A 57,671-nucleotide genomic window follows, 5' to 3' on the forward strand; every position below is an offset into this window, starting at 1 on the left:
ATCCTCGTAGCTGAAGCTCGCTGCTTTTTCTTTCTCTTCCATTGTCTGCAAAGTTAACGTTATCATTTTGCAGACACAGTTGCATGAACAGTCTCCAGAGGGAATTCCGAAGGAGAATAAGCGGTAGAGCCTCAATTCGGCCTCCCTTCATCCTACTGGTATGGGCGATTACCGAAGCCGAAATGCAAACGTATGCCGTAAACCATAAAGCCGCTTACTAACTACTTGTGTGAAGCCTAAAACGTCAATTTCTAAAAATATCGAGCTAAAAAAGATGTATTACTATAAAATATCATTTTCGTATATATCTTTGCACGCATAAAAGAAACCCGTCGAACACGACAGGGCACATTTAGCACATAACCTAACAACGAAAAGTAGTCTTGATAAAATAAAAGCCGCAGAGAATGCGGCTTTTATTTTTTATGATTGGATGAGCTAAATCAGCCTCTTCAGGAAGTTGTTTACGTTACCCTCGATACGGCCTTCGAGGCCATCTTCGTCGGTTCCCTTAACGAAGGGTTCGCCCACAATATTCTCGTATAGCTCGATGTACCTTTCGGATACCGATGCGACAAACTCGTCGGTCATTTCGGGAACCTGCTGCCCGGCCTTGCCCATAAAGCCGTTTTCCATCAGCCATTCGCGAACAAACTCCTTCGACAGCTGCTTTTGAGGCTCGCCTTTTTCGAAGCGCTCTTGATAGCCATCAGCATAGAAGTAGCGCGAAGAGTCGGGGGTGTGCACCTCGTCGATCAGGTAGATTTGGCCATCCTTCTTGCCGAACTCGTACTTGGTATCAACCAGGATCAGCCCACGCTGAGCGGCTATCTCGCTACCACGCTTGAAAATGGCAATGGCAAATTTCTCGAGCTGCTCGTAGTCCTCCTTCGACACCAATCCTTGGGCGATAATTTCCTCTCTAGAGATGTTGGCATCATGCTCGCCCAACTCGGCCTTGGTGGTAGGCGTTACCAGCGGCTCGGCGAACTTCTGGTTTTCCACCATTCCCTCGGGCAGTTCAATCCCGCAAAGGATTCTATTGCCAGCCTTGTAGTCGCGCCAAGCGCTTCCGCAGAGGTATCCGCGAACGATCATCTCCACGGGGAACGTCTCGCACCTAATGCCAACGGTAACCATTGGATCGGGCGTAGCAATCTTCCAGTTTGGAACGATATCCGAAGTGGCATCCAAAAACTTTGCTGCAATTTGATTTAGAACCTGCCCCTTAAAAGGAATTCCCTTAGGCAGTACTACATCGAATGCCGAGATACGGTCGGATACAACCATAACCATGTACTCGTTGTTGATGGTGTACACATCACGAACCTTGCCTTTATACACGCTGGTTTGCGCTGGAAAGGTAAAATCAGTAGTAACAAGTGCTTTTGCCATTTCTATTGCTGTTGTAGATTAATTTTCAATATCGCTTCGCCTTAGTTCGGCATAGCTGGTAGCCGTTTCCCAAAGCTTTATGCACTCTAGGATGCAGGATTGCCCCACGAAGCATTCGTCAATCTGCTCGAAGATCCACACCACCATGTTTTCGCTAGTAGGATTAAAGTCGAAAACGTCGTTCAGGTACTTGTGGTCGAGCAGGTTTATCACCCTCTCGGTAACCACCTTTTTAAGGATGGAAAAGTCGAACACCATGCCGTTCTCGCCCATCTCCCCTTTAACGGTAACCTCCAGCTTGTAAGTGTGGCCGTGCAGCTGACGACACTTACCCTCGTAGTCCTCCAGCTGGTGGGCGCTATCGAAGGTGAATATCTTGGTAATTCGGATCGACTTAGCCCTCACCACGCTCCTCCTCTCTTCTCAAACGGCGCAGTTCCTCCTCATGTTCAATCTCAGCCTCGAATGCGTTGACGATGTACTTTACCAGCGGGTGTCGAACGATATCGCGCGTGTCGAACTCAATTACGCCAATATTCTTTATGGATTTCAGAATTTTGATGCCCCGGGCAAGGCCGGAGTCTGACTTGCGGGGAAGGTCAACCTGGGTAATATCGCCCGTAACGATGAATTTGGCGTTGCGTCCCATACGGGTTAGGAACATCTTGAGCTGGGTAAACGTCGTATTTTGTGCCTCATCGAGGATTACAAACGCGTTATCCAGCGTTCTACCGCGCATGTAGGCCAAGGGGGCAATTTGAACCGTTCCATCCTCCATGTAGGTGGTGAGCTTTCGCTGGGGAATCATGTCGTTGAGCGCATCGTAGAGTGGCTGAAGATAGGGGTCGAGCTTCTCCTTCATATCACCCGGAAGGAAGCCCAGCTTCTCGCCAGCCTCAACTGCCGGACGGGTAAGGATGATGCGCTTCACCTCCTTATTCTTGAGCGCCCGAACCGCTAAGGCAATAGCCGTATAAGTTTTACCAGAGCCAGCGGGCCCAACGGCAAAGAGCAGGTCGTTCTTGTCATAAAGGTCAACCAAACGCTTTTGGTTGATGGTTCGCGCCTTAATCATTCGACCATTATTGCCGTAAACCAGCACGTCTCCGTCCATAGTTTCGGTAATATCCAGCTCCTGATCCTCAAAAACCTGTTCAATTAGGGTTTCGTTTACGCGCTGATACTTTGAGTAAACGTCGATGAGCGTCATCAGCTTATCCTCAAAACGCTCAATTTCCACTTCTTCACCAAAAACCTTGATGCTGTTGCCGCGAGCCACGACCTTTATCTTTGGGAAATAGCTAATTATCTTATTGTAGTAGCTATTGGCTGGCCCGTACAGTTCTACGGTATCAACACCTTCTACCAGAATGAGTTTTTCTATGGTCATGTACTAAATAGTACGAGGTTTGTAATGGTTCAAAGTTAATAATTCTGAAAGCAATCGCTTTGGCCATACAGTTTAATTGTTTTAATTCTAAGAGCAATAGCAATAATTATCGCTAACCTTTTGTTCTCGTGCTTGATATTAGCCTACCCGTCAGCATACATTTGCCCTACATAAGCTACTCTAATAAGTTATACGATGAACAGCAACCTTCTTAAAAAGATGAAGATTAAGGAAGGTATGGTGGGGAAAATACTGAATACCCCTCCAGGATTCGAGGAATTCGAAAGGTATCTTCAGGAAAACGGCTACATAACCACGTCTATCGAGACCGATTTTACCCTCTGTTTTGTTACCAACGAGGATGAAATTTTGAGCAGCATACCCTTCATCTACGAATTAAGATTCGACGGCTTGCTCTGGATGATTTTCCCCAAAAAGAGATCCAAAATACAGTCCTCCATCAGCAAAGAAGTCGGCTGGGAACCGCTCCACGAGATAGGCTATAAGGATATAGCAATTGCTAGCATTAATGAGAATTGGGCTGCACTCCGCTTCCGAAGCTCCAGCCTAATAAAATCGTCAAAAAGAAGGCTAAAGATGTTCGATAAAGTCGCGAACCATCGTCCGAATCGACTTAATTCCAATATCCTCTAGTTTGACATCCTGAAGGAAGAACCACTCAACCTCACAAACATCGTCGGCTGGTTTAATTACGGTGTAGTCGCGGAGCGTGCATACAAAGGCAGCATCGTTGGTGAAAACTGTTAGACCACTATACTCGTACCTATTAGGATAACTTCTAATATACCTATACTCCAAAACCTCGGCTCCAAGTTCCTCCTCAATCTCCCTTGCAAGCGCCTCTTCCGACGACTCGTCTACGCTAACAAATCCACCAGGAAGATCGAGCGTCCCCTTAAACGGATCTATAGCTCTACGGGTCAACAGCAGGCGTCCTTGTTCATCCAAAATTATAGCAGCAACCGATGAGGCTGCATTGTAGTAGAAACGAAAGCCACAAGCATCACACTGAAGCGAGTTATCTTCTTTTGATCGAAAGTGATCGGATCCGCATTTAGGGCAAAACTTGAAGACCTGTTGAGGATGTGTTAGGTGCATTTATCGTCTATTTTCTGCAAAGTTAGCATTTACAAGTTAACAAGTTTAACGATTCGACTGCCTCGCTTACAACATTAAGAGCTATAAAATAAAAAGGGAACTTCCATTGAGCTACCCCAAAGAAAGTTCCCCTCTGTATTTCAATCTAATTATTGCGCTAGACCTAGATAAAGTGATCGTACCTTACAAAGCACTCGATCGCCTGATACTCTGCCATCCCTAGTTTATCGTAAAGATCGGCAGTTGCATGATTTCTATCCTCCGAACGCTGCCAGAACTCGCGTGGATCTTTACCTGGGAATGGAACCATATCCTTTTGAGACTGGTGGCGATATATAGCCAAACGCTTAATCTTAACCTCTTCTGGGCTCAAAGGAACAGCCATATCAACCATATCAAGATCCCACTCCATCCAAGCACCACGATATAGCCAAATGCGGCAATCCTTAAACCATGCCTCATTCTTAAGCTGCTTGCATGCCTCAATTATTGTTTCGATGCAAACCTTATGCGTACCATGCGGATCTGCCAAATCGCCAGCTGCATAAATCTGGTGGGGTTGAAGTTCCTGAAGCAAATTCTTTACGATATCTACATCAGCCTGTGTTTTTGGAGACTTCTTAACCTTTCCGGTTTCGTAGAATGGAAGATCTAGGAAATGAACGTGCGCCTCATCTAATCCAAGATAGCGGCAAGCAGCACGAGCCTCTCCCCTACGAATAGCCCCCTTAAGCATTTTCAACGCATCCGAATCTGCATCGCCAGGCTTTCTGTTCGCTATTATTGATTGTGCGTTGTTATAAATCGAACTTGCATCAAAATCCTTTATATGGTATATGTGCTGTACATCCCTCAAGAAGTCGAGGAATCGAAGCGCATAATCATCAAATACGGCAATATTTCCAGAAACCTGGTATGCCACATGCACATCATGCCCTTGGTTAATCAATCGAGCAAACGTTCCTCCCATCGAGATAACATCATCATCGGGGTGAGGCGAGAAAATAACAACCTTCTTAGGGAAAGGTAGCGCACGCTCAGGACGAGTTGCATCGTCAGCATTAGGCTTACCTCCGGGCCATCCCGAAATGGTATGCTGAAGATCGTTAAACACCTTTATGTTAACGGTGCTAGCGTATCCGTACTCCTCAAGAAGTTCGCTTAAACCGTGCTCTCTGTAATCCGCATCGGTTAACTTAAGAATTGGCTTCCCTAACTCTTGGCATAACCAAACCACAGCCTTGCGAATCAAACGTGGATGCCAAACACAAGAACCAACCAACCAAGGATGCTTAACGCGAGTAAGTTCCATTGCGGCTCCAAAATCGCAAAGAATATTGGTGTTTGGATGAAGTTGCAGGAATGTTGTTGGAATCTGCTCAGAAACTGGCCCTTCAACTGCTTTCCTTATTATCTCAGCCTTAGCATCGCCCCATGCAAAAAGAACGATTCTTTTTGCTTTCATAATAGAAGCAACCCCCATTGTAATAGCCTTGCGAGGTACATTTTCCTCTCCTCCAAAATCGGAAGCAGCGTCAAAACGTGTAAGAGGATCAAGTGATACCATACGTGTTGGCGAGTTGAGCAGCGAACCTGGCTCATTAAAACCAATATGCCCTGTACGACCAATACCTAAAACCTGAAGGTCTAATCCTCCATAGCTATCAATTTTTGCATCGTACTTCTTGCAGAAATCGGTAACCTTATCAACAGGAAGGGTTCCATCTGGAATATTAACATTCTCAGGAAGGATATCTATATGATCAAACAGATTCTCGTTCATAAAACGAACGTAACTCTGCTTTGCGGTAGGCTCCATTGGATAGTATTCATCCAAGTTAAAAGTCACCACATTTTTAAACGACAGCCCCTCTTCTTTGTGCATTCGAACAAGTTCCTTGTAAAAAGGAATTGGCGAAGATCCAGTTGCAAGACCAAGCACACACATTTCCCCTTTCTGTGCCTTACTTGTAATAAGGTTAGCAACTTCTTTCGCAACTATTTTTACAGCCTCACTTGCAGTTGGATATATTGCAGTAGGTATTCGTTCGTAACGCTCTCTAATAGACTCTGGCTCTGCACCATTCCTAAAAGGAGATGCATACTCAAATGGATTGTAATACTTCTGTATTACTTCGTCAGTTTTGTTCATGGCACTTATGTAATTACTTGTTCTTCTAGCATTATGCATCCTTTACATCTTGCATATACTTTCATGCATAACATGCTCGAAAATCTTTCTAATTATGCTGCAATATAGCACATCATTCGCATCAAAATCTCTAATATCTGCAAAGAGTTAACCTTAACTTCATTAAATTGTTTATTCAACCAAACTAATCTAGCATAAACCCACACGTACAACACATACATACAATATTGTTCTACTAGCATTTACACGTGTACAAAAAGAGCAAAAAAACGAATGCAACTATTTGCATTTATCCACCTTGAAAAGCATAAAAAAACATCAACTTACGATTATCGATCATACCAAGTAAAACTACATATAGGAACAAAAAAGTCATCAGTTTTACCTAACTTTGAGCAAAATTTGAACAATGATACGAATTGGACAATTTAACAGATTAAGGGTGTCCAAGATGCTCGAATTTGGAGCATATTTGACAGATGGGAAAGAAGAAATTCTGATGCCAAACAAATTTCTACCTGAAGATATTAAAGAAGGCGACAGCATACGTGTATTTCTATACCACGACAACGAAGGACGCCCTATTGCAACAACCCAAATCCCATATGCTTGTGTTGATCAAATTGCGACACTTAAAGTTGTAGCCAATGGCTCGGCTGGTGGCTTTCTCGATTGGGGGCTAGATAAGGACTTGTTAGTCCCAAATTCAGAGCAAAGAACCCGACTTTCGGTTGGACAAAAAGCTGTTATTTGGATTTACATCGACGAAAAAAGCGGCCGTATTGTAGGAACAACTAAGCTGAACAAGTTTATTAAAGATCACGGGAGCAACTACAAGGCAGGAGACGAGGTTGAGATTGTTATTGCGGAGATAACCGACCTAGGTTACAAAGTTGTTGTTGATAACGAGTTCTGGGGTCTCCTTTTCAAAAACGAGGTGTTCAAACCAATAGAAATAGGAGATAGACTTGATGCCTACATTAAAGAGGTTCGTTCCGACGGAAAGCTCGACATAACGCTGCATTCGTCCGAAAAAAATGAAGTTGAGGACCTAGGACAAACTATCCTAAAACGTCTTGAAGAGAATAGCGGAACACTTCCCTTTGGAGATAAAACAGATGCAGCTATTATCTATCGCGAATTTGGAGTAAGCAAAAAAGTATTTAAGCGAACTCTTGGAATGCTGTTTAAAGAAGGGAGAATTACTCTAGGAAACGAACAGATTATTCAAAACAAATAAAAAAGGGAACTTTTAAAGTTCCCTTTTTTATTGAGTATATTTTTTTCGTTGAAACTATTTAGCGTAGCTAATTGCACGTGTTTCACGAATTACTGTAATCTTAACCTGTCCTGGATAAGTCATTTCATCCTGAATCTTTTTGGCTATTTCAAATGCCATCTTTTCTGAATCGGCATCGCTAACCTTTTCGCTTCCTACAATTACACGAAGTTCTCTACCAGCCTGAATTGCATAAGTTTTAAGCACCCCTGGATACGAAAGTGCTAAATCTTCCATCTCTTTTAGGCGCTTAATATACGATTCAACAACCTCTCGACGAGCACCTGGTCTTGCGCCTGAAATAGCGTCGCACACCTGAATAATTGGGGCTATCATTGTGGTCATTTCCACTTCGTCGTGGTGGGCTCCAATTGCATTACAGATATCTGGCTTTTCTTTAAACTTCTCGGCTAGTTTCATACCGAGGATTGCGTGTGGCAACTCTGGCTCATCATCGGGCACCTTTCCTATATCGTGAAGTAAACCAGCACGTTTGGCCAACTTAGGATTAAGACCTAACTCCGATGCCATTATTGAACACAAGTTGGCAACTTCGCGCGAGTGCTGTAGCAGGTTCTGTCCGTAAGACGAACGGTACTTCATCTTTCCTATCAAACGGATAAGCTCCGGATGCAAACCGTGAATACCAAGGTCTATCGTAGTACGCTTACCAACTTCTACAATTTCCTCTTCAATTTGCTTTTTCACCTTCTCCACCACCTCTTCGATACGAGCAGGGTGAATGCGGCCATCAGTAACCAGCTGGTGAAGAGCAAGACGAGCAATTTCGCGACGAACAGGATCAAATGCAGATAGAATAATTGCTTCTGGAGTATCATCAACTATAATTTCAACCCCGGTGGCTGCCTCAAGCGCCCTAATATTACGGCCTTCGCGTCCAATAATACGCCCCTTAATTTCGTCGCTATCAATATTGAATACAGTAACCGAATTCTCAATTGCCGTTTCGGTTGCCACTCGCTGAATAGACTGAATAACGATACGCTTTGCCTCCTTATTGGCAGTCATCTTTGCCTCGTCTACAATCTCGTTGATGTAGGACATAGCCTGCGATTTTGCCTCGTTTTTAAGCGTATCAACCAGCATATTCTTTGCCTCTTCGGCAGACATACTCGAAATCTGCTCAAGCTTCTCAATATGCTGCTTATGCATTTTGTCTAGTTCTTCGGTGCGCTTCTCAACCAACTCCATTTGAGCAGCAAGATTATCACGAAGAACATTTAGCTCTTTTTGTTTGCGCTGGTATTCCTCCAAACGCTGGTTTATCTGAAGTTCTTTTTGCTTATTCCTATTTTCAGCTTGTAAGATCTTCGTATTCTTCTCGTTTACAACCTTCTCGTGCTCAGCACGCATAAGTAGGAATTTCTCCTTAGCCTGAAGGATTTTATCCTTCTTTATAACCTCAGCCTCGGCTTCTGCTTCTCTAATAATTTTATCCTTTCGCTTAGTCACAACTTTGCTAAAAAGAACATAAGAGATAGCTCCACCAACAACCAAGGAGGCAATTGCAACTATAATGTCAGTTATCATGCTCTTGTGTATATAGTGTTTAATTAATTTCACAAAAAAGCCCGCCCAGCTTTCTTACAGATTTTGACGAAAACCCCGTATTTCAAGGGCGGAGCAAGCAGTTGATTTGCGACTTCCAACGTCTTCCGAAGAAGACTCCAGCGAACTGGAGTAAGGCCTGTCCTACGTCAACGAAGCGAATGCTCCTAACTAGTTAGTGTTGAGTTTCGCAAAGTGATAAGAGAGCCGTGCGGGCTAATATTTTATCAAAGATCGTGTGCTATTCTACTTTACTTAAGTATACGTCAATCTCTTTATTTAGCTCTTCTAATTCCTCCAATATTGGAGAATTTTCGAACTTATTTTCACCATCCAGCATCCTGATAACAAACTGCAATGCAGCCATAGCCAACAGATCTTGAGTGTCCTTATCGGCATAACGTTGCTGGTACTGAGTAAGCCTTTCATTTATCATTTTTGCAGCTTTACGGATTTTTTCTTCATCCAATCGATCGATCTTCAGAGGGTAGAATCTGTCGGCTACATTTACACGAATTGAAAGTTTGTCCTCCATATCAGGATTTGTAATGCGTTTTACTTATTGAGTAAGGCGATGCACTTGTCAATTTCCCGCACAATTTTGCTTATTTGGAGTTTTGCCTCTTTGGATTCGTCAGAAGAGGTGAAAGCCTTTGCCAGCTTCAACTTTTCATTCTCATTCCTTAACATCTTTAAGTCCTTCTCCTTCATCGCTAGTTCCTTTTCGAGCCTAGCAACTTGGCTCAAGGCTTCGGCATGCTTCTCCTTTAAGCTTTCATAGGTTGATATGAGACGGTAAATCTTCGCCTTTAGCTTAAAAACTATGTCGATTCGATTTTCGCTCATTCTTCCAATGTTTGGTTACAAAACTACAACTACAATGGTAAAAATAAAAATTTAGTTTGATTTATTTGCGCATTGAACAATTTTAATAGGCAAAAAAGATTTCTTTTGTATGGTTAGAGCTGTTGGGTGTTGGATAAAAAAGCAGGCAGCAACAAAGCTGTGAACATTCAAAATACTGCGAGAAACACCTGTTAAGCGGCTATACAAAATATGCTTGAAATGAAGTTTATTAAAGGCACAATAGTAGCGTTAGCTTTTATACTATTAAACGATATTGCGAGGGGACAGACGAGCGTCTCCTTTTTTCCTCCCATGCGAATAGAGCCTAAGCTCTCGGCAAATTTTGGAGAACTTCGAAAAAATCATTTTCATTCGGGACTAGACTACCGTACCGAGTCGCGAATAGGAATACCCGTTTACGCCGTAGAAGATGGCTATGTTGCACGAATTTTTGTTAGCCCTTTCGGATTTGGAAGAGCAGCGTACTTAAACCATGGCTTAAAATACACCTCCGTTTACGCCCATCTCGACAGTTTTGCTCCCGAAATAGAAAAGTACGTAAAAGAACAGCAGTACTTAGCCGAAAGCTTTTCTATCAATGTTTTCCCTGATAAAAAGCGTTTCCCGGTAAAAAAGGGTGATCTTATCGGCTACAGCGGCAACTCAGGCTCATCAGAGGGACCTCATCTCCACTTTGAGATCCGAGATCAAAAAACGGAAGAGCCTCTAAACCCTCTTGCATACAAATTCGTTTCGATTGGAGATAGCATTCCTCCCAAGATTAAACGAGTTCTTGTCTACCAGATAGACTCCGTTCAAGGTGTTCCGCTGCCGCAAGTCTACAAGGAAATTTCGTTTAAAGAAGGATCTCCGGAGGACGACACCATCGCTGTTCCGTCCTCGTTCTTTATTGGCATTGAATCGTACGACAGCATGCCCAACTCTTCCAACGAATACCTTGTAAGGCAAGTTGAGGCAAAAGTTGACAGCGCTATTCTCTTCAATTTCGATATGACCAGATTTGCCTTTGACGAATCAAAGTATATTAATTCGGTAGTAGACTACGACCTGTTCTGTACGAAGAAAAGGGAGGTAGTACGCGCATTCAAAGATCCCAACAACAAGCTCTCAATCCTATCTGGAATGAATGGTAATGGTATGGTAACCCTTTCGGACAACAAACCATGCCGAATATCAATTAAGGCAATAGACAGCAACGGAAACGAGGCGAATGCCTCCGTTTGGGTAAAAAGAGAAGAGGGGAAAATCCATAAAAGAAGAACGTTAAAAGAAGGAATCCCTGTCTTCTTCTTCAAAAAACAGAATCTGATCATAGGCAAAAATGCGACCGTAAACATACCTGGAAAATCGGCTTACAACAGCATGCTTGTTTCCTACCATGAAGAGCCCAACCCTAGGGCGTTTAGCAAAGCAATTATCGTTGGAGACAAGTGCCAGCCTTTGCACGCTGAGCTCGAATTAAAGGTAAGAACCAGCATTCCTAGCGAGCTTGCCGAGAAGGCTTTTGTTGCCCGCGGCAGCAACACTACCTTCTCCTACATTGGCGGAGACTACAGTAATGGCTCCATCAGCACAACCAGCAGCGAGTTTGGGCGCTTTTTTGTTGATGTAGACACAACTGCGCCAAAAGTTGAGCCTCGCCAAAAGGTTCTGGGAGCACTAATCCCCACAAATGGGGTTCTCCTCTTCGCGGTTAGCGATGACAAAACAGGCATCGACACATTTGACGTTTACATCGATGGAAAATGGGCAGTAGCCGAATACGACACAAAAAACAGCCTTGCCATCGTAAGGCTGGACGAGGAACGAATAGGAACGGGCCGAAAACACGAAATCGAATTTTACATAGCCGATAAAGTGGGGAACATCGGGTTTATCAAAAGTTTATTCTACTTTTAAAAGCAAAACGAAAAGGAATTCCACATGAAAAAGTTTGCATTACTCGCCATAGCGGTTGTGCTGGCAACAGCTCAAGCTTTGGCCTACGACTTTACCAACAAGGAGCTTGCGCTGATAAGCTTAAATCTAGATCTAAAGAAAGATGTCCGGGAGATTATAGAGAAGTCGAACCCATCGTTCCTTGCCTCTCCAAAGGGCGAAAACAAGTTCCACTTCCTCTGCTACTACTCTGTAGAAAGCAGCATGAAAGCAAAAGGGGTAAACGTGCTCCCTCTTCAATGCTTTGGCAACAAAGCGACGACCAACTCGTTTGGATTCCCAGACATCGCCATAACAAAAGCTGTAAAAACCAACGTATCCAAGTTCTACTATAAGCTAGACATCGAAATAGCGTTAATACAAATGGTTGATTCCAGCAAGGCTAAGATATCTGTAAAGATGACATTTACCCCCTTTCGCAACACATCCATCATACCCATGGATAAGATTGACGTTGATGTAGAGTCGGAGGTTACCCTAAACGAAGCATTCCTCGACGGGTTTACCGCAAATACCGATGAGGTTAAGGATGGATCGCTAATGTGGGCCATAAACAGGGCTTCGGATAAGCTAACCAAAATAATGGTTCAGAAGTAGCTCGAAAATAGGAGCCAATAAAAATGGAGGGCCTAGCTGCAAAATGTTTGCCCACACGGATGAATCGGCTCCTTACCTGCTAATACCTGCGGTAGGCGCACAACGCTGCGCCACCAGAGCATGGGAACGTAGAAGAAATACAGAGCCTTAGGGCTTAGGTACGATGCTCTAGCATTCGGACACAATGTTAAAACACTCGGACACGACGCTCTAGCACTCAGACACGGAGCTAAAAAGCTCAGGCACGATGCCCTAGCACTCGGACACGGAGCTCTAGACCTGAGGCACGAAGGCTTAGTACTCGGACACGATGCTCTAGAGCTGAGACACGAAGGCTTAGCACTCCGACACGATGCTCTAGAGCTCAACGTCGGAGCAAGCGCATCAGCAGCAAGGGCAACCTAGCAACCAACATCCATTTACTGCAGAAACACAGCATGATCTTTCACCCAATTTTATACATTTGTCCCAATTCTAAAAACACGACACATGAACGTTAAAGCTTTAGCACTTCTTTTGGCAGGAGCTGCGCTCACCACCAATGTTGCCGATGCATGTACCAACTACATCGTTACCAAAGGAGCGTCGAAGGATGGCTCGTGCATCCTCTCCTACTCTGCCGACTCGCATACCCTTTTCGGGGAGCTCTACTTCTACGCCCGAGGCATACACGCCCCAGGCACAATGCGCACAATCCACGAATGGGATACGGGCAAATTCCTTGGACAGATTCCGGAAGCACCGCAAACCTACCAGGTAGTGGGTAACATGAACGAGCATCAGCTAATAATTGGCGAATCGACCTACGGAGGGCGCGAAGGCCTTGCCGACACCACCGGTCTTATCGACTACGGCACTCTGATTTACGCCACGCTACAGCGCGCAAAAAACGCTCGCGAGGCGATTAAAACAATGGCCGAGCTGGTAGAAAAGTACGGCTACTACTCCGAGGGTGAGTCTATTTCCATTGTCGACCCCAACGAAGCATGGGTTTTCGAGATCATCGGAAAAGGAACCCAAATGGTTGCTGACAAGAAAACCAACCTCCGCTTCAACAAGTACAAAGGAGCCGTTTGGGTGGCCGTTCGAATCCCCGACGGATACATATCGGGCCATGCCAACCATGCACGCATAACCACCTTCCCCCTCGAGAAGGCCAGCAAGAACTCGATTAGCTCGAAAAACCTTAAAAAGATCTTTGAGCCCAATATCGAGTACGTTTACGCTCACGACGTGATTAGCTTTGCCCGCGAAAAAGGGTTCTTCACCGGAAGCGATGCCGAGTTTAGCTTCTCCGACACCTACGCTCCACTCGATTTTGGAGGTGCTCGCGGCTGCGAAGCGCGCGTTTGGTCGTTCTTTAGAGAATTCGACCCGGGGATGAGCAAGTACGAAGACTATGCGCTCGGACACAACCTTAAGAATAGAATGCCGCTCTACATAAAGCCCGACCGAAAAGTTTCGGTTCAGGACGTAATGCAGGCCATGCGCAACCACTACGAGGGTACATCTATGGATATGACCAAGGATTGCGGAGCAGGCCCATACGCTAGCCCCTACCGCTGGCGTCCGATGACCTGGAAAGTTGACGGACAAGCATACACCAACGAACGCGCCACTGCAACCCAGCAAACCGGATGGGCCTACGTTGCCCAAAGCCGCTCGTGGCTACCCAACGAAATTGGCGGTCTGTACTGGTTTACCGTTGATGATGTTGCCAACGCACCATTTACCCCAATCTACCCATGCACAAATCAGATACCCGACAACTACAAGGTTGGCAACGGAAGCATGGTAAAGTACAGCCCAACATCGGCATTTTGGCTCTTCAACAGGGTTACCAACTACGTTTACGGACGATACAGCATGATGTATCCCGACCTTCTAAAGGCACAGCAGGAGCTGGAGATCGGCCACTTTGCTTCTACCGCCAGCGTTGAGAGCAAGGCGCTAGAGCTCTACAAGGAAAACCCATCGAAGGCAGTAGACCTGCTAACCGAATACACCAACAGCACAGCCTCCAAAACATTCAACCGCTGGAAAGAGCTGGACGAATACCTTCTCGTAAAGTACATCGACGGTAACATAAAGAAGGAAAAAGATGGCAAGTTCGAAACCAACGGATACAACGAAAACATGCCTGCATTCCCACTTCAGCCCGGCTATCCCGAATGGTGGAAACGAGCGGTAAAGGATCAGGCAGGAGATAGACTAAAAGTAGTAGACTAAAAATCCCATAGAAAAGCTAGGTTAACCCCTAGCTTTTTTACTATAAAATGGCTTTCAACTAATTGCTTGAGTATAAAAAATAATCGTTATCTTTGCAGCCTCTGTGTGCAATCTCTTGCCAGAACATAGGCGTCGGTAATATTGCCATAGGTAATCTTTAAAGTACTTTAAACGATGGATTTAATTAAAATTGCTGAGGAAGCATTCCTTCAAAAAAAGGAATACCCAGAATTTAAGAGTGGTGATACAATCACCGTTACCTACAAAATCAAAGAAGGTAACAAGGAAAGACTTCAAAACTTCCGCGGTGTAGTGCTACAACGCAGAGGTAGTGGTACCACCCAAACCTTTACCGTTCGTAAGATTTCTGACGGTATTGGGGTAGAAAGAATTTTTCCTTACTTCTCTCCTTTCATCGATAGCATCGAGATCAACAAGTACGGTAAGGTACGCAGAGCTAGAATCTTCTACCTACGCGCTCTAACCGGAAAGAAGGCTAGAATCAAAGAAAGAAGAGTTAACCTCGGCTAAGAAAAGACTAAAACCGGATGAAAAATCCGGTTTTTTCTTTTGAAACCCTTGCAGAATCGAAAAAGTTGCGTACTTTTGCAACGCAATCGCGAAAAACGGTTCCGTAGCTCAACTGAATAGAGCATCTGACTACGGATCAGAAGGTTACAGGTTTGAATCCTGTCGGAATCACAAAAGGCATCCACCATCGGATGCCTTTTCTCGTTATATGAGAGATCTTAGTTTTGCCGAGAGTTTTGTTAAGAGTTTTTGACAAAGCAAAGACTAGGAAATTCGGTTGCAATATTTACCTTTGCAACGCAATCGCGAAAAACGGTTCCGTAGCTCAACTGAATAGAGCATCTGACTACGGATCAGAAGGTTACAGGTTTGAATCCTGTCGGAATCACAAAAAGGCATCCACCATTGGGTGCCTTTTTCATTTATGCAATTCCCATCCGAACAAACCGTTAAAATCGAGCTAAAACCAGCCGGTAACAATAAGGTAACCACATAAAGGGTATTTTTGCAAAGCTCAACGTAAACCCAATTTACAAACGAATTTTGCCGCCAATGTTTGTTTCACTCCGATATGAAACCTTTATCAATAGCATCAAGAATGGGTTTATCTCGTTAAGTTCTCCCAATTTTCGCAAGTTCTTTCTTGGACAAACTACATCGTTTATCGGTTCGTGGGTTCAAAACATCGGCATGGGATGGCTGGTTTATCGCCTAACGGGCTCTATCGCACTTCTTGGTGTTGTAGGCTTCAGCTCGCAAATACCTGCGCTGCTTATCACCCCGTTTGCCGGTGTTTTTGCCGATAAGCTAAACCGTAAAAAGGTAATGCTCTTCACCCAGCTAACCATGATGATGGTAGCCCTGCTTTTTGCAACCCTAACCCTTACCAATACCATTACGGTTGGTATAATAGTTTTTCTGTCGGTAATAAACGGCCTGGTGGTAGCCTTCGACACACCTTTCCGTCATTCCATTCTATCTGACTTGTTGGACAACAAGGAGCATCTTTCCAACGCGGTTGCTCTCAACTCCATTATGGTAAATACATCGCGATTGGTTGGACCAGCCCTTGCCGGATTTCTTATATCAGCATTTGGCGAAGGTGTATGCTTTTTGGTGAATAGCCTCAGCTTTTTAGCAATCATTATTGCGCTGCTCTCCATAAGGATAAAAACGACACAAGTGCTAAAGCAAAACTTTAGTCCCAAGGCAATAACCGACGAACTGATGAATGGAATAAGATACGCCCAAAGCAATGCAGGATTCCGACAAATATTCCTCATCGTATTCCTTAGCAGCCTGCTTTGCCTTCCCTTTCAAAACCTAATGCCTGCGTTTGCCAAGGATGTATTTAGCGGCGATTCTAAAACGTTAGGTTTACTATCTGGGGCATTTGGGCTTGGTGCACTAATAGGAGCGGTTGTTCTCGGCCAAATATCCACTCCTCTAAAGTTGGTGCGTCTAATCGGCATTGCTGGCATTCTGCTAAGTGGAGGCATTATCATCTTTTCTTCATCGAGCATGATAAGCATAGCCTATATTGCGCTGGCCATTGCCGGGTTTGGGATGATTTCGCAGTTTGCCTCATCGAATACAATCATCCAGGTATACTCCAAAAGCGAATTCCGAGGTCGGATGGTATCGCTTTACAACGTATCCTTCCTAGGTTTAACGCCAATAGGCAGCCTTTTACTTGGATTTGCAGCTCAACACATCGGGCTACAGCTAACCATTATCATTTCGAGCGTTATCTTTATGGCAATGTCCATAAATTACCTTTTTAGGTATAAATTTGTGCAACAGAAAATACAATCTTAATAATACCAATGAAACTTTACCTCGCCCCCATTCAAGGCTTCACGAATAGCATATTCCGATCGTACATAGTACAGGCAAATGGCAACGTAACCAAGGTATTCAGCCCGTTTATTGATGCCAAGCGCTACCGTAAAGAAGGCGAAAAGGTTTTAAAGGATATTGTAAAGTCGATAGATGGCAACCAGCCGCTAATTCCTCAGGTATTGGGGAGCAATAGCGAGGAGATATGCACCGTTCTGAACCGCTTTAAAGAGTTAGGATTCGAAGAGGCCAACATCAACATGGGATGCCCCTTTCCGCCTGTTGCCACCAAGCAAATGGGCAGCGGCCTAATCCCCTTCCCCGAAAAGATTGATGAGATACTGGCTGCAGCACTACAGGTTGGCATTAGGATTTCTGTTAAGATTAGGCTAGGCTGGTCGAACAGCGAAGAGCTGGAGGCCGTAATCCCTATCCTCAACAAGTACGACCTTGCAGAGGTGATTATTCACCCCCGATACGGCAAGCAGCAGTACAAGGGAGAGGTAGACATGAATGCTTTTGAGCGATACGCCAAGATGCTAAAGGCCCCCGTTGGCTATAGCGGCGACATCTGCACTGTAGCTCAATTGGAAGGTCTAAAAGAGCGTTTCCCCTTTGTAGATTCGTGGATGATTGGCCGAGGTGCCATTTCAAACCCAATAATCTTTAAAACTATTGAAGGTGCAGAGCCAAGCAGAAAAGAGGTTGCCCTAGCCGTAAAACAGGTTCACAACCTCCTTTTTGATGAGTTCTCGGCTTCATTAAGCGGTCCAAGCCATCTTATGAATAAAATAAAGCCCTACTGGGATTACTTTGAAATAGCATTTCTACCCGACCTCAAGCAACTCGTAAAAAAGACCGTAAAGGCAGGAACTGTGGCCAACTACCAAGCGGCTGCCAACGACCTTTTCGCCAAGGCTTCGCGAGAATTCGAATAGGTTAACGCTTAACTGTTGTTCCATCGTAGCATGGGACAACAGAGCGCTTGTTGAGCTGAAGGCAGAACTGTACATCCTTTTCAAAACCGTGAGCCACAAGTTCTCTGTAATGCTCTCCCTCTGAAAGAAACTCACCTAGATTGTCTCTATTATCGCTGAACAGCGACTTTAGCATATATGCCGTATCAGTCCATTTTATGGATACTTGAGACTCCAACGAGTATATAATTGCACCTGCACATACCGAATCTTCGAGTGATACGGTATTCTCCGAGCCGCTGCAAACAAGCACTAAGCCGTTTGCATTGGAAACTCGACGAGCAACTGCCGATGCATTTAAAAACGCCCCTAAGTAAACGGCAGATGCACCAACAACGCCTTTTAAGGTTCGAGTACCATTTGTTGTTGTAAGGACAATGTCCCTACTCTTTATCTTTTCTGGTAAATAGTTTAATGGAGAGTTATCTAAATCGAAACCTTCAATTAGAATACCATCTCTTTCGCCTCCCAAAACAACTTCTGGGTTTTCCGCTTTAATTGACATCGCTTCCTCGACGCTTTCAACCGGAATTATAGATTTAGCACCATTATGCAATCCTTCAACAATAACGCTAGTTGCCCTAAAAGCATCAATAACCACAACCTCCTTGCCTTCAAAATCGTAACCATCAAGAAGGCCAGCATGTAAAATAACCTCGACTTTCATCTAATTAATATTTAAACGGTTGGAAAAAACACCCATACTAGCGTTTTATTCATTCGCATTTGAGCTAGTGAAACATGGGTGCTTCATATAGTCTCTTCCTATAAGATCTAAAAATACAAAAAGGAGGTCTTACAAACAATTGTAAGACCTCCATCTATGCAAAGCCTAGGCTAGTTTTTTCTACTTTTTAATTGCTTAATGAATGTTGGAAAACTCCGAAACATCAACCTGTACGCCTAAAAGACCCTTTTCCTTAAGGGTATCAATGTAGAACGGCATCTTTGTTGTCTTTAGCGTTTTGGTTTCTCCACCCTCGAAGTGCTCTTCGTGAACGTATGTTTTAGCCTCGCCTTCCATCACCTCAAGCTCGGCCTGGTACACCTTCATTGCAGCATCATGATCGTAGAAGTCGAAATCGCTCTTGCCTATTAACTCTTCTGCTTTTAAACCATGTGCCTTGGCTACAGCAGAGTTGATGACAACAAGCTTACCTGAGTGATCCTTTACGAAAACCTTTAATGGTAGGTTGTCGATAATCTTATTGTACATCGTCTTCACGTTTTCCGCATCTTCCGAAGCCTTTTCCATTTGGGCTAGTGTTTCCTTCATTGCCTCGTTTTGCATGGTCATTTCAATCTCCATTCGCTTGAAGTCAGTAATAACCTTAGAGATACCAAACGATCCTACGATGCGACCATCAGCACCAATGAGCGGCATTTTGGTGGTAGATACCCACTGTTCGCGACCATCATCCCATCGCTCGCAAACCACATTGTCGATAATCTTTTTGCCAGTTCTAACAATTTCCATCTCCTCTTGATACGAGCGATTGGCGTGCTCGGCCGAGTGGAAGTCGAAGTCGGACTTACCAACAAGATCGGCAGCCGAGTTAACCTTGAATAGCGGAGCCATCGATTCGCTGACACGAATGAAGCGGCACTGTTCGTCCTTAAAGTAGATAAAGTCTGGAATTGTAGATAGAAGCGCATCCAATAGGTATTTTTCCTTCTCCAGCTCCTTGTTCATCTGATCGTTTTCGCGAGCACGCTTTTCGAGTTCTTCTTGGGTAGCCTGTAGCTCTTCTAGGTTTTGGCGCATCTCCTCTTCCTGTGCGGCCATCTGCTCTGCCTGTACCTGCGAACGCTCCAAAAGGGCAGTTGTACGCTCGTTGATACGCACGCTGGTTATGGTAGACGATATGCTTTCGGCAATTTTCTCAATGAACTGGATTTGATACTCTTCAAACTCGTTGAAAGAAGCTATCTCGAGTACACCATTTACGGTATCGTTGATTTTTAGCGGAACAAGAATCAGGTTGTTCGGATTCTTTTGTCCCAATCCTGATGTGATTTCGAGGTAGTTATCGGGCATCTCCTTAAGCAGGATAGACTGCTTTTCGAAGAAGCATCGGCCAACTAGCCCCTCTCCCATATCTACCCGCTTTTGGTGCATTTTACGACGATCGTAGGCAAAGCAAGCGGTCATTTCGAGGAAATGATCGTCCTCAACATCATCGTTAAGAACGAATACGCCACCTTGTATGGCATTTACGTACTTAACCAGATTCTTAAGAACATCGAACGACATCTCCTTAAGGTTGTCGTGGTTGTTGCGAAGTATCTCGGCAAATTTGGCCATCCCCTCGTTAGCCCACTGGCTCTTTTTGTTGGCCTCCTTTTGGGCTTCTTCGAGCTCTTTGGCTTTGGCAAGGCTTCCTTGCATACCAACAAGAGCAATCCCCAACTTATCTTCGTTACCACGAGGTGCATAGCTGCATGCGAGGTTGCCCTCGCCGATCTCCTTGGCAAAGCGGGCTGTTTCGGTAAGGTTATCTACCAAGTCGTTTACCGAATTGGACATAGCCCCGATTTCGTCGTTTAGCGAATAGCGTACCTTCAACTCGTCGGACACCTTCCCTTGCGCTACCTCCTTTAAGGATACGGTTAGCCTATTTAGCGGAGCAAGGATTCGGATGCTAAAGACCTTCAGCAAAACAGTGGCGAGTACAGCCCAAACGCCCATCACCACAAAAAGGATCATAGCTAAGAGGCCTAGCTGGCTTCCGCTACGAGGCGACAGGAATACGACTCCACCATCGGCATTTACCTTCGATAGCGGATAGTAGCAGGCAATATACCTGCTGTCGTCGAAGCGAACCCTTTTGATGCTGTTATCGGCCTGACCAGCGGCAAACTCCGAAAGCTTATCGCCATCGGCAAGCGAGGCTAGGCTCTTCCCTAGGTACTTTTCTACGTTCGACGATACGATATCGCCACCACTGTTTAGCAGTAGAATGCTTAGCGTATCCTCCTTCATATTCTTGTTAGCCGAAAGAACGAGCTCCTGCAGCGGCAGCATTTGGCCAACTACTAGGGTTCGCCCGTTAATGGACGTGCCCTTTACAGCTACCCTTAGGTAGGCATGCTTATCGGCTGAGGTAACTAGAGCAACCTCCTTATCCGACGCAATATCGGCTGCCGTAAAGCGATTGTCGGAGAAGGTTCCTGTGCCAACTGCTGCCTCGCCGTTTGCCGTAAGGTGGTAAACCTTAGTGGCGCCTGTGCCCGTTTCGGTAACGGTGGCGTACAGGTTTTGGGTATCGTTAACCCCTTTCAGCCATTTCACGATAGCCGTATCGCTGGCGTTGCTTGCCAATAGGTTACCCAAGCTAACCGAGGCTACCTTAGCCACCTGTGCCGACGAGGCTATGCTCCGTTGCAAGGCGCTCTCGAACGCTGCCGACTGGGCCTCGAGCCGCTCCTTTTCGCTACTATACATCACCTTTCTCATCTGAACGAGGAGAAGGCTTCCGATAACTAGGAAAAACAGCAGGGAGGCGGCTATGATCGACAGTGAAATCTTCTTCTTCAAAGAAAAATTGACGTAATCAAACTTAACTCTCATATTCCCTTATTTGCGTGATTCAAACTAAGCCATTAATAGTAATTAAAAATCCCACGAAATTACAACTTTCCCCGACTCAGCCACGCACGCCTTGCACAAATATAGACAGCGCCTATTCCTTTGCAGCATGCATTAATAGAACAAATGGCTGGGGCGCACACCAAACTGCATTGCAAAATTTTCAACCACAAGAACACTCATGCAATTCTTTTACTATATTTATAAATCTTTAAGACAGCCACCATCATAGGGTCATCTTCATGAGCCAAGCCAATTCAAATGGCTGGTGGCAATCTTAACAACAAACAGCCTCCTAACGGAGGAATTGCTAACAATAAAAGTATTTAAACTATGAAAAGTACAATTACTGACAAGCTGGTGAAGGATCATAAGGCAGAAATCGAAGCCGCCATCACCGCATTAGAAAATTTGATTAACCCTAACACCCCGGTGCTCACATCGGAAGAACGCTCATTTTACGGTAAAGGGGGAGGAGATTCCAACAAGCTTCTGGTAGATGACGTAAAGACCCTTTCGCAAACTCAGCCACAGCTGAACTCTCCGCTTATCGATTGGACCGAATTTAACAGCGACAACGCTGCTGTAAGCACGTGTAAGAGTTGGATTGGCAGGATGGAATCGATAGTCTACAAGCTAGAAAGTGCCAAGATGATGCACGAGTACGATAACTACATGGATGCCATCGACCAGTACGCGCACCTCGACTACCTTAGCCGTAATAACGTACAGGGCGCTGCCGAAGCGCACAAGCTGCTTAAGGAGCACTTTAAGCGTGCAAAGGCAAAAACCGAAAGCAATACCGAAAAGTAGCCAACCCCAATACCGACAAAAAAGGTGCTCGCAATCGGGCACCTTTTTTGTGCGTCAGCCGATAGGTTGACCTATCAACGACGATAGCCTAACCTATCAACGACGATAGCCTAACCTATCAACGACGATAGCCCAACCTATCAACGACGATAGCCCAACCTATCAACGACGATAGCCCAACCTATCAACGACGATAGCCTAACCTATCAATGACGATAGGCAAACCTATCAACGACGACAGCCTAACCTATCTACAGCTACGGGAGAAGGCATCTACCCCCTACGCCTCTGCTTCGCTCGGCGAACGGATTCTACTCCCTACTCCCTACTCCCTACTCACTACTCACTACTACAGGCGCGAGGCAACCTCGTCGAGGAACTCCTCGGAGTGCACCACCTTCTCGGCGCGGGGGCTGCAGATGGCGGCCAAGTCGCCCGTCATTACCCCCTCCTCGATGGTTTCTACCACTACCCTCTCCAGCTTTCGGGCAAAGGCCACCAGTTCGGGAATGTTATCGAGCTCGCCGCGCTTGGCCAGCGCCCCGGTCCACGCATAGATGAGCGCCACGGCGTTGGTGGAGGTCTTCTCGCCCTTCAGGTGCTTGTAGTAGTGGCGCTGCACGGTGCCGTGGGCAGCCTCATACTCGAAGTATCCCTTGGGCGACACCAGCACGGAGGTCATCATGGCCAGCGAGCCGAACGACGAGGCCACCATGTCGCTCATCACATCGCCGTCGTAGTTCTTGCAGGCCCACAGGATGCCTCCCTCGTGCTTCATGATGCGGGCCACCACATCGTCAATCAGCGTGTAAAAGTAGGTGATGCCGGCATCGGCAAAGCGCTGCTTGTACTCGCTCTCGAATATCTCCTCGAAGATATTCTTGAAGCGCTGGTCGTAGATCTTCGAGATGGTATCCTTGGTGGCAAACCAGCAGTCGATCTTCTGGTCGATCGCGTACTCGAAGCACGAGCGGGCAAAGCTGCCTATAGAGTCGTCGGTGTTGTGCATCCCCTGGATTACCCCGGGCGAGTCGAACTCGTGGATAAGCGTGCGGCGCTCCAACCCGGCCCTGTCGGTGTACACCAGCTCGGCCTTGCCCGGCCCGTCGATGTACATCTCGGTGTTCCTGTACACGTCGCCGTAAGCGTGGCGGCCCACCACAATGGGCTTCACCCACGAGCGCACCGAAGGCTGCACGTTCTTCACCAGAATGGGCTTGCGGAACACCGTGCCGTCGAGCATGGCGCGGATGGTGCCGTTGGGCGACTTCCACTGCTGCTTGAGGCCGTACTCCACCACGCGGTCGGCGTTGGGCGTGATGGTGGCGTTCTTCACCCCCACCCCATACTTGATGATGGCGCTGGCGGCATCCGTGGTCACCTTGTCGTCGGTCTTATCGCGGTTCATGATGCCCAAATCGTAGTACTCCACCTTCAGGTCGACATACGGCAGGATCAATTTCTCCTTAATGATGGGCCATAGAACTCGGGTCATTTCGTCGCCGTCGAGCTCCACCAGCGGCGTTTTCATTGCTATTTTGGACATTGTTGTAGACGTTAGATATTAGACATTAGATGTTAGACTTTCGGCAAAGAGGATCACCGAGATATTTTAGGGTTGATTTGCGCTACTGGCAAAGAGTATTAGCAGCAAGGCTGATGGAAGCGCTGAGAAATTTTAGAATTGCTTCATCCTACTAACAAACCAGATTAGAGGTAATGCAGCATCTAAGCACGTTATCCCCTCCTTGGGAGGGGTTAGGGGTGGGTTTTACCTTCTTTTCGAAAGACTAGCCACCTAACACTTCACTTTGTAAGATTGTATTTAAGCCAATCGCTAGTGCTGCTTACTACTCTAAACCCACCCCTGCCCCTCCCAAGGAGGGGATAAAGAGCGCTGATTTAGATTTGCCATCACCTAGGGCGCAAGTTTTGCGCCCCTACCCTCATCATTTACCCCCGCTCGCTTAGCGGGATATAGGAAACCTCCTCGGCCAGCGTTTTATATGCAGGGCGGATGATACGCTTGGCGCTGATGAGCTCCTCTAGGCGATGGGCGCACCAGCCGGCAATGCGGGCCATGGCAAACATTGGGGTGTACACCGCCACGGGGATGTCGAGCATGCAGTACACGAATCCCGAATAAAAGTCGACGTTGGGGGCAATCACCTTCTCCCCTTTTATCTCGTGGAATACCTTTGGAGCCAAGCGCTCGATGGCATCGTAGAGGTTAAACTCGTGGAGCCTGTCCTTTTCGATGGCTACCTCGCGAGCCTTCTTCTTAAGCACCACGGCACGCGGATCGGAAAGGGTGTAAACGGCATGCCCCATCCCGTATATCTTGCCCGAGCGGTCGTAGGCCTCCTTGCGGAGAATCTTTGCCAGATACTCTTCGATCTCCTTCTCGTTGCTCCAATCCTTCACGTTACGCTTGATGTTGTCCATCATGGCCATCACCTCGCTGTTGGCCCCACCGTGCAGCGGCCCCTTCAGCGAGCCAATGGCAGCGGCAATAGCCGAGTAGGTATCCGTTTGCGACGACGATACCACGTGAACCGTGAACGATGAGTTGTTACCCCCCTCGTGCTCGGCATGCAGCACCAGCGCCAGATCTAGGATTTCCACCTCCAGCGGGGTATAGCGGTTGGCGCCCTTAAGCAGGTATAGGAAGTTCTCGGCATGGCTCAGCTTCGGATGCGGATGACGGATAACCAGCGACTTGTTCATGTAGTGGTAGCGCATGCCGTGGAAGGCGTGGGCAATAATCTCGGGAAACTTGGCAATAAGGCTGATGGACTGGCGCAGCACGTTTTCGGTGCTGGTGTCATCGGCGTTATCGTCGGTGGTGTAGAGCGCCAGCACCGATCGGGCCAGCATGTTCATGATGTCCTTACCGCGAAACGAGAGGATGATATCCTTGGTAAAGTACTCGGGGAGCTTGCGCTGCTCCTTCATGTACTCGCTGAATCGCTCCAGCTCATCGCGGGTAGGCAGCTTGCCAAAAAGCAGCAGGTAAACCGTCTCCTCGTAGCCCACGCGCTTCTCAGTAAGGTAGCCCTCGGCCAAATCCTTAATGTCGATCCCGCGATAGGTAAGCTTTCCTTCGGCAGGAACGTTTACGCCATCAACCTTCTTAACGCCCGACACCGAACCGATATTCGACAACCCCACAAGCACGCCGGTATGGTCGGCGTTGCGCAGACCACGCTTAACATCGTACTTTGCGAAAAGGTCGTTGTCGATTTCGGCAGCCTTCTCGGCCAAATGCGTCCAGTTAGAAAACTCGCTCATAAATATTGGTTTAGACTGTTATACATTTACACTACTTCACGTCGGTTCGAAGTAAGGAGTTGGTGTTACAAGCAAAGGTTGCCTTGGTGTACTCCCCGCCTTTTTAAGGAGGGGTGCCCGAAGGGCGGGGTGGTTTTCGGACAGTATTCTCTTCTACAACCTCCCCCGGCTACGCCGCTCCCCTCCTTGAAAAGGAGGGGACTAGCGCTGATCTTACCTTGGGCTAACCATATGAAGTTGTTTCAATCCTTACATCGAACTGATATTTACTTCTGATTTTGCCTGATGAGGTTGAGCGCCGAACCGGCCTTAAACCACTCGAACTGGTTGTCGTTGTAGGTTTGCACCGCCTCAAACGATTCGGTGCTTCCATCGGCATGATGGAGAAGAACGGTAAGGTTCTTCCCCACCTCGAACGACTCCAGCCCTAGGATATCTATGACATCATCCTCGTGAATCCTATCGTAATCGCTCTTATAGGCAAACGTAAGGGCAAGCACGCCTTGCTTTTTTAGATTCGTTTGATGGATGCGGGCAAACGACTTGGCCAGAATCACGGCAACGCCCATAAAGCGGGGCTCCATGGCGGCATGCTCGCGCGATGAGCCTTCGCCGTAGTTCTCATCGCCAACCACTATCGACAGGAAGCCGGCATCGCGGTATGTCTTAGCAGCATCCGGTACCGGCATATACTTATGGCTAAACTGATTTTTTACGCTATTGGTATGGCCATTGAAGAAGTTCGTAGCGCCAATGAGCATGTTCTGGGAGATATTCTCGAGATGCCCACGGTACTTCAGCCAAGGGCCAGCCATCGATATGTGGTCGGTGGTACACTTTCCCTTCACCTTGATGAGCAGCTTTAGTCCCTTCAGGTTTTTACCATTCCATGCAGGGAATGGCTTTAGCTCCTGCAGGCGCTTTGATGCAGGATCAATGCTAACCGCCACATTCGAGCCATCCTCGGCAGGAGCTTGGTAGCCGTTATCGGCAACATCAAACCCGTTGATGGGTAGTTCAAAGCCTGCAGGCTCATCGAGTTTTACCTCTTCGCCATTCGCATTCTTCAGCGTATCGGTTAGCGGATTGAACTTTAGGCTACCGGCAATGGTAAGCGCAGTTACAATCTCGGGCGATGCCACAAAAGCAAACGTATTGGGGTTGCCATCGTTGCGCTTGGCAAAGTTGCGGTTAAACGAGGTGATGATGGAGTTACGCTCGCCCTTCTCGGCACCGTGGCGCGCCCACTGCCCAATGCAAGGTCCGCAAGCGTTTGCCAACACAACACCGCCAATATTGCTAAACACGTCGATCAGTCCATCGCGCTGCATGGTATAGCGAATCATCTCCGAACCAGGGGTAATGGTGAATTCGCTTTTCACCCTAATATACTTAGCCTCTGCCTGCTTCGCCACCGATGCAGCGCGGGTAATATCCTCGTACGACGAGTTGGTGCACGAGCCAATCAGCCCAACATCCAACTTTTCAGGATAATCATTTTCCTCAACCGCCTTGGCAAACTCGGAGATCGACCAAGCCTTATCGGGCGTAAACGGACCGTTGATGTATGGCTCCAACTCCGATAGGTTAATCTCAATAATCTTATCGAAGTACTTTTCGGGATTAGCAACCACCTCTGGATCGGTTCGGAGGTAATCCTTAATGCCATTAGCTAGCGATGCCACCTGCGAGCGTCCGGTAGCCACTAAGTAACGAGCCATATTGTCGTCGTAGCCAAAGATGGAAGTTGTTGCTCCAATCTCGGCCCCCATATTGCAAATAGTTCCCTTACCTGTAGCCGAAATAGAGTCGGCACCCTCTCCAAAGTATTCAACAATGGCATCGGTACCCCCAGAAACAGTTAAAATTCCAGCAATTTTAAGGATAACATCCTTTGCCGATGTCCAGCCGCTCATCTTCCCGGTTAGCTTAACACCTATGAGTTTGGGGAATTTCAACTCCCAAGGCATGCCCACCATCACGTCTACGGCATCGGCTCCACCAACACCAATTGCCACCATACCCAAGCCTCCTGCATTAACGGTATGCGAATCGGTTCCCACCATCATTCCACCAGGGAAAGCGTAGTTCTCGAGCACTATCTGGTGGATAATGCCCGCACCCGGCTTCCAGAATCCGATACCATACTTGTTGGAAACAGAAGCAAGAAAGTCGTAAACCTCCTTGTTGGTAATCTCGGCTTCTTTAAGATCGGCAGTAGCACCATCCTTCGCCAGAATAAGGTGATCGCAATGCACAGTAGAAGGGACAGCCACCTTCGATTTTCCTGCACTCATAAACTGCAGCAAAGCCATTTGAGCTGTAGCATCCTGCATAGCAACCCTATCGGGATTAAAATCCACATACGAATTTCCCCGTTCGAAGGGCATCCTAGGGAGTTCACCATCAATATGCGCATACAGAATTTTCTCGGTCAGCGTAAGAGGACGACCAAGTAATGCTCTAGCAGCATCCACCTTCTCTGGTAGATTTGCATACACCAATTTAATGAGGTTGAGATCGAATAGCATTGCTTTGTGATTTATGTGTGTTCGTAACTAATTACATAACCTAACAACCCTCAAACCGTAATGTTTAAGGAGTCAATAGCCCAAGTGACAAGCAGGCAAAAAGCGCCTACTCGCGCTGCTTACAGGCAATTAAAAAGTCAGCAGTAAGAATATAATGGAAATTTCAGAAACGTCCCCGACAGCTATATTATAGAAGGATAACTCTAGAAATTCTAGAAGTTATTATTATGCCGCCGGTACTGGTTATCCCAATTTATGTAAAGGTAATAGCCCATGCTTATTTGAAATGTTCGATTGCAATATAACAGGATTGAACCATAAATCCGAGACAGATAAAAATCATTATACGGATAATTACACTATTCATTAAGGCATTCCTTACAAAACACCTTTCATTTAATTACAATCTAAATTGAATCATGGTTATATAGCGATTATAAACCCGTTCAAACAACCTCCTTTTATTGCGAATTATAGCTAGATTATTTTTGAGTTAAATTATAAAAATACGCCTTTCAATAGATTTCTTTTTCTACTAAAACAATCTCGAAGAACAATCCGTATAAGAAGAAAAAATTCTTCCGACCAACATTTAACACTTGCTCCGAAGTGTTATATTACAATATAATGATGGAAAATTAACAGCAACGCACTTCACATATAGCTAATTCTATTAAAACAACAGTTTCTTTGTGCAAACTTCAAATACATGTGCAGCTATGTACAATAAACCAGCACTACACTCTTTTCACATTCCTGTTATGGGAGTTGCTTATACCATAGACTCTCCCCTGAGAGTTGCGGAATATGGCATTTCATCGGTTATTTCGCTGGTAGATGACCTACTCATGGAGAAGATGCGCGAGCTATACAGCAAAAAGTTTGAGCTCCCCTTTTCGCCAATCTCCTCGAGCGATATTGATGCACGAGCAAAACGAATCACCTCCTACCTAAACATGATCGACACCATCGTTAAGGCTAAGGTAGACGAGTTGCTCAGCAAAAAGTCGAAGGTTGATTTACGTCGCTTTTCCGAGCTACTTCCCAACACCTCTACCATTAAACTAGAGCTTAACAGAGTCATAGAAAATAAAACAAACTCCACCAAAGAGTTTTGGAATAAGCTTAAGGAAAACCTAACCAGCGGGCTTATCGATGTAAACATCATGACCAAGGTAGACAAGGAGAACTACCACAACGGAGAAAAGCTCAGCGAAGAATATAATGATGCTCATGCTGCTCTTCGCGGATTTGCGCAGAGCAGCCTAACATCCTCCATTGTTTTATCGGCAGGGATGAATCCTAAACTTTACGGCTACATCGAATCTTTCGAAGACTTTTACCCCAATGCCAACTTCGAACTGAAGAAGAAGGTTACCTTGAAGGTGTCCGATTTCCGTTCGGCGCTTATTCAGGGTAAGTTTCTTGCTAAGAAAGGAATTTGGGTATCTGAATACCGTATTGAGTCGGGACTAAACTGTGGAGGACATGCCTTTGCAAGTGATGGACTTCTGCTAGGACCGATTCTTCAAGAATTTGCAGATAACCGCGAGGTACTTATCTCCTCGAACTTCGAGATATACGCAAAAGCCCTAGCTGACAAAGGTAAATTTATACCTCCAACACCTCCCGAACTTAAAATCAGCGTTCAGGGCGGAGTTGGAACCCACGAAGAGCATCAAATGCTCATCGACAAGTACAAGGTAGACTCAGTAGGCTGGGGATCGCCATTCCTACTTGTAAAAGAAGCCACCTGCGTTGACGATGAGACCCGCAAAAGGCTCGTAGATGCCCGAGAGGACGATCTTTACCTCAGCAACATCTCGCCACTTGGAGTGATGTTCAACAATCTGCGAGGAAGTTCCAAGGAGCAAGAAAGAGACATGCTTATTGCTAAAGGAAAACCCGGCAGCTACTGTCCAAAGCGCTACCTTGCGCTCAACAAGGAGTTTAGCGAACGAGGAGAATGCACCGCATCAATTTCCTTCATTAAAAAGAAAGTTGAAGAACTAAAGGGTAAGAATCTCCCCCAAGCAGAGTTCGACAAAGAGTACAAAAAGATCACCGAGAAATCGTGCCTATGTATAGGTTTGGTTACCTCTGCCTTTATCGAACATGGCATTGAGGGAGGAAAGGACTACAACGGGATTACAGTCTGTCCAGGACCAAATACAGCCTATTTCACCAAAGAGGCAACACTTAAAGAGATGGTTGGCCACATATATGGCACTAACAATGTAATAGAAAGAACAGACCGCCCTCATATGTTTATAAAGGAGTTAATGCTATACGTAAAGTATCTAAAGGATCGAATAGCAGAAAGTCCTGCTGAGGCAAACACTAAAGAGGCAAAGTTCTTTACTACCTTTAAGGAAAACCTTCAAAAAGGAATAGCATACTACAAATCGTTCTTCACCGAGGCTACCAAAGAAGGTAAGCAATCGTTAGAGCGACTGCTTAATATTGAAAAAGAAGTTGGTAGTATCTAACAAACAACAATATGATTAAGAAAAAGGGACGCATTCTGTGTCCCTTTTTTTATTCTATCTCAATCCCATACTTAGAGAAAAGTCCTAATGCGCTAGGATAAGCAAACTTTGCTCCTTTTACCCTATTCAATTCAAGATCGAAAGAATATTCCGTAGATGTTCGAAAGTCTGCCTGCTGAAGGTTGTTTTGCACAAACAAAGTATTCGCAAAGTTGCAGCTATCCAATATTGCATTAGACAGGTTGCACTCCTCGAACATAGCTGATTTTACAGAAGAGTTTCGAAAAGTAGTCCCCTTCATATTCTTTTTTAAGAAGATGGAATAGTCAAGCATGCAATCTGCAAAGCTTACAGCAAATAGGAAGTTGCTAGCAACAGAAAAGTCAACGCCAATAAGCTTACAGCCTGTGAACGTAGCATTTTTCAGGCCTGTACCATCCAACTTTACAAGACTAAAATCGCAGTTCACGAAATGGCAATCAATAAGTTCAATGCCACTAAACGACACTCCCGAAAAATCACAATTTTCAAAACGACAACTATCGTACTCAACACCATCTAAGCCAATTTCTGCAAAGCTTACGTTAGAAAAGATCTCATCGTCATACACCATCACATCAACTCGTTTTAATCCTCAACATTTTCCAGTATTTCCTTAATTCGGCCTACCTCGCCCGTTTCCAATCGAATCTTTATGCCATGAGGATGCGTACCCGAATTGGTTAGTATGTCCTTAACAACACCTTCCGTTAGCTCTCCCGTACGTTGATGCTCCTTTAGCACAATATTCACCAGCTGCCCTACTCTAACATCGCTTCTCTTTCTTCCATCCATGATTATCATTTTGTTGGCAAAGAAAGCAAAAAGGGTCGACAATATGCCGACCCTCAATATTTAAGAAAGAGCTTATCTTACTTTGGAAGCTGTGGTCCCGATGGTATAAGCGCAATAGCCGCATCGTTGTCACAGTACTGCTGGAAGTTTTTGATGTACATACCGGCAAGCTTAACAGCTTTTGCTTCCCACTCCTTAACATCTGCATAGGTACTGCGAGGATCAAGAATATCAGATACACCATTAAGCGACTTAGGCGCAGTAAGGTTCATAATTGGAATATGAACGGTTTCAGCCTTTTCGATAGAACCATCAATAATAGCATCGATGATAGCACGAGTATCCTTTAAAGAGATTCGCTTTCCGGTACCATTCCATCCAGTGTTTACCAAGTATGCCTTAGCTCCGTGCTCGCGCATCTTGTCGGCAAGTACCTTAGCGTAAACGGTTGGGTGAAGGGTAAGGAACGCCTCTCCGAATGCTGGAGAGAACGAAGGTACTGGCTCGGTAATACCACGCTCGGTACCAGCAAGCTTTGAGGTAAAGCCGCATAGGAAGTGGTATTGAGCTTGTTTCTCGTCAAGTATAGAAACTGGAGGTAATACTCCGAATGCATCAGCAGAAAGGTAGATAACCTTCTTTGCATGACCGGCACGCGATGGAAGAACTATTTTGTTGATGTGGTAGATTGGGTAAGATACGCGGGTATTCTCTGTTCTAGAGTCATCAGCGAAATCTGGAGTACCATCTTCCTTAACAACAACATTCTCAAGAAGCGCATCACGACGAATTGCTCTCCAGATATCAGGCTCGTTTTCTTTGCTTAGGTTGATAACCTTAGCGTAGCAACCTCCTTCGTAGTTAAAAATACCGTGGTTGTCCCAGCCGTGCTCGTCGTCTCCTATTAGGTAGCGCTTTGGATCGGCAGAAAGGGTAGTCTTACCAGTTCCCGATAGACCGAAGAAAATAGCAACATCGCCACCTTCGCCAACGTTGGCCGAGCAGTGCATCGACGCAATACCCTTTAATGGCAGGTAGAAGTTCATCAACGAGAAGATGCCCTTCTTCATTTCGCCACCATACCAGGTACCACCACAAACCGACATCTTTTGGCCAAGGTTGAAGAGTATGAATACGTCTGAGTGTAACCCTTGCTCCTTCCATTGTGGGTTGGTTGCTTTAGAACCATTTAGGAATACGAAATCGGGTTCTCCGAAATTAGCCAATTCGTAGTGCGAAGGACGTATGAACATGTTGGTTACAAAGTGTGCTTGCCATGCAACTTCCATGATAAAGCGCACCTTCATACGAGTATCGGCATTTGTACCACAGAATACGTCAACTACGTATAGCTTCTTAGAAGATCCAAGCTGTTCGGTTACCAGGTTTTTGCAGTGATCCCAAATCTCAGTGCTTACAGGACGATTGATGGTCCCATCCCACCACATGTTCTTCTCTGTAATTTCGTCCTTAACAAAGAATTTATCTTTAGGAGAACGACCTGTAAAGATACCGGTATCTACAGCAACGGCTCCGGTTGTTGTAACCGTACCCTTTTCGAAGCCTTCGTTTTTCGAATCGATTTCGGCTTGATACAGCTCTTCGTAACTTGGGTTATGAACAATTTCAAAGTTGCCCTTAATCCCATACTTGCTTAAATCTATGCTCATATTCATAGGGAATTTTACTATGTAATTTCAGTTTTTTCAATCTTACTCTTAAAATAATCCTGTGCTCTCTTCCCCTAGATACGCAAACGAAATGCCAGTGGCAGCAATTAAAATCAACTTTTTCAAAAATAAAACATACAAAGCTGTGAATAATAAGCAAAAAAGACCACCAGCAGTGCAAACGTTTGTCTTTCTATAACCACGCCTAAAATTAAACTTTTCCACTGCCGATCAATACCAAAATGTGAATTTTATATAAATATTTATAACTTTACACTGCGAAATTTGCTTCTCTCGCAAAAAAAGATGTTAGTTCCTTAACACATCTCTTCAAAATAAGAGGTCCTCTTCTGATATCAACAACAGGTAGGCATCACTGCACATGTCATACTGGTTTCATGCGGTCAAGAATATCTGTTCCAACTACAAACTACTTCTTCTCACTCTTCTTTTGCTGTTATTACATTCTTTTCCAACTGGCAGAAACTGTAACAGAAAAAGAAAACCTTCGTCATTCGACCAAAAAACAACCAACCCATGAAACATCTTTTCGCACAAACCTTCCTTCTCTTAGCTCTCTTTGGAGCATCAGCGCATGACGTATCGGCCATGGCCGGCAAGTATTCTGTAAAAGGCCGGGTAGTAGACACCGATACGAAAAAACCAATTGAGTTTGCCTCTGTGGTGCTCATCGCAGTACCCGACTCCACTATCAAAAGTTCAGCACTTACCGACCCGAATGGAAACTATACTTTTACCAACGTTGCCGAAGGCAGCTACGTGGTGAAGGCGCAAATTGTTGGCTACAGCCCAAACTTCTCGAGCAGGTTTGCCAGTACCCCCAACACCAAAGTTGCAGATATCCCTATTAAATCATCAGCAGTGATCAAAGAGGTTATGGTTACAGGCAAGAAGCCCTACATCGAGAAAAAGGCAGACAGGACGGTGCTAAACATCGAAAGCAGCGCAACTGCTTCAGCCGAATCGGCCTATGAAAGCACAAATTGTAGGATACACCCCCAATCTATCTGATAAGTTTAGAAGCGCACCAAGTACAAACGTTGCTGATATAGCCATTAAAACATCTGCCGTAATCAAGGAGGTAACCGTTACAGGGAAAAAACCATACATCGAAAAAAAGGCTGATAGGACTGTGCTAAATATCGAAAATAGCGCAACAGCTTCAGCCGAATCGGCTTACGAGGTTTTGAAAAAAGCGCCAAACATCAATATCGACAAGGACGACAACATAAACATCAACGGAAAGCAGGGTGTTACCGTTATGATTAACGACCGCCCTACACAACTCTCAGGAACCGATTTGGCCAACTACCTAAAGGGGCTTCAGGGTTCTGAAATTGAGAAGGTGGAGATCATCAACAATCCTCCATCACGCTACGATGCTGCTGGTAATACGGGCATAATCAACATTAGAACGAAGCGAAACTTTAAGCCAGGTTTTAATGGCAGCATCAATGGCGGAATTACCTACAATGGTCAAGTAGGTGGCTCTGGTGGCATCAACCTTAATCTTCGCAGCGGGAAAACCAACGTTTATGCCAGCTACAATCCAGGAACATATCCTGGCGATAACGACATCGAATTAAAAAGAAAAATCTTCTACAACAACCAATCGTGGTTATTAGACCAAAAGAACAGGATTGAATGGAGATACAATGCAAACAGCTTTAAAACCGGCGTTGACTACGACATTAACAAGAAGAATACCATTGGCATAATGGTTAGCGGCTATGCCAATAGCATGGACAACTCAACAAGCGGCACAACCAACTTCTTAAGCAATAAGCCTACTGCCGATTCGTCTATTTATAGCAATAATCCAACCGATGGTACATTTAGGAATATGAGCTACAACTTCAACTACAAGTCGATCTTGGATACAACAGGAAAAGAGCTTAATGTAGATGTAGACTATGCTCGCTTTGACAACAACTCGGATGCAAGAAACGAAACCTACTACTATGATGCAACCGGAATTGCAATAAGAGACCCTAAGCTGCTTAAGAGCGAATCGCCTTCCGATATCACCATTAAGTCGGCTAAAGCAGACTACGTACATCCATTCAACAAAATATTCCGCCTTGAAGCAGGTGCAAAGGTTAGCGCTGTAGAAACCGACAACAATCTAAATTACTACATAATACAGAATAGTAGCGAAACATTTGATCCAAGCCGCTCTAACCATTTTGTATACAAAGAGGATATTGCAGCGGGTTACCTGAGCCTCTCCTACGATAAAAACAGCACCAGCATTAAGGGAGGCTTGCGCGTTGAGCACACATCCAGCAACGGAAACTCGATAACGATGAACAAGGTGGTTGACCGCTCGTATGTTGACTTCTTCCCTACGTTCTTCGTTCAGCAAAAGATCAACGAGAATAATACTATTGGTTTAAGCTACAATAGGCGTATCGACCGTCCTCGTTACCGAGACCTTAATCCGTTCCGTTTCTACTTGGATGAGTATACCTTCATGGAAGGGAATCCGTTCCTCGATCCCCAATACACCAACAACATCTCAGTAAACCATTCGTGGAAAAACATGATCTTTACCGAGTTCACCTATACCAACACTCAGGATGTAATGGTACAGATTGTGGAGCAAAACGACGAAACAAAAGTTGGTAAGCAAACCATGAAAAATCTTGAAAGTTTAAACTCTTTCTCGCTTACGAATAGCATTAACGTTAGTCCTACCCAATGGTGGCGAAGCAACAACAACATTACGGCCTACTACAATAGCTACAAGAAAGCGGATAGCAACCTAGATCAAACCAACAGCAAGCTTTCGGTAAACATTTCGTCGTCCAACAGCTTTATACTTCCAAAGAAGTATACGCTCGAGCTAATGGCTTTTTACCAGTCGCCACTAGCCTATGGGATGTTCCAAATTGAGGACATGTACTCAATTAACCTTGGCATCCAAAAATCTTTTATGGATGGAAAGGCTCGTGTAAAAGTATCGTTTGATGATATTTTCAATACGATGAGGAATAAAGCCTCTGCCAACTACGACAACATCCATGTATGGTCGCATACCAAATGGAGCTCGCAAAGAATTGGCATCAACTTCTCGTATCGTTTTGGAAAAACAAACATGAAGCCATCGCGCCAGCGCCGTTCAGGACTCGAAGATGAAAGCAACCGCGTAGGTAGCGGACGCCAATAAGCAGCAATAACCAAACCCAATAATCAACAGAAGGTCTGCCAGAGAAAAGCTCTGCAGACCTTTTTTTAAGCCCAAAATCGTTCTGATGGCTCCGCTTAATCCGTAGCTTAAAAAGCTCGCGAGCTCTTGACTAAAAGCTGGCGAGCTTTTGTTTGAAAGCTGACGAGCTCTTAGATAAAAGCTGGCGAGCTCTTGGTTGAGAGCTCGCCAGCTTTTGGACAAACGCATTAGACCTTTTAAAAGAACCCCTTTTAGCTAGCTTGCGGTTGCCAATTTGAGCTTTAAAATTGCTTAGGTTCGAATTCAACATTATAAAAAAGGAATGCCCACATATCGGCAGCCTCATCTATCACCTTCGAGGTTGGCTTACCGGCTCCATGTCCAGCCTTTGTTTCAATGCGAATAAGCGCAGGATTAACTCCTGCAGCCATTTCCTGTAAAGTGGCGGCAAACTTAAACGAATGGGCAGGCACCACACGATCGTCGTGGTCGGCAGTCATGATAAGCGTTGCCGGATAGGTAGCCCCATCCTTAATATTATGTAGAGGAGAGTAACGGTAGAGATACTCGAACTGCTCTTGGCTATCGCTGCTTCCATACTCTACCACCCAGCCCCAGCCAATGGTAAAGCGGTGGTAGCGCAGCATATCGAGCACGCCCACTTGAGGGATGGCAACCCTAAAGAGTTCGGGCCGCTGGGTCATGGCAGCACCAACCAGCAGGCCACCATTAGAGCCTCCTGCAATGGCCAGCCGATGGGGCGAGGTGTACTTTTGGGCAATCAGGAACTCGGCTGCGGCAATAAAATCGTCGAACACGTTTTGCTTCTTCTCCAGCATACCAGCCCGATGCCACTCCTCGCCGTACTCACCGCCTCCTCGAAGGTTTGCCACCGCATATACGCCACCATTCTCCAAAAACGCTATCCGCGAAGGGCTAAACGCTGGGGTTAGGCTAATGTTGAATCCGCCATAGCCGTAGAGCAGTGCTGGATTAGCACCATCAAGATCAATTCCTTTCTTATGGATGATGAACATCGGGACCTTTGTACCATCCTTGCTGGCATAGAAAACCTGACTGGTTTCGAAGCATTCAGGATCAAATACAACTTCCGTTGAACGATATGCGGAACTTTCTCCCAATTCCACATCATACTTATAGATGGCTGCAGGATTGGTAAAACTTGTAACCGAGTAGAACAGTAGCGCATCGGCCTTTTTGCCGGAAAGCCCAGCTGCAGCTCCAATTCCCGGAAGCGGAATCTCCTTTATACGTTCGCCACAACGATCGTACTCAAAAATGCGCGTTGCAGCATCCTTCAGGTAGAAGGCGAATAGCTTACCTCCGCCCTTTGTAACACCTTCAAGCAGGTCGTCGGCCTCGGGGATAAGCGTTTGCCAATGCTGCTCGTGCGGATTATTCGGATCGACCAGCACCACCCGGTACCGCGATGCGCCATGGTTGGTGTAAACGATTAGCCTTTCGCCATCATTATCTATAATAGTATAGTCAAATTGAAATCCGGGAAATAGCAGCTTAAGGTCATCATCGGCAGAAAGGTCTTTCCAGTACAGCTCCGTTCCATGTGTTCCTTCCGATACATATATAAAAAGGTATCGTTCATCTTCGGTAACACGAGCATTAAAATATCGTAGGGGATGGTCTCTATCTTCGTAGATTAAGGTATCGCTCGATTGTTCATCGCCTAGCTTGTGGTAGTACACCTTTTGGAATTCATTGGAACCGGAGTACTCTGTTCCCTCTTTTGGAGCATCGTATCGGCTATAGTAAAACCCATCACCCTTCCACTGTGCGTTCGAGAACTTTACCCAGCTTATAACATCGGGTAAATGCTGCTTAGTTGCCACCTCAATAACACGTATCTCTACCCAATCAGACCCAGATACCGAGATTGAGTAGGCCAAGTACCTCCCATCATTGGAAAAGGAGATGCCGCTAAGAGCAACCGTTCCGTCTTCTGAAAACGTGTTAGGATCAAGAAAAACTTCCGGTTCATCATCCAACCCACGCTGGAGGTAAAGCACGCTCTGGTTTTGAAGACCACTGTTTTTAAAGAAGAAGTAGTAGTCACCCTCCTTAAATGGTGTACCATACTTTGGGTAGTCCCAAATTTGGGTAAGACGCTCCTTAATGGCGCTTCGGAAGGGGATTTGAGACAAGTAGCCTTCTGTAACACAATTTTGAGCCTTAACCCACTCTTGTGTTGCTTCCGAGCTATCGTCTTCGAGCCAACGGTAGGGATCGGCAACTATGGTACCAAAGTAGCTGTCGGATATGGATTCCTTTTTAGTATGAGGATAGGGTTTCATTTACAGTACGAATTGTTTGGTAAAGATATTGCGAAAAGAGCATAGCTTGCATCCTTCCAGAAGGCTACTTAAATGTTAATATTTTTAACCCAAAGTGAATATCATTCTAATTTTTATACATTTGCATCCAATGTTGAAAGTACGCCTATATTTAGCGGTTACAGCCTACGTTGTTTTAATTAAACGATACGTACACAAGTCACTTGATTGCGTATTTGGATTATGCTGCCGTACAAACAAACTTTTCCGAATTCTCAGAAAGGTCACTTCAACATCAGCTAAGATCTGTAATAGATCATCTATCGGAAAGATTAGAATTCCGCTACACACCCACTCTAGCCTTGGAATCTCCAAGGGCTATCAGATCCAAGTTATCCGAATTTGATTCGTCATTCAAGTAGGAACGCTCAGTCGTTCCTAAACATGTACTAGTACTTCTGGGTTTAATCCTAGGAATACTCAAAAAGAGTGTTTATCAATCCTCCTATAATATGAGAAAAATGATCCTTTTGCTAGCGCTTGCTAGCGGAGCAGCAGCAGCCAATGCAGGTGGCATTCTAACCAATTCGAACCAAAGTGCGCAATACGTTCGTATGTTGTCGCGCAATGCATCAACCGAGATGGATGCCGTTTACTATAACCCTGCAGGACTGACACTTCTAAAAGATGGATTCCATCTCTCTTTCAACAACCAGTTTCTTTTTCAAAAACGAACTATTGAGAACGACTATCCCTACCTCAACAACAACAGCTATGCTGGCGATGTAACCACCCCCATCTTCCCAACCTTTTTTGCCGCTTACAAAAAAGACAACTGGGCAATCTTTGCCGGGTTCGGACCTACCGGAGGTGGAGGAAAAGCAACCTTCAACAACGGACTTCCTTCGTTCGAGACTGAAGTTGCCAACTTACCTGTTCTGCTAAGCCAAAAGGGTATTCCAACTACAATGTATACCCGAGACATGGCCTTCGACGGAACCTCTGTAATCTATGGCGGCCAGCTTGGAGCTAGTTACAAAGTAAACGAATGGCTAAGCGTATCGGCAGGGGCTCGCCTTTCCTACTCCAAAAACACCTACGACGGCTATCTGCGCGATATAAAGATCAACCCTATTAGCCCTGCAAACCCTTCTGGAGGCTTTATTAGCGCTCCCGAGTTCTTCAAAGCTTTGGCGACAAACGCTGCTGGTGCTGCAGCATCGCTACAGCCCCTAATTGCAGGTAATGCAGGAGGGCTAACGCTTCAGCAGGCGCAAGCAGCAGGAGCGCTTACCCCTGCTCAGGTTGCCCAAATATCAGGAGGTCTAGGCAGCAGCTACAACCCTACAATGACCATTGCAACAATCCAGGCCACCTATACCGGAATCAGCAATGCCTTTAACGCCAATGCGGCAAAAACAGCCGACAAGTACGTAGACGTTAAGCAAACAGGAACAGGAGTTACCCCAATTATCGGTGTAAACCTTACTCCTACAAGCAACATCAACATTGGTATTCGTTACGAATTTGCCACTAAACTCAAGATAAAGAACGATACTAAAATCGATGGAACTGGAAGTTACGCTGATGGGAAAGAAACCAACAGCGATCTTCCAGCAATTCTAGCAGCCGGTATCGACTACAAAATCATTCCTGATTTAAAGGTTTCTGCATCGCTAACCCACTACTTCGACAAGGATGCCAACTGGGATGGCAAGGAAAAGTTTATTACCGATAACCTTTACGAGTTGGCATTTGGTATGGAGTACAACGTTACCGAAAAAATGCTTGTAAGCGGGGGCTTCCTTTATGTACAAACAGGAGCTGGGCAAGGCTACCAATCGGACATTAGCTACAGCCTATCCTCGCACTCTGTTGGCTTCGGTACGGGATATAAGGTAACCAATAAGCTAACCTTGAATATGGCCATGCTCTACACACAGTACGTAGAGGGAACACGTATGATTAACTACACCAACGTAGGTAGCATTAAAGAAACCTACAAAAAGAGCAATATGGGATTCTCAATTGGGTTTGACTACCATTTCTAGCCAAAGAGTCTTCCTCATTTGAGCATATTCCCATGACCGTAAACGCCTCGAAACACCTCGAGGCGTTTCTTTTTTACCCACTACGTACTTTTGCTACAGCTTTAACAAGATATTTACATCTTATAAAAAACCCTTTTATACATTTGCCTCACTAAACCACAAATTACCATGAGATTTTCAAACATAAGAGCTAAGTTTCCCCAGCTAATCGTATTGCTTGTAATTATATCTCTTATAGGAATCAGGAGCATTGAAAACAGCAGCAAGACCAAAGGACAAACAGTATTGGTAGCAAATAACGATATACTATCCTGCCTTAAAGAGATCGTACCGGAAGTAACCGCGATAGAAAATGATGGCGCAGAGCAATGGATCCTGAAAGACAAGAATAGCATTACTGTTGGTAAAGCAGTAATCGCACAGCAAACCACCAGCAAAATCATAGGCTATAGTGGGCCAATACCAATGGTTATTGCACTCGACAAGAACGATAATGTTAAAGCACTTGGGCTTCTTCCTAACGACGAAACCCCAAGTTTTATAGATGTAGTAGTAGCCAAAGGATTTCTAAAAAAATGGAATGGTCTTTCAGTCAACCAAGCAGTAGCTATGGACATGGATGCCGTATCTGGAGCAACCTATTCGTCTACAGCCATAAATGAAACTGTAAAACAGCGCTTAGCGGAATATAGCAAAGCCACAGCCGTTGCCCGCAAAGCCGATATAAAAATGATCGTAACCTATTGTTCTATTCTACTAGTACTGCTTTACGCCCTAGCCTTCTACTGTTTTCCTAAACAAATGAATAAGTACCGTATTACGCTGCTTATTCTGTCGATTGGCGTACTAGGAATAGCCTATGGTTCATTTCTATCCATAAAGCTAATCGGGGGATGGTTTATTCAAGGAGTATCTCTAAAAAACCAAATCATATTTGTAACCATGGCGATACTCGCCTTTATGCTCCCTTTCCTCTTTGGAAAGAACTTCTACTGCACCTACGTTTGCCCCTTTGGCGCTTCGCAAGAGTTGTTGGGAAAGATAAACCCTAAAAAGTTGGAATTACCCAAAAGCGTTACCACCATTTTAAGCCATACCCGCACCAAGGTCATGCTTTTTGTATTAGGCATAGCCTTATTTGGATCTACCATTGATGTTACCAATGCCGAACCCTTTACGCTATTTCTATTCGCATCAGCATCTAAGGGGGTAATCGTAATGTCTGCCGCATTTCTCCTTTTGTCAATATTCATTCCTCGCGCTTGGTGCCGATTCTTCTGCCCCACAGGTGCTCTTATCGACTTCTTCCGCAAAGAGGGTAAAGACATCTTTCCTAAGAAAGTAACCTTCCAAACCCACCTAATTGCACTTGTAGTCGCAGCAATTGCCGTACTAATCTTCCTTGCTTCCTCCATATTTGCATAAACAGGTAATCGCACAAGCATAAGAAAAATGAAGGTATCCTATAAAATGGACCTTCATTTTTCGAAATAAGTGCATACATGAACTATACTAGGTGCACATTATATTCGCTTAAAAATGTACTTTTGAAGACCAAGATCTAAGCCGTTTCTTTCAAAAAGATGAAAAAGTACCGAGTTGCCCTATTTTTCGATTTGTCGCGCCAGTACGACCGCGATGTTATTCAGGGCATCCTCAACTTTTCGAACGAGATACAAAAGTGGGAGTTCTTCTACGAGGCACCTCACTATCTTGAGAAAGAAGAGACTAAGCGCCAAATCAAGAAGATAATCCGTTGGCAACCCGATGGCATCATTGCCCGCGGAAATCCTGGTTGGGAGAAGCTTCTTTCGCTTAAGAAACCAATAATTATTTCGCCGCACTACGAGCGCATTGCTGGCGTTACCAACATCTACTGCGAAAACGAGATGATTGGCGAAATGGTTGCATCCGAGTTTATCCACAAGGGATTTCGCAACTTCTCATTCTTCGGTGACAGCCATTTCTACTGGTCAACAGAACGACAGATAGCCTTCGAAAGGGCTATTAAAGGAGACGAAAACCGAAACTATGTCCCTATTCCCAACGAAATAGCATCATTGCACTGGGAGGATCGCCCCGCTGCACTTGCAAAATGGCTTGCAGACCAGAAGCTACCTCTTGCTATAATGGCTGCCTCCGATGAGTACAGTCAGCTGCTTGTTGAGGCCATTCACATCGCCAACCTAAAGATACCGAGCGATGTCTCTATAATTGGCGTCGATAACGACCGATTTATCTGCGAGCTAAGCAACCCAACCCTCTCTAGTGTCGATCAAGATGCCGAACGCAGCGGTTACCTTAGCGCAAAAACGCTCCATCAAATGATGCTAAGCAACTCGCTAATTGCCGATCCAATCATTTCGTACCCGCGCATGATTGTACGACGAAAATCATCGGACGAGTATGCAATTGCTGACGAAAACGTACACAACGCAATAACCTTCATAAAAAAGAATGCACCTAAGCGTGACATCACGGTAGAGGAAGTTGTTAATGCGACACGCCTCTCTCGCCGATCTCTCGAGCTGCGTTTTGATAGTTTGCTCAATCAAACCATTCACGACTTCATTTGCATGGTTCGCATCGAAAACGTTTGCAACCTTTTAGACAATAGCGAAAAAACCATCAAAGAAATCGCTTTCCATCTCAATTTCAACAGTGTAGAAAACTTAAGTAGGCTCTTTAAAAGAGTTATGGGCTGCACTCCATCCGAATTTCGTAAGAACAAAAAGTAAAATTGCGCAAATCAACAGCATTATTGCGCAATCAATCATGTTCGCACCGTAGCATTAACCTACATTTGCATAAACAACTTGATATTTTTCTTGGTAGAATCGATATTAAGTTGAGATGACTATATCAAAAAAAGAGAGACGAGAGATGAGGAAGTATGCCATTGGGGCAGATATTGGAGGAAGTCATATAAGTTGCGCCATCATTGATTTAGACAGCAAAAACCTTGTTGAAGGGACATTTGCTTCCGAGGTGGTTAACAACAAAGCAGAAGCTACCGATATTCTTGACAGCTGGGCCGCAGCCATAAATCAGTCTTTGGCACACATTACTGCCAAAGAATTGGCCGGCATTGGTTTTGCAATGCCAGGACCTTTTGACTACGAAAAAGGGATTGCCCTTTTCACTTCTCAAAATGACAAGTTTGAGAAGCTTCACGGAATTAATGTTGTTGATGAGCTACGTAAACGACTAAAAATCGACTCCCAAAGCGGAATTCGGTTTATGAACGATGCCACAGCCTTTGCCGTTGGCGAAGATTGGTTTGGCATGGGTAAAGCATACACCCGTACGCTATCTATAACCCTTGGTACTGGCTTTGGATCAGCCTTTATTGCCAATGGAATTCCGGTAGTAGAAGGAAACGAGGTTCCCGAAATGGGCTGCGTTTGGCATTTACCATACAAAGACGATATCGCAGATGCTTACTTCTCTACAAGGTGGTGTATTAAACGCTACCTCGAGCTAAGCGGAGTTGAAGTAAGCGGCGTAAAACAAATTGCCGACGAGGCAGAAACTAACAAAATTGCCAAACAGGTATTTATCGAGTTTGGCAACAACCTAGGAGAACTTCTAGCACCTTGGATGAACAAGTTTGGAGCAGAAGCACTTGTCATTGGAGGTAATATTTCAAAGGCTTACAGGCACTTTGGAGAATCGCTGGAGGAGGCTCTTAAGGCTAACGGTTGTTCAACAGAGGTTCATAGATCCGAGCTAATGGAGGATGCTGCATTTATTGGTAGCGCTCGCCTTTTCGACGAAGATTTTTGGAAACATGTACAGCCGCTTCTTTCTAAGATGTAATATGACTACTATGTAAAATGCTACTATAAAAAAGGTGTTAGAGTGAAGAGACAATTACTATTATTTAAACAAGGTGTAGCATAGACTATTATTCAAACACGCAAGCAAGCCCCGATCACGTCTTTCTGATGCCATCGGGGCTTATTTTTTAATCAGAAATTGTAAATTGCCCCGTTTTACTAAAGGTTATAGTACCTTTCAACAAAAAGACTGCCAACAATGCAAGCTAAAACAATAACAGCAATCTCTTCCAAGCATCGTGGGAATGCAGGCATCATATATCCAATAGCGGCATATTTTATTTGGGGAATACTGCCCATATACTGGAAGGTAATGAAGCAGATTCCGTCAGGAGATATTCTTGCACATCGTATTTTTTGGTCCTTTGTTTTTCTTGCAGCGATCATAAGCAGCATGAAACGTTGGAGTGAATTTCGTCAAGCCTTTTCGAATACGAAAAGTATACTAGCAGTAACAGTCGCAGCTATACTAATTAGCGCCAATTGGTTAATATACATCTGGGCCGTAAACAATAACCATATTGTAGAAGCGAGCTTAGGATACTACATCAACCCGCTACTTACCATCCTTTTAGGGATAGTAGTTTTACGCGAAAAAAGCGATATTTGGCAAATAATAGCCATTATCCTTGCTCTGTTTGGCGTTGGCTTGCTCACCTACCAATTTGGACAAGTGCCTTGGGTTGCCATTTCGCTGGCCATTTCGTTTGCATGTTACAGTTTGGTAAAAAAACTTTCTAGCCTATCTCCGTTAACCGGATTAGCAGCCGAAACTATGGTAGTAGCACCTTTAGCACTAGGATACCTTTACATGCAGGTAAGCGGAACTGCAGCTACCTACAGCAATCTTTCGTACGGAATGATTCTGATGATACTTCTCACAGGGGTTGTTACCTCTGTTCCTCTGCTTCTTTTTGCTCAAGGAACCAAACGAGTGTCGCTTACCACATTAGGATTTGTACAATACCTTTCGCCAAGCTTAAGCCTTATAATTGGCATCTTCATCTATAACGAACCTTTTACGCTGGCCTACCAAATCAGCTTTGGGCTTATCTGGATAGCGCTTGCCATCTATACCTTCTCACGAAAGGATGTGCTTTCTAAGCTTCGAAGGAATGTCTAATTTCAAAATAGCTTATAGCAGCAGATAACGGGGCTAAATGGCCTCGTTTTTACTACTCCTACATTCTCCTTCCCCAAACAAAGATGTCATTCAGCAGCCAATAGAATACCCTATAGACTGAATTCACAAACAGAGAAATGTTTCACTGAATCTACCCCCTTCCTTCATATTGCGTAAACGATAAACTAAGCGATTGCGTTCGTTGTTTCTCTAATAGCAACAGAGACTCATCGTGGATAGGTATAAAAAACAAGCTACACCAATATTAGCAATAGCGTTGCTTACTGTGCTAATTGTCATTTCTATTGACACCGTCGCACAGAAAAAGCAAAGCAAATACTTCTTTATGGAAGTTAAGTACGGAGTGCTTAGTGGATTTGGACCAAGCAAGAATCAGGCAGAACTTGTAGGAGGTATTGACACCCTCTCTTTCGACAAAAAGCTACACCTCATTCCCGGGTTTAAAAATAGCTATCCTATATACGTAACTATGGGCTATATGGCAAACTACCTTCAGATACAAGGTACGTTAGGCTACTATTCGCTAGATATTGGTTTGGGAAAAGTAGCAAACGACTATATGCAAGGGCTGTTAACAGCACAAATGATGCTCCTAAAAGTAGAGGCTCAAGCTCATTTATCGACTATACGTAAAGGAAGATGGGATAATAGGTACGGTGTTATGTCTAGTATAAGCTTTAATGGAACTATCCCTTTAGCGCATACGATGAACACGACACGCAAGCTAGAATACCGTATCGATAGTTTTAAACCATCCTTTCAACTTAACTGGAATGTAGATATTTGCCTAAAAATCCCGCTAGGCAAAAAGGGCTTCTACGGAGTTGCCAATGCAGGGCTTACCATGCCAGGACTAGTTGGTTCGATAGGAACGCTAAGTACAGAGCCCGAATCTCCATTTGCTGCCACGCGAAGCAAGGTAAAGATGTACTTTTTTAACACCTCTATTGGCTTGGGCTACTACATTAACCTAAAACCTACGCAACCTTCGAGGTAGAACACACATAGCATTTATACACTCGAATAAGCAAAATTTACCCCAAGGCATCCATTCAGAATAGATACCAACATCGTAATTCTTACTTATAGAAAAAAGCGCTACGTATTTTGCTTAGCCTTTATTTTGTAAATTCTGCTCGTAATCGGCCACAACAAGCTTCGCTTTCTCGTAATCAAGCGACGAAACAAACACCTTTACAGCACCGGCTCCACCTCCTGATGTATACCAAGGGCTTAGAGTTCCTACTATTTCATCCATTATAAATGCTTCTATCTCGGCATTTTCAAGAAGGCTTTTAACCATTTCGGCTTGCCATGCTGTTCCTGCAAAAACTTCAACCGGTTCTAATTTGTTATTTATGCTCATAGTAAATGATTTTATACGCTAAGATAGAATAATCATCCTGTTAAATAGTTTTTTTTAGATGCTTTTAAAATCAAAATTGTAGAATAAGCAAACAGAATAGAATAAGAGATGATGGCTTCGATGCATGATCTTCCATTTACAAGGTATGGTCCCTAAATACGAATTTCCTTTACCAAAACTATATCACGCAGGCCTTAGGATCATCTTGATATTTGATAAATTATCCGACTATATTTGCTGCAAAATGACAGATAAACACCAAAAAAAGTTCCACTACAATGAAAATGCTTCATTCATTATCCATTTTGCTTATGCTTTTGGTTGCTTGTTCCAAAAATTCGTCCGAACAAACGCCATCTACAAAGATTTCCACGGTAACGGTTTCTCAAGAATCCAACTATACCGGTAGGGGAAACGACAACGAGGTTATCCTTAAAGTTAAGGTTATAGCAACGGGTTCCAATTCTTCATTCGATCTCAAAAACATCGTAATAAACATGGATGGCACGTCGGACATTAATGATGTTGAAGCCATTAAGGTTTACGCCACCGGATCTATCGACTTCTTTGATATTAAAAAACCTTCTACTTCTTTAATAGGGAAAGCCAATCCGGCAAAGGGCAACATTTCTATTAGCACCACAGGAAAAGTGCAAAACGGGATGAACATTTTTTGGGTTACCTATAAGCTTAAGGAGAATGCCGTAGAAGGAAACGCGGTTGACGCGTCGGTACTATCGATAACAACCCCTAGCGAAACCTATACGGTTACCGGAGGAAATCCAACGGGCAATAGAATAATTCTTTTAGCACGCACGCAGGTATTTGGACCTGGCGATTTTGGTTCGACCAACTACCGGATTCCTGCAATAGCAACTGCTGCCGATGGATCACTGGTTACGCTTACCGATAAGAGAAAGTATAACTCTACGGATTTACCCGAAGATATCGACATTGTAGCTCGCCGAAGCACCGATGGAGGAAAAACATGGTCGGAACCGGTAATGGTTGCTCAAGGTTTAGGACGTAATGCCGGATATGGCGATGCTGTTATCATCAAGGCAAAAAGTGGCAAGCTGATTGCCGTTTTTGTTGGGGGTGTTGGGCTTTGGACATCAACAGCAGCCAATCCAATTCGCACCTACGTATCTACCAGCAACGATAATGGCATTACATGGACGCCTTCTAGAGATATTACCAACCAAATATTTGGTGCAGGATGTGCAGATCCTATAAGAAAACAGTGGAAAGCGTCCTTTTGTGGTTCGGGGCATGGCCTATGCACCCGTTCGGGTCGCATCATGGTTGTAGGTGCTGTTGTTGAGCCTAACCTTGGCAATTCGCTGCAAAACTACGCCTACTATTCCGACGATGAAGGCGAAACATGGAAAGTTTCGAGCCGAGCTATAGCCGGTGGAGATGAAGCAAAAGTTGTGGAGCTTAACAATGGAGATATCCTAATGAGTAGCCGTATAAGCGGCAATAGGCTTTGGGCTAAATCATCCGATGGCGGCGTTACATGGGGGCAAAGAAACTCGTGGGCTGATATCTGGGGAAATGCCTGCAATGGTGATATCATTCGTTATACCTCTACACTTGATGGCCATTCTAAAAATCGTCTCCTACACACGCTCCCTAACGATGCTACGCGTAAAAATGTTACCGTATTCCTAAGCTACGACGAAGGCCAGACTTGGCCGATAAAGAAAACGCTTTGTGCAGGAACTTCGGCGTACTCTTCGCTAACAGTTCTTCCTGATGGAACTATTGGAGCGTACATAGAAGAGGATGAATCTATACCGTATAGAATGGTATTCGTAAACTTCTCGCTAAAATGGCTAACCAATGGCGCTGATGCCTACTAAATAAGTAGCATTTCTACATAAGTTAATCCCTGCCACAAATAGCTGCGGCAGGGATTTTTGTTGCAAAAAATATAGTAGGGCAGTAATAGACCTATTCATAGCACCTATAGCACTTTGCAGCACTATTAGAGGCGCTTAAGCACTTGCAAATAGACAACCAACTAGTAATTCTAGTGGTTTCATTCAGCAACATAGTAGAATCAGCAAATCGCACCCAAGAAATACGGGTAAAGAAAAAATGCTTTCTTAATAATTCCTTCTATGGATTACGATTTATAATTAGTCGCCTAAAGTAGCAATAAAAAGTTTAACGTTACACCAATCCTCATACTTTTTTTAAAGTATAGACATAAATACCAGATGAATAAATGCTTAATGGTTTAGCAAATTAATGCTTATGGATGCATAGAAAAGTCTTTCAACCCACAATTAACTATTAACCTCTAATAGTAAGCAGCCATCATGTAGCGGTTAAAGATTGCTACTTATATTCGACGGTATTACAAATACCACTGAGCCTAGCGCGTTAAATTAAACTTCGCATAGTAGAGGGTATTCTTTTGCACGTTATGCTCGGAATAAGGTATGCCTAATCTCAATTAGGCATTTAGCCCGTATTACTTGCTGTCTGAATCACCGATTAATCGGATTACCCTGATTTCACGGATTACTTTACACCGTTATGGAGTAGCATTATGAAGAGATAGCATAGTATCTGCCACCAAACCTCTACAAAGACGCCAACTTCGCCAAACCTACCGCTTATACTATACGTCGTTCAATTAAAGTATCTACAGCGCCTTCAAAATCTTTACCCGTTCCTTTACGCCTTCCAGATGTTTTTCCTCGCTATAGGAAGGATCGCGGGTGTCTATGTAAAGCTGGCAGGGCAGCTGGCTGCATTTACCGCAATGCTCAAACTTCTTTTCATCCTTGCAGCAGCGGTATATTGGACAGCAGTCTAATTCCATATACGGAGCCCAAAACACTTTTCCTTTAATGGCATCACATCCATTGCAGGTTTTGCCATACTCGCCACAGGTAGTACAATCTACCCCACAGATACTAATTACTTTCATCGTGCTTTTATTTAATATGATAATAGGCTTGCTTTTTTCTCGCTAGGCGAAGGTAATTCCTTCGTTAATCATCCTATTACTTGTAGTTACATATAAAAAACAGCCATCTAAAACAAAAGCCTCAAATGAACTGCTTATTGCCTATCGAACATAACAAATATATCCATACGTTAAGTAATTTTTAGGAATATTTTCAGGTTTTACAGAGCACTTTGGGCTAGTAAACGGTATCAATAAGCATATTACGGAAATATTTCCTATACTTTGCTTGCGATTATCGTAAAATAATTATAGCTTACATACATCTTTCTTAGCTAATGTACTTTCATTATTAGCTGGAAGGGTAAATGGGCTTGAATAGTACCATCTAAACAGATGAATGTAGCTATCGTGATGCGAATGAAACCTAGAATACTATATGAACAGGATGCTCTAACCTCGAATATGCCATTTACATATGTCGAGGTACGTTCTTTATATGCTAAAGCACCATTTACATTTTTGCGAATGTATACTTCGCTCGTGATTGTTCTACTTCTACTTTTTGTACTGGCTCTTTTGCCATGCATTTCTCCTTTTACATTTTTTGGAATAGCACTTTTGGCACCATTTGCTCCATTTACACTTTTTGGAATGGTACTTTTTGCTACAAATGCGCTGCTTATACTTTTTGGATTGGTTGCTACACCCATATACGTCCTAGTTACACTTTTAGGAATGGCAATTTTCGATACAACTGTCCTATTTACTTTTTTTCGGAGGGTAGATTGGTGCTCAAAGATATGTTTTGGATGAAAGAAATGGTTACTGCTGAACGTCGAATAGGCATTCTATCGCGTATAGAGGGCAATAGCAGCCATCAACATCAACTAAAAACCAAAATAGCTAGCAAGTAATGGCCAAATTTCAAACTTTTCTACGGAGCTGCTTGCTCGATTCCCTAATGGGATATGCCCAGCAGCTGGATGTTATTCTAGTATCGGCCAAATTATCCGAGCTGCTCGAATCTAACACCTACCAAACGTTTCGGGTTACGCTAAATAAAATGGAGGAGGGCTATAAGCAGGTTCGGAAGAACCCCTACACCGATATGCTGAGCGAAATTGTACTACAAAGAAGCCGAACATTCAGGTCCATCTACCATGTTATACAGAGCTTCCTCTACTCCGATGATGACGCTGAAAGGGACGCTGCGCAAAAGTTGCTAGCGCTCTTTAACAAGTATAAAGCCGAGTTCGCAAAGAGTAGCTATAGTGGCGCAAGCGGCATGGTTTCGAGCTTTATTGAGGATGTAAAGCAGGAGGAGTACACCGATGCCGTGGCAACGTTGCTGCTAACGGCCAAGCTGCAGCAGCTGATAAGGAACCAGACCGAGTATGGGGAGGTGCTCTTAAAGAGCATCGCTAAAGATGCCGAGAGCAACAAAACTGTTTTCGCCTCCAGCATCCGCAAAAGGTTTATGATGGAGATGCGCGACGTGCTACTCTTTGTAGAGACAAGGGCCAAAGAGTCGCCCGACAGCGTTTGGAGCAAGCTGAATAAGCTAATCGCCATCCACAACACCAAGCTCGTGAAGAGTGAGGCGCTGCGGCAGGCAGCCCTCAAGAAGAAGCGGGAGAGTAAGAAGAATAAGGAGTAGCGCTACTCTTGCCATATAAGAAATAGCAATAGAGAAAAAGGGGGTGGATGCCCCCTCAGGGATTTCATTTTTACAAATTGTCACCGACTCCATTTCGAAGGTTATCCCCCGCTGGCGGGGGTTAGGGGGTGGATTTTCGGCTGCGTATAGTAATAATAACGTGAGTTCGATATAAAAAATGAATCCCAATATATGGTTAGCAAAGGTAAAATCAGCGCGACTCCCCTCCTTTTCAAGGAGGGGTCGGCGCAGCCGGGGGTGGTTGTAGTTGAAAAATCAGATAGTTTCTTACTATTTCGACTTAAACCACCCCGCCCTTCGGGCACCCCTCCTTAAAAAGGAGGGGAATACTCCCTTAGCAACCTTTGCTTTTACCATTACTTCTTACATCGAATTTACGTTAATAATAAGCATCGCATTTTTACCATAAACATGCATTTTCCACCCCCTGCCCCCGCCAGCGGGGGATATGCATTGCGTTGCTATATGCTAATCCCTTAACGTCTAACTCTTTTATGAAAGACGAAACTTTAAAAGCGTCATCCCTGAATACCCCCTTGTTTGGTTAACTAAAGAATCGCAATCAAAAAAGACATATCCATTAAAATTAAGTCACATCATAAAGGTTCTTTCAAAGAAAGCCTCCAACATTAGCCTAAAATCTGATGCGATTTACAGCCTCTGCTCTTTTGTTATTAGCCAAAAACCAGCTAATTTCCCATCCTATTAAAAAAACACAAAACACCTTAACAATGAGTGGCTTTTTTGGCAGCATATCTACGGACGATTGCGTGGCAGATGTATTCTACGGTACCGACTACCATTCGCACCTAGGAACGAAAAGGGCGGGGCTAGCCTTTTTATCGAAGCAAAAGGGATTTCAGAGGTCGATTCACAGCCTAGAGGATGGGTACTTCCGCAATAAGTTCGAGAACGACATTAAGAACTTCTCGGGGAATAGCGGAATTGGGGTAATCAGCGATACCGAGGCTCAACCCATTCTGGTTAGCTCGCACCTTGGGCGCTTTGCCGTTGCAACCGTTAGTAAAATTGTAAACATTGCCGAGCTAGAGGCCTACTTCCTCGACAAGCACCACACCTTTTCGGAAACAAGCCAGGGCGCAGTTAACGCCACCGAGCTGGTTGCCATGCTAATTGCCGAAGGAACCGATTTCCTTTCGGGGATTGAAAACGTATACAACAAGGTGAAGGGCTCTTGCTCGATGCTGGTACTAACCGACCAGGGTCTTCTTGCCGCTCGCGATAAGCTGGGCCGTACGCCTATTATTATTGGTAAGAAGGAGAACGGCTTCGGTGCGGCATTCGAGACCTGCGCCTTTTCGAACCTAGGCTACGAAATCGAGAAGTACGTAGGACCGGGTGAAGTTGTACGTATCACCGCCGATGGTTACGAGCAGCTGCGTAAGCCAAACGCTAAGATGCAGGTTTGCTCGTTCCTTTGGGTTTACTACGGATATCCACCATCATTCTACGAAGGAATAAATGTTGATGAAACAAGATACCGCTGTGGGGCTGCCCTTGCAAAGAATAATCCAGTAGAAGCCGACTTCGTTGCTGGCATTCCCGACTCGGGAATTGGTCATGCAATGGGATATAGCCATGCTACCGGAATTCCGTTGAAGCGTCCATACTCTAAGTATACGCCCACATGGCCACGCAGCTTTATGCCACAGAACCAGAACATGCGCGACCTAGTTGCCAAGATGAAGCTGATCCCCAACAAATCGGTTATCAGCGGCAAAAGGGGTATCTTCCTCGACGACTCCATTGTTCGCGGTACGCAGCTAAAGGATAACGTGGTAGACCTGCATGATGCAGGAATTAAGGAGGTAAACATGCGCATCGCCTGTCCTCCCCTAACCTACCCTTGCGAGTTCCTGAACTTCAGCAGCTCTCGCTCCAGCCTCGCCCTCGCTACTCACCGCGCTGTACGCGACCTCGAAAACCGCGAAGGCGTAGATATGAAGGAGTATTCCGACTGCAACAGCGAGAAGTATGCTGCCATGGTCGATAAGATTAGGGAGGAGCTTGGCCTAACCACCCTAACCTTCCAAAATCTCGACGACCTCGTAGAGGCAATCGGCCTTCCCAAGGAGAAACTCTGCACGCACTGTTGGGATGGATCGAGCTACTTCGAGTAGAAAAACCAACACGCCATATAAGAAGAATCCTGCCTATTGCAGGATTTTTTTTTGCCCTTTGACTTCTATTTCGAGACCATCGTAACCAGTGGATCAAAAATAATTTTTAAAATATTTCAAATAAAAACGTATCAAAACCCCCATTTTTTAGTATTGTTTTAATATTTTTAGTACAGTATACATCTAATCACTCGTATAGGCATGGCAAAGAATAAAAAAAAGAAAGCGAATGCGCAGCAGCATAAGCCGACTGCTAAGGATGTTTTCAAGAAGCAGGAGAATGAGTATCGGAAAGGGCTAACGGAATTTCTACAACGAATAAATCTGCTGGCCCCCTTTAACCGCCTTCCTAATAGTGTGGTCAACAGCATGATAAAGGTTCGAATATCCTCCGTAAGGATAGAACCATTGGGTAAAGACAAGCTTAGCAAAGAGGATTCAGGATACATGAAGAACTATCTTTCTTACGTTCTACAGCTGGATCACAAAACGCCCTACCCTAATGGTTCTGCTGTAACAAACAAAGAGTTTATCATTTACCTGATGACCTTACACCTCCACATCAGCTCGTATCTCGAGAAGATCAATGACGAGGAAGCAAGGAGGGCGTTTAGCGAAATGATCAGCTTTACGGAGGAGCAATGGGACAGCGTATTTAGCACGCTTCAGTACCACATAAACTTTTCGTCATCGTGGATGTCCAACCCCATCGATGGGTATGTCGAATACGAATCCTTTGAATTCGACGTCAAGAATAACGATAAAAAAACGATTTACGACTCGTGGTGCTCTCCAGTAGTTATCTACTACAAAACCATAGCGCCCAACCGAAAGCATGTGGTTATCGATGGAAAAAAAAGGGAGGTGTTCGAGATGGCCTACGCTTCGCTTGAAGGCGAGCTAAAGTGGTGCGCCATTCCTCCAAAGTTCCTCAAAAAAGTTGGCGATACACCTGTTCGCGTATTCATCCAAAAGCACGCGCTTAACCGGATGAACGAGCGCTTGGACTACATCCTTAATGAAATGCAGTTCTACTTTTCGGCAAAATCGGTGATAGAAACAACCAAGGTAAAGCACATAAGCGACGACAGATACCTCATCCCCGTTCTTTTCTACAACCGAAAGTTGGGCTACCTTGTAGCCCACTACGTAGACTCCATTCTGGTGGTAACCACCTTCCTATTTATAACGCAGGAGGGAACGCCGGAAGGAATGCTTCTGAACAAGCTAACCGGCTTTAAGAAGCTCGACAAGAAGTACCTTTGCATCGACAAGCTGAGCACCTTTATCAACTCCGACATCGCTTCAAAACCCGAGTTGGTTAAGCTGCTTGAGGATGCCAAGCTTGGACACCTTGTTGATCTTTACGAAGAAATCAAGTGCGTATGCCTCGATCGGGAGGCGAGCCTGCACGATCCGTCGTTCATCCTAGAGTACATCCAGAAGAAGCAGGAGGAGGAGCAGCTCAGCCTTACCGAGCAGCAGGAGATAGAACAAGCAAAAGAGGTGTCGCTTACTCCAATACCAATTCAAATGGAGGAGCAACCTATGCTGCTACCACTTGCAAGCAAGCAGGCGCAAATACCCGGACAACAGCTGGTCTAATTGTGGTTGTATCTCGTCTATCTTTGTATTGGGGAGGGTATAATGTCTATTAGAATAAGACGATCAGATACCAAATAACCTATAGACGGCAGGAAAACATTATGCTATCAGGAAACATTTCTCCGTAAACACCATGGCGTAGCTGGAGGCGTAAAGCCGACATCCCGCCAACGGGGTCAACGGGGCATACCAGGCAGGCACGAATTCTGTTCGAGCGAGCGGAGCTACCACAACGCCAATCAGGATAGTAACACTGAAAGGACTAGAAGCTAATTTGAAGTGATAATGCCCCTCCCGCGACCGAGCGAGTTAATTCGTGCCAAGACTTTTTGGTTCTTTTTGGTCTTCAAAAAGAACAGAAAAAGAATATACGTACACCTCTTGAATTAGAACATACGAGTGACCAGTGCAAAGTGATGTACATTCGATAGCATCTAAAAAGCGAAAGATCAGTTAGTCTAGTTCCACCACCCCATCGTGGTCGAAGTACCAGATGTAGCCCTTTACGTTGGGATAGCCCATCTTACGTAGCGTGTTGATGTAGCCGAAAACCTGGTAGCGGTGCTTGGGGTCTTCCACCTCGCCAAACTTAAAGTCTACCACAACGGTTTCGTTGTTGCCCATCATCACGCGGTCGGGACGGCGAACCCGGTACTCCTCGCCGGGGAGGATAATATCTCCTTCGGCTACTATGGCATGCTTTCCGCTGAACCATTCGGCAATGGTGGGGTTGGCGAGCTTGCCAAGAACCTGTTTCTTTATAGACTCCTGCTCGTCCACCACCATAAGCCCCTCCTCAACCAATGCATCAAGAGCAGAATCAACATCATCTTGGGTATTAATCAGGGAGAACAGACGGTGCATCAGCAGCCCTTTCTTTAGGTTTCCGCTCCCCTCTGCCAGCGTGGTGGAGTAGCTCTGCTTAATCTTCGAGAGCGGCTTACCGATTCGATAGGTAGTAAGCGAAAGGGTATTGCCGCGATTCTCCTTTACGGATGCTCCCGCTCCACTTCCCTTTTCGCCAAAGGTGATGATGGATGGCTCCTCGCCCTCGGCTGGCTCCACAATCGTTGCGCTGGGGATCGAAACAGCAGCGTCGAAGAGTAAGGTTCCTATGTGCTCCTTCCTATTTACCCTTAATGGGATGTACAAGTACAGTTCCTGCTCGGCACGGGTAAGCGCAACGTAGGCAAGGTTGATGTTGTCGATGTAGCTCTGCTGCTGCTCCTCGTTGGCTTCCTTGGCAAAGGCGCTCTTTTTCAACGACGAGCCGTACTCTACTGGGATTGCTTCTAGTTTATCGCCATCTATGGCAACAGGTTCGCCGTCTACCCATAGCGTTGTCTTGCGGCTACCGGTTGCCGGCTCGTAATCCCAGTTAAAAAATGGAATTAGGACAACCTTATACTGTAGCCCCTTCGACTTGTGCACGGTCATAATGGTAATTGCCTCCTCCTGATTGGGCAGATAGAGCTCTGTACGCAAGCCGCGCTCGTCCCACCACTCCACAAACGAGGTTGCATCCGACACCTTTTGGGTGGCGAAGCCCAGCACCACATCGGCAAAGCCCCCAATAAAGGGCAGCTCGTCCACAATTTCGTTTAGGCGATACTCGGAGATGATGCACTCTACCGCTTCGGGCAGCGGAAGGTTGGCTATGCGATCGATTAGCGCCGTTACACGTTCGCTGACTGCATTCTCGAAGTAGCCGTGAGCAATGGGCAAATCCTTTTCCAGCTTCTCGATGTAGGAAACCAGCGCTGCGCTAATCGCATCGGCAGGGTTGATGGAAAGGCGAAGTATGGAAACGATAAGGTTTACCGCATTCGACGACGAAAGGTAAAGCGCACCTTGCGAGATGAAGCTAAAGCGGTTGGCCCTTTCGGGTTCCGAGGCATTACGGGCTTCTAGCAGCGCCTCGGCTACCATTTGCCCCTCGCTTTGCCTACGAACGAGTACGGCAATATCCGATGGATTGTAGCGCTGCACATCCTGCAGCTCGGAGATTCGTTCCACCAGCTTCTGCATCACCAATTGCGCCCGCTCGGAGGAGTTCAACTCATTCGCTGAGCCATCGGGCAAAACGGAATCGCCATTAACCTTTTCGATATGGATATATCCGCCGCGCTTGCTCTCGACATTGAGAACATTTTGGGAAACGTCTTCGTAAACCTTGCCGATCTCGTTGTTATCAATTCCCTCTGCCGCCATCTTATCCTGTAAGGCAGTAGCCATAATGGGAAACACCGCGTTGTTGAACTCCACCACGTTGCGCTTGCTGCGGAAGTTGGTGTCGAGCGATATCTTTTCGGGTTTAAAATCC

At 45.1% G+C, this 57,671-nt stretch carries 43 protein-coding genes and 2 tRNA genes (1 of these 45 running past the window's edge); 24 read left to right on the top strand and 21 right to left on the bottom strand.

All coding sequences use genetic code 11. The features are described from left to right. Nucleotides 1–438: 438 nt before the first annotated feature. The 3 genes from CLV25_RS07440 to CLV25_RS07450 are packed head-to-tail and all read right to left on the bottom strand — an operon-like array spanning nucleotide 439 to nucleotide 2,785. Complete coding sequence (locus CLV25_RS07440) at nucleotides 439–1,395, bottom strand: phosphoribosylaminoimidazolesuccinocarboxamide synthase (RefSeq protein ID WP_131839012.1); 957 nt, start codon at nucleotides 1,393–1,395, stop codon at nucleotides 439–441. A gap of 18 nt (nucleotides 1,396–1,413) precedes the next feature. Then, nucleotides 1,414–1,803, bottom strand: coding sequence for a 6-carboxytetrahydropterin synthase QueD (gene queD / locus CLV25_RS07445; RefSeq protein WP_207895603.1), 390 nt, complete (start codon nucleotides 1,801–1,803; stop codon nucleotides 1,414–1,416). After that, nucleotides 1,790–2,785 carry a PhoH family protein gene (locus CLV25_RS07450; protein WP_131839013.1) on the bottom strand — a complete coding sequence of 332 codons (996 nt, stop codon included), beginning with the start codon at nucleotides 2,783–2,785 and terminating at the stop codon, nucleotides 1,790–1,792. The genes queD and CLV25_RS07450 overlap by 14 nt, the downstream gene beginning before the upstream one ends. A gap of 195 nt (nucleotides 2,786–2,980) precedes the next feature. Between CLV25_RS07450 and CLV25_RS07455 the strand changes: the two genes are divergently transcribed. Continuing rightward, nucleotides 2,981–3,439, top strand: coding sequence for a hypothetical protein (locus tag CLV25_RS07455; RefSeq protein WP_131839014.1), 459 nt, complete (start codon nucleotides 2,981–2,983; stop codon nucleotides 3,437–3,439). Here the strand turns inward: CLV25_RS07455 and CLV25_RS07460 are convergent. Next, nucleotides 3,377–3,904: an NUDIX hydrolase gene (locus tag CLV25_RS07460; RefSeq protein ID WP_131839015.1), complete on the bottom strand. Its 528-nt coding sequence runs from the start codon at nucleotides 3,902–3,904 to the stop codon at nucleotides 3,377–3,379. The genes CLV25_RS07455 and CLV25_RS07460 overlap by 63 nt on opposite strands. Nucleotides 3,905–4,067: 163 nt before the next feature. Next, entirely contained in the window at nucleotides 4,068–6,056 is a 1,989-nt protein-coding gene (gene nagB, locus CLV25_RS07465) for a glucosamine-6-phosphate deaminase (protein WP_131839016.1), read from the bottom strand. 409 nt (nucleotides 6,057–6,465) lie between these two features. On the opposite strand from nagB, the gene CLV25_RS07470 reads away from it, so the two are divergent. After that, a complete protein-coding gene (locus CLV25_RS07470) occupies nucleotides 6,466–7,296 on the top strand; it encodes a CvfB family protein (RefSeq protein WP_131839017.1) in 831 nt (276 codons plus the stop codon). Nucleotides 7,297–7,350: 54 nt separating this feature from the next. Here CLV25_RS07470 and rny read toward each other — a convergent pair whose 3' ends face one another. The 3 genes from rny to CLV25_RS07485 all read right to left on the bottom strand — a co-directional run bounded on the left by rny (nucleotide 7,351) and on the right by CLV25_RS07485 (nucleotide 9,750). Beyond that, the gene (gene rny / locus CLV25_RS07475) at nucleotides 7,351–8,886 is read right to left on the bottom strand and encodes a ribonuclease Y (RefSeq protein ID WP_131839018.1); all 1,536 of its coding nucleotides are present in this window, start codon (nucleotides 8,884–8,886) and stop codon (nucleotides 7,351–7,353) included. Between the two features lie 259 nt (nucleotides 8,887–9,145). Beyond that, on the bottom strand, nucleotides 9,146–9,439 hold the full coding sequence (locus CLV25_RS07480) for a cell division protein ZapA (protein ID WP_131839019.1): 294 nt from the start codon (nucleotides 9,437–9,439) through the stop codon (nucleotides 9,146–9,148). A 20-nt stretch (nucleotides 9,440–9,459) separates the two neighbouring features. After that, nucleotides 9,460–9,750 (bottom strand): hypothetical protein, encoded by a 291-nt coding sequence (locus CLV25_RS07485; protein ID WP_131839020.1) that lies wholly within the window; start codon nucleotides 9,748–9,750, stop codon nucleotides 9,460–9,462. 219 nt (nucleotides 9,751–9,969) lie between these two features. On the opposite strand from CLV25_RS07485, the gene CLV25_RS16130 reads away from it, so the two are divergent. The 8 genes from CLV25_RS16130 (at nucleotide 9,970) to CLV25_RS07525 (ending at nucleotide 17,843) form a co-directional block, all read left to right on the top strand. Next, on the top strand, nucleotides 9,970–11,670 hold the full coding sequence (locus tag CLV25_RS16130; RefSeq protein ID WP_165877028.1) for a M23 family metallopeptidase: 1,701 nt from the start codon (nucleotides 9,970–9,972) through the stop codon (nucleotides 11,668–11,670). Nucleotides 11,671–11,694: 24 nt separating this feature from the next. Further along, nucleotides 11,695–12,306, top strand: a complete 612-nt coding sequence (locus CLV25_RS07495) for a hypothetical protein (protein ID WP_131839022.1) — start codon at nucleotides 11,695–11,697, stop codon at nucleotides 12,304–12,306. Nucleotides 12,307–12,795: 489 nt separating this feature from the next. After that, entirely contained in the window at nucleotides 12,796–14,535 is a 1,740-nt protein-coding gene (locus CLV25_RS07500) for a dipeptidase (RefSeq protein WP_131839023.1), read from the top strand. 174 nt (nucleotides 14,536–14,709) lie between these two features. Continuing rightward, the gene (gene rplS, locus CLV25_RS07505) at nucleotides 14,710–15,066 is read left to right on the top strand and encodes a 50S ribosomal protein L19 (protein WP_131839024.1); all 357 of its coding nucleotides are present in this window, start codon (nucleotides 14,710–14,712) and stop codon (nucleotides 15,064–15,066) included. Between the two features lie 97 nt (nucleotides 15,067–15,163). Then, nucleotides 15,164–15,237 (top strand) — tRNA-Arg (locus CLV25_RS07510). A 143-nt stretch (nucleotides 15,238–15,380) separates the two neighbouring features. Beyond that, nucleotides 15,381–15,454 (top strand) — tRNA-Arg (locus tag CLV25_RS07515). A gap of 164 nt (nucleotides 15,455–15,618) precedes the next feature. After that, complete coding sequence (locus CLV25_RS07520) at nucleotides 15,619–16,884, top strand: MFS transporter (protein WP_131839025.1); 1,266 nt, start codon at nucleotides 15,619–15,621, stop codon at nucleotides 16,882–16,884. A gap of 8 nt (nucleotides 16,885–16,892) precedes the next feature. Further along, nucleotides 16,893–17,843 carry a tRNA dihydrouridine synthase gene (locus tag CLV25_RS07525; protein WP_131839026.1) on the top strand — a complete coding sequence of 317 codons (951 nt, stop codon included), beginning with the start codon at nucleotides 16,893–16,895 and terminating at the stop codon, nucleotides 17,841–17,843. Between the two features lies 1 nt (nucleotide 17,844). On the opposite strand, the gene CLV25_RS07530 is transcribed toward CLV25_RS07525, so the two are convergent. Both CLV25_RS07530 and CLV25_RS07535 read right to left on the bottom strand, forming a co-directional pair. Then, nucleotides 17,845–18,549: a 2-phosphosulfolactate phosphatase gene (locus tag CLV25_RS07530; RefSeq protein ID WP_131839027.1), complete on the bottom strand. Its 705-nt coding sequence runs from the start codon at nucleotides 18,547–18,549 to the stop codon at nucleotides 17,845–17,847. A gap of 195 nt (nucleotides 18,550–18,744) precedes the next feature. Then, a complete protein-coding gene (locus CLV25_RS07535; protein WP_131839028.1) occupies nucleotides 18,745–21,453 on the bottom strand; it encodes a PAS domain-containing protein in 2,709 nt (902 codons plus the stop codon). Nucleotides 21,454–21,804: 351 nt separating this feature from the next. Here CLV25_RS07535 and CLV25_RS07540 point away from each other — a divergent pair, with 351 nt between their 5' ends. Next, nucleotides 21,805–22,284, top strand: a complete 480-nt coding sequence (locus CLV25_RS07540) for a hypothetical protein (RefSeq protein WP_131839029.1) — start codon at nucleotides 21,805–21,807, stop codon at nucleotides 22,282–22,284. A 349-nt stretch (nucleotides 22,285–22,633) separates the two neighbouring features. On the opposite strand, the gene CLV25_RS07545 is transcribed toward CLV25_RS07540, so the two are convergent. The 3 genes from CLV25_RS07545 to CLV25_RS07555 form a co-directional block, all read right to left on the bottom strand. Then, a complete protein-coding gene (locus CLV25_RS07545) occupies nucleotides 22,634–23,830 on the bottom strand; it encodes an NADP-dependent isocitrate dehydrogenase (protein WP_131839030.1) in 1,197 nt (398 codons plus the stop codon). Between the two features lie 407 nt (nucleotides 23,831–24,237). Then, entirely contained in the window at nucleotides 24,238–25,575 is a 1,338-nt protein-coding gene (locus CLV25_RS07550) for a citrate/2-methylcitrate synthase (protein ID WP_131839031.1), read from the bottom strand. A gap of 266 nt (nucleotides 25,576–25,841) precedes the next feature. Next, nucleotides 25,842–28,106, bottom strand: a complete 2,265-nt coding sequence (locus tag CLV25_RS07555; protein WP_131839032.1) for an aconitate hydratase — start codon at nucleotides 28,104–28,106, stop codon at nucleotides 25,842–25,844. Between the two features lie 719 nt (nucleotides 28,107–28,825). Here CLV25_RS07555 and CLV25_RS07560 point away from each other — a divergent pair. Then, nucleotides 28,826–30,595 carry a hypothetical protein gene (locus tag CLV25_RS07560; protein ID WP_131839033.1) on the top strand — a complete coding sequence of 590 codons (1,770 nt, stop codon included), beginning with the start codon at nucleotides 28,826–28,828 and terminating at the stop codon, nucleotides 30,593–30,595. Nucleotides 30,596–30,644: 49 nt separating this feature from the next. Here the strand turns inward: CLV25_RS07560 and CLV25_RS07565 are convergent, their stop codons facing one another. The 3 genes from CLV25_RS07565 to pckA all read right to left on the bottom strand — a co-directional run bounded on the left by CLV25_RS07565 (nucleotide 30,645) and on the right by pckA (nucleotide 33,105). Beyond that, nucleotides 30,645–31,208, bottom strand: a complete 564-nt coding sequence (locus CLV25_RS07565) for a pentapeptide repeat-containing protein (RefSeq protein WP_131839034.1) — start codon at nucleotides 31,206–31,208, stop codon at nucleotides 30,645–30,647. A gap of 14 nt (nucleotides 31,209–31,222) precedes the next feature. Further along, nucleotides 31,223–31,429 carry a YwbE family protein gene (locus tag CLV25_RS07570; protein WP_131839035.1) on the bottom strand — a complete coding sequence of 69 codons (207 nt, stop codon included), beginning with the start codon at nucleotides 31,427–31,429 and terminating at the stop codon, nucleotides 31,223–31,225. 77 nt (nucleotides 31,430–31,506) lie between these two features. Next, nucleotides 31,507–33,105 (bottom strand): phosphoenolpyruvate carboxykinase (ATP), encoded by a 1,599-nt coding sequence (gene pckA, locus CLV25_RS07575; RefSeq protein WP_207895604.1) that lies wholly within the window; start codon nucleotides 33,103–33,105, stop codon nucleotides 31,507–31,509. A gap of 531 nt (nucleotides 33,106–33,636) precedes the next feature. Between pckA and CLV25_RS07580 the strand changes: the two genes are divergently transcribed. After that, a complete protein-coding gene (locus CLV25_RS07580; RefSeq protein ID WP_131839037.1) occupies nucleotides 33,637–34,131 on the top strand; it encodes a carboxypeptidase-like regulatory domain-containing protein in 495 nt (164 codons plus the stop codon). After that, complete coding sequence (locus CLV25_RS07585) at nucleotides 34,091–36,289, top strand: outer membrane beta-barrel family protein (RefSeq protein WP_131839038.1); 2,199 nt, start codon at nucleotides 34,091–34,093, stop codon at nucleotides 36,287–36,289. Before CLV25_RS07580 ends, CLV25_RS07585 begins: the two co-directional genes overlap by 41 nt. A gap of 281 nt (nucleotides 36,290–36,570) precedes the next feature. Here CLV25_RS07585 and CLV25_RS07590 read toward each other — a convergent pair whose 3' ends face one another. After that, nucleotides 36,571–38,619, bottom strand: a complete 2,049-nt coding sequence (locus CLV25_RS07590; RefSeq protein WP_131839039.1) for a prolyl oligopeptidase family serine peptidase — start codon at nucleotides 38,617–38,619, stop codon at nucleotides 36,571–36,573. Nucleotides 38,620–39,110: 491 nt separating this feature from the next. Here CLV25_RS07590 and CLV25_RS07595 point away from each other — a divergent pair, with 491 nt between their 5' ends. The 6 genes from CLV25_RS07595 to CLV25_RS07620 all read left to right on the top strand — a co-directional run bounded on the left by CLV25_RS07595 (nucleotide 39,111) and on the right by CLV25_RS07620 (nucleotide 46,629). Further along, a complete protein-coding gene (locus CLV25_RS07595; protein ID WP_131839040.1) occupies nucleotides 39,111–40,649 on the top strand; it encodes an OmpP1/FadL family transporter in 1,539 nt (512 codons plus the stop codon). 168 nt (nucleotides 40,650–40,817) lie between these two features. After that, nucleotides 40,818–42,074 carry a 4Fe-4S binding protein gene (locus CLV25_RS07600; protein WP_131839041.1) on the top strand — a complete coding sequence of 419 codons (1,257 nt, stop codon included), beginning with the start codon at nucleotides 40,818–40,820 and terminating at the stop codon, nucleotides 42,072–42,074. A 158-nt stretch (nucleotides 42,075–42,232) separates the two neighbouring features. After that, nucleotides 42,233–43,387 (top strand): XylR family transcriptional regulator, encoded by a 1,155-nt coding sequence (locus CLV25_RS07605; RefSeq protein ID WP_131839042.1) that lies wholly within the window; start codon nucleotides 42,233–42,235, stop codon nucleotides 43,385–43,387. A gap of 145 nt (nucleotides 43,388–43,532) precedes the next feature. Further along, nucleotides 43,533–44,468, top strand: coding sequence for an ROK family protein (locus CLV25_RS07610; RefSeq protein WP_131839043.1), 936 nt, complete (start codon nucleotides 43,533–43,535; stop codon nucleotides 44,466–44,468). Between the two features lie 219 nt (nucleotides 44,469–44,687). Next, nucleotides 44,688–45,611 carry an EamA family transporter RarD gene (gene rarD / locus CLV25_RS07615; RefSeq protein WP_131839044.1) on the top strand — a complete coding sequence of 308 codons (924 nt, stop codon included), beginning with the start codon at nucleotides 44,688–44,690 and terminating at the stop codon, nucleotides 45,609–45,611. A 346-nt stretch (nucleotides 45,612–45,957) separates the two neighbouring features. Further along, on the top strand, nucleotides 45,958–46,629 hold the full coding sequence (locus CLV25_RS07620) for a hypothetical protein (RefSeq protein WP_131839045.1): 672 nt from the start codon (nucleotides 45,958–45,960) through the stop codon (nucleotides 46,627–46,629). A gap of 114 nt (nucleotides 46,630–46,743) precedes the next feature. Here the strand turns inward: CLV25_RS07620 and CLV25_RS07625 are convergent, their stop codons facing one another. After that, the gene (locus CLV25_RS07625; RefSeq protein WP_131839046.1) at nucleotides 46,744–46,998 is read right to left on the bottom strand and encodes a DUF2007-related protein; all 255 of its coding nucleotides are present in this window, start codon (nucleotides 46,996–46,998) and stop codon (nucleotides 46,744–46,746) included. Nucleotides 46,999–47,276: 278 nt separating this feature from the next. Here CLV25_RS07625 and CLV25_RS07630 point away from each other — a divergent pair, with 278 nt between their 5' ends. After that, nucleotides 47,277–48,863, top strand: a complete 1,587-nt coding sequence (locus CLV25_RS07630) for a sialidase family protein (protein ID WP_131839047.1) — start codon at nucleotides 47,277–47,279, stop codon at nucleotides 48,861–48,863. 791 nt (nucleotides 48,864–49,654) lie between these two features. Here the strand turns inward: CLV25_RS07630 and CLV25_RS07635 are convergent. Together CLV25_RS07635 and CLV25_RS07640 are read right to left on the bottom strand one after the other, a co-directional pair. Beyond that, nucleotides 49,655–49,942 (bottom strand): DUF3795 domain-containing protein, encoded by a 288-nt coding sequence (locus CLV25_RS07635; RefSeq protein ID WP_131839048.1) that lies wholly within the window; start codon nucleotides 49,940–49,942, stop codon nucleotides 49,655–49,657. A 314-nt stretch (nucleotides 49,943–50,256) separates the two neighbouring features. Beyond that, entirely contained in the window at nucleotides 50,257–50,634 is a 378-nt protein-coding gene (locus tag CLV25_RS07640; protein WP_131839049.1) for a hypothetical protein, read from the bottom strand. 203 nt (nucleotides 50,635–50,837) lie between these two features. Here CLV25_RS07640 and CLV25_RS07645 point away from each other — a divergent pair, with 203 nt between their 5' ends. From CLV25_RS07645 to CLV25_RS07655, 3 genes are all read left to right on the top strand, one after another. Further along, the gene (locus CLV25_RS07645) at nucleotides 50,838–51,581 is read left to right on the top strand and encodes a DUF6261 family protein (protein WP_131839050.1); all 744 of its coding nucleotides are present in this window, start codon (nucleotides 50,838–50,840) and stop codon (nucleotides 51,579–51,581) included. A 752-nt stretch (nucleotides 51,582–52,333) separates the two neighbouring features. Next, on the top strand, nucleotides 52,334–53,743 hold the full coding sequence (locus CLV25_RS07650; RefSeq protein ID WP_131839051.1) for an amidophosphoribosyltransferase: 1,410 nt from the start codon (nucleotides 52,334–52,336) through the stop codon (nucleotides 53,741–53,743). 201 nt (nucleotides 53,744–53,944) lie between these two features. After that, a complete protein-coding gene (locus CLV25_RS07655; RefSeq protein ID WP_131839052.1) occupies nucleotides 53,945–55,348 on the top strand; it encodes a hypothetical protein in 1,404 nt (467 codons plus the stop codon). A gap of 453 nt (nucleotides 55,349–55,801) precedes the next feature. Here CLV25_RS07655 and CLV25_RS07660 read toward each other — a convergent pair whose 3' ends face one another. Beyond that, nucleotides 55,802–57,671, bottom strand: the 3' portion of a protein-coding gene (locus CLV25_RS07660; RefSeq protein WP_131839053.1) for a UvrD-helicase domain-containing protein. It continues 1,373 nt past the right edge of the window; the window shows 1,870 of its 3,243 coding nt (coding positions 1,374–3,243); its start codon lies off the right edge, out of view; its stop codon occupies nucleotides 55,802–55,804.

Source organism: Acetobacteroides hydrogenigenes (genome assembly GCF_004340205.1).
Classification (GTDB): domain Bacteria; phylum Bacteroidota; class Bacteroidia; order Bacteroidales; family ZOR0009; genus Acetobacteroides; species Acetobacteroides hydrogenigenes.

Bases quoted from the DNA above. Each gene is read 5' to 3' on its own strand.
- CLV25_RS07440 (WP_131839012.1), bottom strand. From the start codon at position 1,395: ATGGCAAAAGCACTTGTTACTACTGATTTTACCTTTCCAGCGCAAACC.
- CLV25_RS07450 (WP_131839013.1), bottom strand. From the start codon at position 2,785: ATGACCATAGAAAAACTCATTCTGGTAGAAGGTGTTGATACCGTAGAA.
- CLV25_RS07455 (WP_131839014.1), top strand. From the start codon at position 2,981: ATGAACAGCAACCTTCTTAAAAAGATGAAGATTAAGGAAGGTATGGTG.
- CLV25_RS07460 (WP_131839015.1), bottom strand. From the start codon at position 3,904: ATGCACCTAACACATCCTCAACAGGTCTTCAAGTTTTGCCCTAAATGC.
- nagB (WP_131839016.1), bottom strand. From the start codon at position 6,056: ATGAACAAAACTGACGAAGTAATACAGAAGTATTACAATCCATTTGAG.
- CLV25_RS07470 (WP_131839017.1), top strand. From the start codon at position 6,466: ATGATACGAATTGGACAATTTAACAGATTAAGGGTGTCCAAGATGCTC.
- rny (WP_131839018.1), bottom strand. From the start codon at position 8,886: ATGATAACTGACATTATAGTTGCAATTGCCTCCTTGGTTGTTGGTGGA.
- CLV25_RS07480 (WP_131839019.1), bottom strand. From the start codon at position 9,439: ATGGAGGACAAACTTTCAATTCGTGTAAATGTAGCCGACAGATTCTAC.
- CLV25_RS07485 (WP_131839020.1), bottom strand. From the start codon at position 9,750: ATGAGCGAAAATCGAATCGACATAGTTTTTAAGCTAAAGGCGAAGATT.
- CLV25_RS16130 (WP_165877028.1), top strand. From the start codon at position 9,970: ATGAAGTTTATTAAAGGCACAATAGTAGCGTTAGCTTTTATACTATTA.
- CLV25_RS07495 (WP_131839022.1), top strand. From the start codon at position 11,695: ATGAAAAAGTTTGCATTACTCGCCATAGCGGTTGTGCTGGCAACAGCT.
- CLV25_RS07500 (WP_131839023.1), top strand. From the start codon at position 12,796: ATGAACGTTAAAGCTTTAGCACTTCTTTTGGCAGGAGCTGCGCTCACC.
- rplS (WP_131839024.1), top strand. From the start codon at position 14,710: ATGGATTTAATTAAAATTGCTGAGGAAGCATTCCTTCAAAAAAAGGAA.
- CLV25_RS07520 (WP_131839025.1), top strand. From the start codon at position 15,619: ATGTTTGTTTCACTCCGATATGAAACCTTTATCAATAGCATCAAGAAT.
- CLV25_RS07525 (WP_131839026.1), top strand. From the start codon at position 16,893: ATGAAACTTTACCTCGCCCCCATTCAAGGCTTCACGAATAGCATATTC.
- CLV25_RS07530 (WP_131839027.1), bottom strand. From the start codon at position 18,549: ATGAAAGTCGAGGTTATTTTACATGCTGGCCTTCTTGATGGTTACGAT.
- CLV25_RS07535 (WP_131839028.1), bottom strand. From the start codon at position 21,453: ATGAGAGTTAAGTTTGATTACGTCAATTTTTCTTTGAAGAAGAAGATT.
- CLV25_RS07540 (WP_131839029.1), top strand. From the start codon at position 21,805: ATGAAAAGTACAATTACTGACAAGCTGGTGAAGGATCATAAGGCAGAA.
- CLV25_RS07545 (WP_131839030.1), bottom strand. From the start codon at position 23,830: ATGTCCAAAATAGCAATGAAAACGCCGCTGGTGGAGCTCGACGGCGAC.
- CLV25_RS07550 (WP_131839031.1), bottom strand. From the start codon at position 25,575: ATGAGCGAGTTTTCTAACTGGACGCATTTGGCCGAGAAGGCTGCCGAA.
- CLV25_RS07555 (WP_131839032.1), bottom strand. From the start codon at position 28,106: ATGCTATTCGATCTCAACCTCATTAAATTGGTGTATGCAAATCTACCA.
- CLV25_RS07560 (WP_131839033.1), top strand. From the start codon at position 28,826: ATGTACAATAAACCAGCACTACACTCTTTTCACATTCCTGTTATGGGA.
- CLV25_RS07565 (WP_131839034.1), bottom strand. From the start codon at position 31,208: ATGGTGTATGACGATGAGATCTTTTCTAACGTAAGCTTTGCAGAAATT.
- CLV25_RS07570 (WP_131839035.1), bottom strand. From the start codon at position 31,429: ATGGATGGAAGAAAGAGAAGCGATGTTAGAGTAGGGCAGCTGGTGAAT.
- pckA (WP_207895604.1), bottom strand. From the start codon at position 33,105: ATGAATATGAGCATAGATTTAAGCAAGTATGGGATTAAGGGCAACTTT.
- CLV25_RS07580 (WP_131839037.1), top strand. From the start codon at position 33,637: ATGAAACATCTTTTCGCACAAACCTTCCTTCTCTTAGCTCTCTTTGGA.
- CLV25_RS07585 (WP_131839038.1), top strand. From the start codon at position 34,091: ATGAAAGCACAAATTGTAGGATACACCCCCAATCTATCTGATAAGTTT.
- CLV25_RS07590 (WP_131839039.1), bottom strand. From the start codon at position 38,619: ATGAAACCCTATCCTCATACTAAAAAGGAATCCATATCCGACAGCTAC.
- CLV25_RS07595 (WP_131839040.1), top strand. From the start codon at position 39,111: ATGAGAAAAATGATCCTTTTGCTAGCGCTTGCTAGCGGAGCAGCAGCA.
- CLV25_RS07600 (WP_131839041.1), top strand. From the start codon at position 40,818: ATGAGATTTTCAAACATAAGAGCTAAGTTTCCCCAGCTAATCGTATTG.
- CLV25_RS07605 (WP_131839042.1), top strand. From the start codon at position 42,233: ATGAAAAAGTACCGAGTTGCCCTATTTTTCGATTTGTCGCGCCAGTAC.
- CLV25_RS07610 (WP_131839043.1), top strand. From the start codon at position 43,533: ATGAGGAAGTATGCCATTGGGGCAGATATTGGAGGAAGTCATATAAGT.
- rarD (WP_131839044.1), top strand. From the start codon at position 44,688: ATGCAAGCTAAAACAATAACAGCAATCTCTTCCAAGCATCGTGGGAAT.
- CLV25_RS07620 (WP_131839045.1), top strand. From the start codon at position 45,958: ATGGAAGTTAAGTACGGAGTGCTTAGTGGATTTGGACCAAGCAAGAAT.
- CLV25_RS07625 (WP_131839046.1), bottom strand. From the start codon at position 46,998: ATGAGCATAAATAACAAATTAGAACCGGTTGAAGTTTTTGCAGGAACA.
- CLV25_RS07630 (WP_131839047.1), top strand. From the start codon at position 47,277: ATGAAAATGCTTCATTCATTATCCATTTTGCTTATGCTTTTGGTTGCT.
- CLV25_RS07635 (WP_131839048.1), bottom strand. From the start codon at position 49,942: ATGAAAGTAATTAGTATCTGTGGGGTAGATTGTACTACCTGTGGCGAG.
- CLV25_RS07640 (WP_131839049.1), bottom strand. From the start codon at position 50,634: ATGGGTGTAGCAACCAATCCAAAAAGTATAAGCAGCGCATTTGTAGCA.
- CLV25_RS07645 (WP_131839050.1), top strand. From the start codon at position 50,838: ATGGCCAAATTTCAAACTTTTCTACGGAGCTGCTTGCTCGATTCCCTA.
- CLV25_RS07650 (WP_131839051.1), top strand. From the start codon at position 52,334: ATGAGTGGCTTTTTTGGCAGCATATCTACGGACGATTGCGTGGCAGAT.
- CLV25_RS07655 (WP_131839052.1), top strand. From the start codon at position 53,945: ATGGCAAAGAATAAAAAAAAGAAAGCGAATGCGCAGCAGCATAAGCCG.